At 44.9% G+C, this 57,671-nt stretch carries 56 protein-coding genes, 1 pseudogene and 1 other annotated feature (2 of these 58 only partly in view); of the genes and pseudogenes, 47 read left to right on the top strand and 10 right to left on the bottom strand.

Annotated features, from left to right (window positions below; genetic code table 11):
* The 5 genes from accD to AC07VD_RS12365 all read left to right on the top strand — a co-directional run.
* A protein-coding gene (gene accD / locus AC07VD_RS12385; RefSeq protein WP_217003008.1) for an acetyl-CoA carboxylase, carboxyltransferase subunit beta crosses the window boundary here: on the top strand, positions 1-117 show its 3' end. 756 nt of this gene lie to the left of the window's left edge; the window shows 117 of its 873 coding nt (coding positions 757-873); its start codon lies off the left edge, out of view; its stop codon occupies positions 115-117.
* Positions 102-1,079: an acetyl-CoA carboxylase carboxyl transferase subunit alpha gene (gene accA / locus AC07VD_RS12380; protein ID WP_003229417.1), complete on the top strand. Its 978-nt coding sequence runs from the start codon at positions 102-104 to the stop codon at positions 1,077-1,079. Before accD ends, accA begins: the two co-directional genes overlap by 16 nt.
* Before the next feature lie 183 nt (positions 1,080-1,262).
* Positions 1,263-2,222, top strand: coding sequence for a 6-phosphofructokinase (gene pfkA / locus AC07VD_RS12375; RefSeq protein ID WP_003237788.1), 960 nt, complete (start codon positions 1,263-1,265; stop codon positions 2,220-2,222).
* 42 nt (positions 2,223-2,264) lie between these two features.
* Entirely contained in the window at positions 2,265-4,022 is a 1,758-nt protein-coding gene (gene pyk, locus AC07VD_RS12370; protein ID WP_024573339.1) for a pyruvate kinase, read from the top strand.
* Positions 4,023-4,114: 92 nt separating this feature from the next.
* Complete coding sequence (locus tag AC07VD_RS12365; protein WP_015251477.1) at positions 4,115-4,498, top strand: FxsA family protein; 384 nt, start codon at positions 4,115-4,117, stop codon at positions 4,496-4,498.
* A gap of 32 nt (positions 4,499-4,530) precedes the next feature.
* Here the strand turns inward: AC07VD_RS12365 and ytvI are convergent, their stop codons facing one another.
* On the bottom strand, positions 4,531-5,646 hold the full coding sequence (gene ytvI, locus AC07VD_RS12360; protein ID WP_004399115.1) for a sporulation integral membrane protein YtvI: 1,116 nt from the start codon (positions 5,644-5,646) through the stop codon (positions 4,531-4,533).
* 96 nt (positions 5,647-5,742) lie between these two features.
* Here ytvI and AC07VD_RS12355 point away from each other — a divergent pair, with 96 nt between their 5' ends.
* The 10 genes and pseudogenes from AC07VD_RS12355 (at position 5,743) to coaE (ending at position 17,890) form a co-directional block, all read left to right on the top strand.
* On the top strand, positions 5,743-6,207 hold the full coding sequence (locus tag AC07VD_RS12355) for a DUF441 domain-containing protein (RefSeq protein ID WP_004398695.1): 465 nt from the start codon (positions 5,743-5,745) through the stop codon (positions 6,205-6,207).
* Positions 6,208-6,540: 333 nt separating this feature from the next.
* Positions 6,541-7,659 (top strand): citrate synthase, encoded by a 1,119-nt coding sequence (gene citZ, locus AC07VD_RS12350; protein ID WP_004398810.1) that lies wholly within the window; start codon positions 6,541-6,543, stop codon positions 7,657-7,659.
* A gap of 164 nt (positions 7,660-7,823) precedes the next feature.
* Complete coding sequence (icd, locus tag AC07VD_RS12345; protein WP_014477637.1) at positions 7,824-9,095, top strand: NADP-dependent isocitrate dehydrogenase; 1,272 nt, start codon at positions 7,824-7,826, stop codon at positions 9,093-9,095.
* 43 nt (positions 9,096-9,138) lie between these two features.
* Positions 9,139-10,077: a malate dehydrogenase gene (gene mdh / locus AC07VD_RS12340; RefSeq protein ID WP_003237775.1), complete on the top strand. Its 939-nt coding sequence runs from the start codon at positions 9,139-9,141 to the stop codon at positions 10,075-10,077.
* Between the two features lie 211 nt (positions 10,078-10,288).
* Positions 10,289-11,011, top strand: coding sequence for a two-component system response regulator PhoP (gene phoP / locus AC07VD_RS12335; protein WP_014477634.1), 723 nt, complete (start codon positions 10,289-10,291; stop codon positions 11,009-11,011).
* Positions 11,004-12,743, top strand: coding sequence for a sensory box histidine kinase PhoR (gene phoR, locus AC07VD_RS12330; RefSeq protein WP_494721775.1), 1,740 nt, complete (start codon positions 11,004-11,006; stop codon positions 12,741-12,743). Before phoP ends, phoR begins: the two co-directional genes overlap by 8 nt.
* A 243-nt stretch (positions 12,744-12,986) precedes the next feature.
* Positions 12,987-15,629 (top strand): DNA polymerase I, encoded by a 2,643-nt coding sequence (polA, locus tag AC07VD_RS12325; RefSeq protein ID WP_130572683.1) that lies wholly within the window; start codon positions 12,987-12,989, stop codon positions 15,627-15,629.
* Positions 15,630-15,651: 22 nt separating this feature from the next.
* Positions 15,652-16,482 (top strand): DNA-formamidopyrimidine glycosylase, encoded by an 831-nt coding sequence (gene mutM / locus AC07VD_RS12320; RefSeq protein WP_080286224.1) that lies wholly within the window; start codon positions 15,652-15,654, stop codon positions 16,480-16,482.
* A 148-nt stretch (positions 16,483-16,630) separates the two neighbouring features.
* Positions 16,631-17,281 (top strand): annotated as a pseudogene (gene ytaF, locus AC07VD_RS12315) (sporulation membrane protein YtaF); the annotation flags it as partial.
* A 15-nt stretch (positions 17,282-17,296) separates the two neighbouring features.
* Positions 17,297-17,890 (top strand): dephospho-CoA kinase, encoded by a 594-nt coding sequence (coaE, locus tag AC07VD_RS12310; RefSeq protein ID WP_064911657.1) that lies wholly within the window; start codon positions 17,297-17,299, stop codon positions 17,888-17,890.
* 41 nt (positions 17,891-17,931) lie between these two features.
* On the opposite strand, the gene ytbE is transcribed toward coaE, so the two are convergent.
* On the bottom strand, positions 17,932-18,774 hold the full coding sequence (gene ytbE / locus AC07VD_RS12305) for an aldo/keto reductase YtbE (protein ID WP_003229455.1): 843 nt from the start codon (positions 18,772-18,774) through the stop codon (positions 17,932-17,934).
* 23 nt (positions 18,775-18,797) lie between these two features.
* The gene (locus AC07VD_RS12300) at positions 18,798-19,988 is read right to left on the bottom strand and encodes an MFS transporter (RefSeq protein WP_015483547.1); all 1,191 of its coding nucleotides are present in this window, start codon (positions 19,986-19,988) and stop codon (positions 18,798-18,800) included.
* Positions 19,989-20,171: 183 nt separating this feature from the next.
* Between AC07VD_RS12300 and AC07VD_RS12295 the strand changes: the two genes are divergently transcribed.
* From AC07VD_RS12295 to thrS, 9 genes are all read left to right on the top strand, one after another.
* Entirely contained in the window at positions 20,172-20,552 is a 381-nt protein-coding gene (locus tag AC07VD_RS12295; RefSeq protein ID WP_003229458.1) for a winged helix-turn-helix transcriptional regulator, read from the top strand.
* A 205-nt stretch (positions 20,553-20,757) separates the two neighbouring features.
* The gene (locus AC07VD_RS12290) at positions 20,758-21,780 is read left to right on the top strand and encodes a glyceraldehyde-3-phosphate dehydrogenase (protein WP_003229459.1); all 1,023 of its coding nucleotides are present in this window, start codon (positions 20,758-20,760) and stop codon (positions 21,778-21,780) included.
* Positions 21,781-22,018: 238 nt separating this feature from the next.
* Positions 22,019-22,399 carry an adenosylmethionine decarboxylase gene (speD, locus tag AC07VD_RS12285; protein WP_003223584.1) on the top strand — a complete coding sequence of 127 codons (381 nt, stop codon included), beginning with the start codon at positions 22,019-22,021 and terminating at the stop codon, positions 22,397-22,399.
* A gap of 273 nt (positions 22,400-22,672) precedes the next feature.
* Positions 22,673-23,131 (top strand): transcriptional regulator NrdR, encoded by a 459-nt coding sequence (gene nrdR / locus AC07VD_RS12280; RefSeq protein WP_003223586.1) that lies wholly within the window; start codon positions 22,673-22,675, stop codon positions 23,129-23,131.
* Between the two features lie 114 nt (positions 23,132-23,245).
* Positions 23,246-24,664, top strand: a complete 1,419-nt coding sequence (gene dnaB / locus AC07VD_RS12275; RefSeq protein WP_015251489.1) for a replicative helicase loading/DNA remodeling protein DnaB — start codon at positions 23,246-23,248, stop codon at positions 24,662-24,664.
* 27 nt (positions 24,665-24,691) lie between these two features.
* Positions 24,692-25,627, top strand: a complete 936-nt coding sequence (gene dnaI / locus AC07VD_RS12270; RefSeq protein ID WP_024573514.1) for a primosomal protein DnaI — start codon at positions 24,692-24,694, stop codon at positions 25,625-25,627.
* Between the two features lie 33 nt (positions 25,628-25,660).
* The gene (locus tag AC07VD_RS12265; RefSeq protein ID WP_130572679.1) at positions 25,661-26,302 is read left to right on the top strand and encodes a TVP38/TMEM64 family protein; all 642 of its coding nucleotides are present in this window, start codon (positions 25,661-25,663) and stop codon (positions 26,300-26,302) included.
* 78 nt (positions 26,303-26,380) lie between these two features.
* The gene (ytxC, locus tag AC07VD_RS12260; protein ID WP_494721776.1) at positions 26,381-27,226 is read left to right on the top strand and encodes a putative sporulation protein YtxC; all 846 of its coding nucleotides are present in this window, start codon (positions 26,381-26,383) and stop codon (positions 27,224-27,226) included.
* Between the two features lie 395 nt (positions 27,227-27,621).
* The gene (thrS, locus tag AC07VD_RS12255; RefSeq protein WP_014480529.1) at positions 27,622-29,553 is read left to right on the top strand and encodes a threonine--tRNA ligase; all 1,932 of its coding nucleotides are present in this window, start codon (positions 27,622-27,624) and stop codon (positions 29,551-29,553) included.
* A 40-nt stretch (positions 29,554-29,593) separates the two neighbouring features.
* Here thrS and AC07VD_RS12250 read toward each other — a convergent pair whose 3' ends face one another.
* Positions 29,594-30,376 (bottom strand): HAD family hydrolase, encoded by a 783-nt coding sequence (locus AC07VD_RS12250; protein WP_015251491.1) that lies wholly within the window; start codon positions 30,374-30,376, stop codon positions 29,594-29,596.
* Positions 30,377-30,542: 166 nt separating this feature from the next.
* On the opposite strand from AC07VD_RS12250, the gene lytS reads away from it, so the two are divergent.
* From lytS to lrgB, 4 genes are all read left to right on the top strand, one after another.
* Positions 30,543-32,324 carry a two-component system sensor histidine kinase LytS gene (gene lytS, locus AC07VD_RS12245; protein WP_494721777.1) on the top strand — a complete coding sequence of 594 codons (1,782 nt, stop codon included), beginning with the start codon at positions 30,543-30,545 and terminating at the stop codon, positions 32,322-32,324.
* Positions 32,302-33,027, top strand: coding sequence for a two-component system response regulator LytT (gene lytT / locus AC07VD_RS12240; RefSeq protein WP_015251493.1), 726 nt, complete (start codon positions 32,302-32,304; stop codon positions 33,025-33,027). Before lytS ends, lytT begins: the two co-directional genes overlap by 23 nt.
* A gap of 133 nt (positions 33,028-33,160) precedes the next feature.
* Positions 33,161-33,601 (top strand): antiholin-like murein hydrolase modulator LrgA, encoded by a 441-nt coding sequence (gene lrgA, locus AC07VD_RS12235; protein WP_014477620.1) that lies wholly within the window; start codon positions 33,161-33,163, stop codon positions 33,599-33,601.
* Between the two features lie 21 nt (positions 33,602-33,622).
* On the top strand, positions 33,623-34,318 hold the full coding sequence (gene lrgB / locus AC07VD_RS12230) for an antiholin-like protein LrgB (RefSeq protein WP_003229482.1): 696 nt from the start codon (positions 33,623-33,625) through the stop codon (positions 34,316-34,318).
* A gap of 32 nt (positions 34,319-34,350) precedes the next feature.
* Here lrgB and AC07VD_RS12225 read toward each other — a convergent pair whose 3' ends face one another.
* On the bottom strand, positions 34,351-35,013 hold the full coding sequence (locus tag AC07VD_RS12225; RefSeq protein ID WP_024573510.1) for a hypothetical protein: 663 nt from the start codon (positions 35,011-35,013) through the stop codon (positions 34,351-34,353).
* Between the two features lie 256 nt (positions 35,014-35,269).
* Positions 35,270-35,400 (top strand) — a sequence feature (ribosomal protein L20 leader region).
* Positions 35,401-35,458: 58 nt separating this feature from the next.
* On the opposite strand from AC07VD_RS12225, the gene infC reads away from it, so the two are divergent.
* The 4 genes from infC to AC07VD_RS12205 are packed head-to-tail and all read left to right on the top strand — an operon-like array spanning position 35,459 to position 36,910.
* Positions 35,459-35,980, top strand: coding sequence for a translation initiation factor IF-3 (infC, locus tag AC07VD_RS12220; RefSeq protein WP_010886591.1), 522 nt, complete (start codon positions 35,459-35,461; stop codon positions 35,978-35,980).
* Positions 35,981-35,992: 12 nt separating this feature from the next.
* Positions 35,993-36,193 (top strand): 50S ribosomal protein L35, encoded by a 201-nt coding sequence (gene rpmI, locus AC07VD_RS12215; protein ID WP_003222418.1) that lies wholly within the window; start codon positions 35,993-35,995, stop codon positions 36,191-36,193.
* A 31-nt stretch (positions 36,194-36,224) separates the two neighbouring features.
* On the top strand, positions 36,225-36,584 hold the full coding sequence (gene rplT / locus AC07VD_RS12210; RefSeq protein WP_003222420.1) for a 50S ribosomal protein L20: 360 nt from the start codon (positions 36,225-36,227) through the stop codon (positions 36,582-36,584).
* A 56-nt stretch (positions 36,585-36,640) separates the two neighbouring features.
* Positions 36,641-36,910: a DUF1294 domain-containing protein gene (locus AC07VD_RS12205; protein WP_003229490.1), complete on the top strand. Its 270-nt coding sequence runs from the start codon at positions 36,641-36,643 to the stop codon at positions 36,908-36,910.
* Positions 36,911-36,925: 15 nt separating this feature from the next.
* Here the strand turns inward: AC07VD_RS12205 and ysdB are convergent, their stop codons facing one another.
* Entirely contained in the window at positions 36,926-37,318 is a 393-nt protein-coding gene (gene ysdB, locus AC07VD_RS12200; RefSeq protein ID WP_003229493.1) for a sigma W pathway protein YsdB, read from the bottom strand.
* Positions 37,319-37,501: 183 nt separating this feature from the next.
* Between ysdB and AC07VD_RS12195 the strand changes: the two genes are divergently transcribed.
* The 14 genes from AC07VD_RS12195 (at position 37,502) to AC07VD_RS12130 (ending at position 52,840) form a co-directional block, all read left to right on the top strand.
* Positions 37,502-38,587, top strand: coding sequence for a M42 family metallopeptidase (locus tag AC07VD_RS12195; RefSeq protein ID WP_003229495.1), 1,086 nt, complete (start codon positions 37,502-37,504; stop codon positions 38,585-38,587).
* Between the two features lie 196 nt (positions 38,588-38,783).
* Entirely contained in the window at positions 38,784-39,755 is a 972-nt protein-coding gene (gene abnA / locus AC07VD_RS12190; protein WP_086344184.1) for an arabinan endo-1,5-alpha-L-arabinosidase AbnA, read from the top strand.
* Between the two features lie 177 nt (positions 39,756-39,932).
* The gene (gene araA / locus AC07VD_RS12185) at positions 39,933-41,423 is read left to right on the top strand and encodes an L-arabinose isomerase (RefSeq protein WP_041851079.1); all 1,491 of its coding nucleotides are present in this window, start codon (positions 39,933-39,935) and stop codon (positions 41,421-41,423) included.
* Positions 41,424-41,436: 13 nt separating this feature from the next.
* Complete coding sequence (gene araB, locus AC07VD_RS12180) at positions 41,437-43,119, top strand: ribulokinase (RefSeq protein ID WP_254491069.1); 1,683 nt, start codon at positions 41,437-41,439, stop codon at positions 43,117-43,119.
* Positions 43,120-43,135: 16 nt separating this feature from the next.
* Positions 43,136-43,825 carry an L-ribulose-5-phosphate 4-epimerase gene (gene araD, locus AC07VD_RS12175; RefSeq protein ID WP_254491067.1) on the top strand — a complete coding sequence of 230 codons (690 nt, stop codon included), beginning with the start codon at positions 43,136-43,138 and terminating at the stop codon, positions 43,823-43,825.
* Positions 43,803-44,621, top strand: coding sequence for a sugar-phosphatase AraL (gene araL / locus AC07VD_RS12170; RefSeq protein WP_254491102.1), 819 nt, complete (start codon positions 43,803-43,805; stop codon positions 44,619-44,621). Before araD ends, araL begins: the two co-directional genes overlap by 23 nt.
* The gene (egsA, locus tag AC07VD_RS12165) at positions 44,618-45,802 is read left to right on the top strand and encodes a sn-glycerol-1-phosphate dehydrogenase (RefSeq protein ID WP_254491065.1); all 1,185 of its coding nucleotides are present in this window, start codon (positions 44,618-44,620) and stop codon (positions 45,800-45,802) included. The genes araL and egsA overlap by 4 nt, the downstream gene beginning before the upstream one ends.
* Positions 45,803-45,832: 30 nt before the next feature.
* The gene (gene araN / locus AC07VD_RS12160; protein ID WP_124058823.1) at positions 45,833-47,134 is read left to right on the top strand and encodes an arabinooligosaccharides ABC transporter substrate-binding protein AraN; all 1,302 of its coding nucleotides are present in this window, start codon (positions 45,833-45,835) and stop codon (positions 47,132-47,134) included.
* Positions 47,135-47,169: 35 nt separating this feature from the next.
* Positions 47,170-48,111 carry an arabinooligosaccharides ABC transporter permease AraP gene (araP, locus tag AC07VD_RS12155; protein ID WP_003229507.1) on the top strand — a complete coding sequence of 314 codons (942 nt, stop codon included), beginning with the start codon at positions 47,170-47,172 and terminating at the stop codon, positions 48,109-48,111.
* Entirely contained in the window at positions 48,112-48,957 is an 846-nt protein-coding gene (araQ, locus tag AC07VD_RS12150; RefSeq protein WP_014480513.1) for an arabinooligosaccharides ABC transporter permease AraQ, read from the top strand.
* 18 nt (positions 48,958-48,975) lie between these two features.
* Positions 48,976-50,478, top strand: coding sequence for an alpha-L-arabinofuranosidase AbfA (gene abfA / locus AC07VD_RS12145; protein WP_494721778.1), 1,503 nt, complete (start codon positions 48,976-48,978; stop codon positions 50,476-50,478).
* Between the two features lie 151 nt (positions 50,479-50,629).
* Positions 50,630-52,426: a carbon starvation protein CstA gene (cstA, locus tag AC07VD_RS12140; RefSeq protein ID WP_494721779.1), complete on the top strand. Its 1,797-nt coding sequence runs from the start codon at positions 50,630-50,632 to the stop codon at positions 52,424-52,426.
* Positions 52,369-52,557 carry a hypothetical protein gene (locus AC07VD_RS12135; RefSeq protein WP_128474165.1) on the top strand — a complete coding sequence of 63 codons (189 nt, stop codon included), beginning with the start codon at positions 52,369-52,371 and terminating at the stop codon, positions 52,555-52,557. Before cstA ends, AC07VD_RS12135 begins: the two co-directional genes overlap by 58 nt.
* Complete coding sequence (locus AC07VD_RS12130; protein ID WP_015384319.1) at positions 52,472-52,840, top strand: VOC family protein; 369 nt, start codon at positions 52,472-52,474, stop codon at positions 52,838-52,840. The genes AC07VD_RS12135 and AC07VD_RS12130 overlap by 86 nt, the downstream gene beginning before the upstream one ends.
* 38 nt (positions 52,841-52,878) lie before the next feature.
* Here the strand turns inward: AC07VD_RS12130 and AC07VD_RS12125 are convergent, their stop codons facing one another.
* From AC07VD_RS12125 to sspI, 4 genes are all read right to left on the bottom strand, one after another.
* The gene (locus AC07VD_RS12125; protein WP_129092653.1) at positions 52,879-54,213 is read right to left on the bottom strand and encodes a (Fe-S)-binding protein; all 1,335 of its coding nucleotides are present in this window, start codon (positions 54,211-54,213) and stop codon (positions 52,879-52,881) included.
* Positions 54,210-55,622: a glycolate oxidase subunit GlcD gene (gene glcD, locus AC07VD_RS12120; RefSeq protein ID WP_217018066.1), complete on the bottom strand. Its 1,413-nt coding sequence runs from the start codon at positions 55,620-55,622 to the stop codon at positions 54,210-54,212. Before glcD ends, AC07VD_RS12125 begins: the two co-directional genes overlap by 4 nt.
* A 102-nt stretch (positions 55,623-55,724) precedes the next feature.
* Positions 55,725-56,831, bottom strand: a complete 1,107-nt coding sequence (locus AC07VD_RS12115; RefSeq protein WP_217018067.1) for a CdaR family transcriptional regulator — start codon at positions 56,829-56,831, stop codon at positions 55,725-55,727.
* A 68-nt stretch (positions 56,832-56,899) separates the two neighbouring features.
* A complete protein-coding gene (sspI, locus tag AC07VD_RS12110) occupies positions 56,900-57,115 on the bottom strand; it encodes a small acid-soluble spore protein SspI (RefSeq protein ID WP_003229525.1) in 216 nt (71 codons plus the stop codon).
* 118 nt (positions 57,116-57,233) lie between these two features.
* Between sspI and AC07VD_RS12105 the strand changes: the two genes are divergently transcribed.
* Positions 57,234-57,671: the 5' portion of a TrmH family RNA methyltransferase gene (locus tag AC07VD_RS12105; protein WP_217018068.1), read on the top strand. 309 nt of this gene lie beyond the right edge of the window; only the first 438 of its 747 coding nucleotides appear in the window; its start codon is at positions 57,234-57,236; the stop codon falls past the right edge of the window.

The following is a 57,671-nucleotide window of genomic DNA, read 5'->3' as shown; positions in this document are numbered from 1 at the left end:
TTATTAAAACATGGACAGCTTGATGCGGTTATTCATCGCGACGATATGAAAAAAACGTTAGAAAATCTGCTGGATATGCATCAAACAGGAGGTGACATTGAGTGGCTCCAAGATTAGAATTTGAAAAACCGGTGATCGAACTGCAAACCAAAATCGCCGAACTAAAAAAATTCACCCAAGATTCCGATATGGATCTAAGTGCGGAAATCGAACGGCTCGAAGACCGTCTCGCTAAGCTTCAGGATGATATTTATAAAAATTTGAAGCCGTGGGACCGGGTTCAAATCGCGCGTCTGGCGGACCGTCCGACAACTCTTGATTATATCGAACACCTGTTTACCGACTTTTTTGAGTGTCACGGAGACAGAGCGTACGGGGACGATGAAGCCATTGTCGGCGGGATTGCGAAGTTCCACGGCCTCCCTGTAACTGTAATCGGGCATCAGCGCGGTAAAGACACGAAGGAAAACCTAGTCCGCAATTTTGGGATGCCGCATCCTGAAGGCTACAGAAAAGCGCTTCGTCTGATGAAACAGGCTGACAAATTTAACAGACCAATTATCTGTTTTATTGATACGAAGGGGGCATACCCTGGACGAGCAGCTGAAGAAAGAGGACAAAGTGAAGCTATTGCCAAAAACCTGTTTGAGATGGCCGGCCTTCGAGTGCCTGTTATCTGTATCGTCATCGGTGAAGGCGGAAGCGGCGGAGCCCTTGGTCTGGGTGTAGGCAATCACTTGCATATGCTGGAAAACTCTACTTATTCTGTTATTTCTCCGGAAGGTGCCGCGGCACTTTTATGGAAGGACTCCAGTCTTGCTAAAAAAGCAGCAGAAACAATGAAAATCACTGCGCCGGATTTAAAAGAATTAGGTATTATAGATCATATGATTAAAGAAGTAAAAGGCGGAGCGCACCATGATGTGAAGCTGCAGGCAAGCTATATGGACGAAACCCTTAAACAATCGTTAAAAACTTTGCTGAAGCTGAGCGAAGAAGAATTAGTTCAGCAGCGCTATGAAAAATATAAAGCAATTGGCAAAGTCTCGGTTGAAGATCAATATATCGGGGTAAACTAAATAAACGTGAAGCCTTTGGCTCACGTTTATTTTTTGTGACATTCCTTAAATTTTATTTAAAAACAATTTATTTAATTGTATAATAGGTAAGGTTTCATAGGGAGGATGGAGATCCCTTTTCATTGTTTTTAGGGCAATGATCATGTTATGTTTAATCATATATGTTGCTGAGGTGAATGGAGAATGAAACGTATAGGGGTATTAACGAGCGGCGGGGATTCCCCGGGAATGAACGCAGCAGTTCGCGCAGTAGTCAGAAAAGCGATCTATCATGACGTTGAAGTTTACGGTATTTACAACGGATACGCGGGATTAATCAGCGGAAAGATTGAAAAGCTTGAACTCGGATCAGTAGGCGATATTATACATCGTGGAGGAACTAAGCTTTATACGGCAAGATGTCCTGAATTCAAAACAGTTGAAGGCCGTGAAAAAGGGATAGAAAACTTGAAGAAGCTTGGTATTGAAGGCCTTGTTGTTATCGGCGGAGACGGTTCATATATGGGTGCGAAAAAATTAACGGAACACGGGTTTCCATGTGTAGGTGTACCGGGTACAATTGATAATGACATTCCGGGCACTGATTTTACAATCGGTTTCGATACAGCTTTAAATACAGTAATTGACGCAATTGATAAGATTCGCGATACAGCGACTTCTCATGAACGTACATATGTAATCGAAGTAATGGGTCGTCATGCCGGCGATATCGCATTGTGGGCCGGTCTTGCAGGGGGCGCGGAATCGATCTTAATCCCTGAGGCAGACTATGACATGCACGAAATCATTGCCCGCTTAAAACGCGGCCACGAACGCGGCAAGAAGCACAGTATTATTATTGTTGCCGAAGGTGTAGGCAGCGGTGTTGAATTCGGGAAACGCATTGAAGAAGAAACAAATCTTGAAACTAGGGTATCTGTATTGGGCCATATCCAGCGCGGAGGTTCTCCGAGTGCTGCTGACCGTGTGTTAGCAAGCCGTCTCGGCGCATATGCAGTTGAACTGCTGCTTGAAGGAAAAGGCGGACGCTGTGTAGGTATACAAAACAATAAGCTTGTAGACCATGATATTATAGAAATACTTGAGACAAAACACACAGTTGAGCAAAACATGTATCAGCTTTCAAAAGAACTGTCTATCTAATGTGCAGCTGAAGGCTGAAGATTTCAGAAGGAAGTGAACCAAATGAGAAAAACTAAAATTGTTTGTACCATCGGTCCGGCAAGTGAAAGTATTGAAATGCTTACGAAATTAATGGAGTCAGGAATGAACGTGGCTCGATTAAACTTTTCTCACGGAGATTTTGAGGAGCACGGTGCAAGAATTAAAAATATCCGCGAAGCAAGTAAAAAACTTGGCAAGAACGTTGGAATTCTGCTTGATACAAAAGGTCCTGAAATCCGCACACATACAATGGAAAACGGCGGTATTGAGCTTGAAACAGGCAAAGAGCTCATTATTTCAATGGACGAGGTTGTAGGAACAACAGATAAAATTTCAGTGACATATGAAGGTTTAGTCCATGACGTTGAACAAGGTTCAACGATTCTGTTAGATGACGGTCTTATCGGTCTTGAGGTACTTGATGTAGATGCCGCTAAACGCGAAATCAAAACAAAAGTATTAAACAACGGAACACTCAAAAATAAAAAAGGTGTTAACGTACCGGGCGTAAGTGTCAATCTTCCGGGGATTACTGAAAAGGATGCGCGAGACATCGTTTTCGGTATTGAGCAAGGAGTAGACTTCATCGCACCATCTTTCATTCGACGTTCTACGGATGTGCTCGAAATCCGTGAGCTTCTTGAAGAGCACAACGCTCAGGATATTCAAATCATCCCTAAAATCGAAAACCAAGAGGGCGTTGACAACATCGATGCGATTCTCGAAGTGTCTGACGGCTTAATGGTTGCACGCGGAGACTTAGGTGTGGAAATTCCAGCTGAAGAAGTGCCGCTTGTGCAAAAAGAACTGATCAAAAAATGCAACGCGCTGGGCAAACCTGTTATTACAGCGACACAAATGCTTGACAGCATGCAGCGCAACCCGCGTCCGACTCGTGCGGAAGCAAGTGACGTTGCAAACGCGATCTTCGACGGAACAGATGCGATCATGCTATCTGGTGAAACTGCTGCCGGAAGCTATCCGGTTGAAGCAGTTCAAACAATGCATAACATCGCGTCCCGTTCTGAAGAAGCTTTAAATTATAAAGAAATTCTCTCAAAACGCAGAGATCAAGTGGGCATGACAATTACAGACGCAATTGGACAATCTGTCGCGCATACGGCGATTAACCTGAATGCTGCTGCGATCGTAACGCCGACAGAAAGCGGCCATACAGCACGTATGATTGCAAAATACCGTCCGCAGGCTCCGATTGTTGCGGTTACTGTAAATGACTCTATTTCCAGAAAGCTTGCCCTCGTATCTGGCGTATTCGCGGAAAGCGGCCAAAATGCGAGCTCAACAGATGAGATGCTTGAGGATGCTGTCCAAAAATCATTGAACAGCGGAATTGTAAAACACGGCGATCTTATCGTTATTACAGCAGGCACTGTCGGTGAGTCCGGCACTACGAATTTAATGAAGGTTCATACTGTCGGTGATATCATCGCTAAAGGCCAAGGCATTGGACGCAAATCAGCTTACGGTCCGGTTGTCGTTGCACAAAATGCAAAAGAAGCTGAGCAAAAAATGACTGACGGTGCGGTACTTGTTACCAAAAGCACTGACCGTGATATGATTACATCCCTTGAAAAAGCGTCTGCTCTTATTACAGAAGAAGGCGGTTTGACTAGCCATGCGGCGGTAGTCGGATTAAGCCTTGGCATCCCGGTTATCGTGGGTCTGGAAAATGCGACATCTATTTTGACAGATGGCCAGGATATTACAGTTGACGCTTCCAGAGGTGCAGTCTATCAAGGCCGTGCGAGCGTTCTTTAATTACAGGTGAAAACGGAAGGGGAATCCCTTCCTTTTCTCTTTATCATGCCTTTTGTTGAACAGAACGTGTTACACGTGTGGGGGGCTTGGATATGAGATTTTTGTTTTTGCTTTTTATTGTGTTTCCGGCAATAGAAATCGGCATATTCCTATTTTTAGGCAAGCTGATTGGCATTTTGCCGACAGTTCTATTCATGATTCTGACGGGCATTATCGGCGCAGCAGCTGCAAAAAAACAAGGAACCGAAGTGTATTATAAGGTTCAGCGTGATCTTCAATATGGCAAAATGCCGGGGGAAGCGATTGCTGACGGTCTGTGCATTTTCATTGGCGGTCTATTGCTGATGCTTCCGGGCTTTTTATCAGATTTGGCCGGCGCCTGTCTTCTTATCCCGTTTACCCGCGGCTGGTGTAAGCCGATTCTGTTCAAATGGCTGAGAGGAATGTCGAAGAATAAGCGGATCATCATCAAATAAAAAACGGCAGCCATGAAAAAACGGCTGCCGTTTTATTTTTGCTGAACGGTGATATAGGACCATATTTCTTTTAATGCGCCTGTTGTGATGAAAGCTTGGATGATGACGAGTACAGCCGGTCCCGCAATCAGTCCTAAAAACCCGAATAATTTAAAGCCTGCAAACAGGGCGATGAGCGTTGCCAGCGGATCGATCCCGATAGATTTACTTAGTATCTTGGGCTCTGTCAGCTGCCGCTGAATAAGAACGACGAGGTACAGGATACCAATTCCGATCGCTTGGGGCAGCTGGCCCGTAATCGACAAATACAAAATCCAGGGCACAAATACGGAGCCGGCACCCAAGTAAGGGAGAAGATCTACAAGCCCGATTAAAAAAGCAATTGTTGCGGCGTGTTCAACCTTTAAGAGAGAAAGGCCGATAAATACAATCACCATCGTGATGAAAACGAGGACGGCTTGTGCTTTGATAAAACCAGTCATTGCTTTTTTTAATTCGCTGCTGATCGCTTTGCTGTTAGCTGTCACACGATCCGGCAGAATTAAAACAAGCATGGCTTTCAGCTTATGCCAATCCTTTGTCATAAAAAAGGTTGCCAGAAGAGAAAAAATCAGAACCGCCGCCGTATTGGGAAGAAGAGCGAAAAATCTCGGGATCATCTCTAGAATGTGGGACAGCAGGAGCCCGGCATTTTTAGCGGCCGAATCACCGAGTGTCTGGATATGAGTGACGATGGAAGCCTGCTGGTTTGTTTCCAATTCTTGAAACAAAAGAGTTAACTCGTTATAGAGCGGCTGAATATGAGTTGTAAACAATTTTTCGCAATATGAAATAAACGTGCTGATATGCGGAGGCAGCGTTTTTGCTAGATAGGCTGTTCCCGTTACGATTTCGGCTACCAGAATGGTGAGCACGCCGAAGGCTGCGAGCAGAAAAAAAGCAAGAACGCCCAGAACATTTATCGTTCGGGGGAATCCTGTCACTTTGTCCAAATAATCGACAACAGGATGAATCACTGATGAAAGAATAAGGGCGATCAGGAACGGATAAGTTAACGGAAACGAATAATAGGCCGCAGCTATCGACCCTGCGGTCATTGATATGACAAAGAGGGTTCTGAAAAAAATAGTGATATAAGATTGATTCACGAAAACGGTCCTCCTCTCGTCAGCATGTCCTATTTTTTATATGTATTCACGCTGTTGCTGAATATGAATACATTCATCTTAAAGGAGGGATGGCATGTGTTTACACAAGCGAATTTATTTTTAATTTTACTCTTGGCTATCGCACTTATCGCAAAAAACCAATCATTGCTCTTTGCTGTATCCGTCCTTTTGATCATCAAAATCGTTGGGCTTGATCAGAAATTATTTCCGACCATCCAGTCAAAAGGCATTAACTGGGGTGTGACCATTATTACCATCGCCGTTCTTGTCCCGATTGCTACGGGAGAAATCGGATTTAAGCAGCTTGGAGAAGCAATGCGGTCTTCCTACGCATGGATCGCCCTTGGAGCGGGGATCGCAGTGGCGCTGATTGCAAAAAACGGCCTGACCCTGCTTGAAAATGATCCGCATATTACAACTGCTCTCGTGATCGGGACCATTCTTGCAGTCGCGCTTTTTGGAGGAGTTGCGGTGGGACCGCTGATCGGAGCGGGGATTGCTTATTTAGCCATGCAGATCGTAAAACTGTTCACTTCATGAAAAAAGCGGCCTTAAAGCCGCTTTTTTTTGTATGCAAAAACCCGCAAATAAAGGCGTTTTTTCGGGGAAATCACAGAATGAAAAAAAAAATTATAGGTAAACATTTAACAAATGTCTGATTATTGTTTATAATGAGAATAGGCTTAAACTTAAATAAGCTTATAAGAATTTGTTATGTTCTTTCATAAGCAAAGGGTTTTAGTACCAGCAGCCAGTAAAATGTAAGCATTTTCTTTTTGGGGGAGAGAAATACTTGCATCGTGCTTTTTAAGTAAGCCTCATGTTTTTACAACACTCTTAAAGGGGAAATTTATTGAAAAGGAGATGTTATATATGACAGCGACACGCGGTCTTGAAGGGGTTGTAGCAACAACATCATCTGTTAGTTCTATTATTGATGATACCCTTACATATGTGGGGTATGATATCGATGATTTGACAGAGAATGCAAGTTTTGAAGAAATCATCTACTTGCTTTGGCATCTAAGGCTGCCAAACAAAAAAGAGCTTGAAGAGTTAAAGCAGCAGCTTGCAAAGGAAGCTGCCGTTCCGCAAGAAATTATTGAGCACTTCAAATCTTATTCCCTCGAAAATGTTCATCCCATGGCTGCTCTTCGGACAGCAATTTCATTACTAGGCCTGCTTGACAGCGAGGCTGATACCATGAACCCGGAAGCCAACTACAGAAAGGCGATCCGCCTTCAGGCAAAGGTGCCTGGCCTGGTTGCAGCGTTTTCCAGAATTCGCAAGGGTCTTGAGCCTGTTGAACCGAGAGAAGATTACGGTATTGCGGAGAATTTTCTTTACACATTAAACGGTGAAGAGCCTTCACCAATTGAAGTTGAAGCCTTCAACAAAGCATTGATTTTACATGCTGACCATGAGCTGAACGCGTCAACGTTCACAGCGAGGGTCTGCGTCGCAACACTTTCTGACATCTATTCAGGCATTACTGCAGCAATCGGCGCGCTGAAAGGGCCTCTTCACGGCGGAGCGAATGAAGGCGTTATGAAAATGCTGACAGAAATCGGTGAAGTGGAAAACGCTGAGCCGTACATCCGCGCTAAACTTGAAAAGAAAGAAAAAATCATGGGATTCGGCCACCGTGTGTATAAGCATGGTGATCCGCGCGCGAAGCATCTGAAAGAAATGAGCAAGCGCCTGACCAACCTGACAGGCGAAAGCAAATGGTATGAGATGTCGATTCGTATAGAAGACATCGTCACATCAGAGAAAAAGCTTCCGCCTAACGTTGATTTCTATTCGGCTTCTGTATATCACAGCCTCGGTATTGACCATGATTTGTTTACACCGATTTTTGCTGTAAGCAGAATGTCCGGCTGGCTCGCTCATATTCTTGAGCAGTATGACAACAACCGTCTGATCCGCCCGCGGGCAGATTACACAGGCCCTGACAAACAAAAATTCGTTCCGATTGAAGAAAGAGCCTAAAGAACCATTGGAGGCTGGCTTGCGTCAATGAGGTTAGCCTCTTGTTCAGAACATCAAAATTGGGTTACACTTTAAATTGAATGTTAGGAAAAATCATTTTATTTTCTATACAAGAAAAATAAAATGTTTTCTAAATATGAATTACATACTGGGAGGTTTTTATTGTGGCACAAGGTGAAAAAATTACAGTCTCTAACGGAGTATTAAACGTACCAAACAACCCGATTATCCCATTTATCGAAGGAGACGGAACCGGTCCTGATATTTGGAACGCGGCTTCGAAGGTTTTGGAAGCAGCAGTAGAAAAAGCATACAAAGGCGAAAAGAAAATTACATGGAAAGAAGTTTACGCCGGAGAAAAGGCTTATAATAAAACAGGTGAGTGGCTCCCTGCTGAAACATTAGATGTGATCCGCGAATATTTCATCGCGATTAAAGGCCCGTTAACGACACCTGTCGGCGGCGGTATCCGTTCTTTGAACGTAGCGCTCAGACAAGAGCTTGACCTATTCGTCTGCTTAAGACCTGTAAGATACTTTACTGGAGTGCCGTCACCGGTAAAACGCCCTGAAGATACTGATATGGTCATCTTCCGTGAAAATACAGAAGATATTTACGCAGGCATCGAGTATGCAAAAGGCTCTGAAGAAGTGCAAAAGCTTATCAGCTTCCTTCAAAATGAGTTAAACGTCAACAAAATCCGTTTCCCTGAGACATCAGGTATCGGCATTAAGCCTGTTTCAGAAGAAGGAACAAGCCGCTTGGTCAGAGCTGCCATTGATTATGCGATCGAGCATGGCCGCAAATCTGTAACGCTTGTTCACAAAGGAAACATCATGAAGTTCACCGAAGGCGCCTTCAAAAACTGGGGCTATGAACTTGCTGAAAAAGAATACGGAGATAAAGTCTTCACATGGGCTCAATATGACCGCATTGCTGAAGAAGAAGGAAAAGACGCTGCCAACAAAGCGCAAAGCGAAGCGGAAGCAGCAGGAAAAATCATTATCAAAGACAGCATTGCTGACATTTTCCTTCAGCAGATCTTAACGCGTCCAAACGAGTTTGATGTCGTTGCGACAATGAACTTGAACGGAGATTACATTTCTGATGCTCTTGCTGCGCAAGTCGGCGGAATCGGCATTGCTCCTGGAGCGAACATCAACTACGAAACAGGACATGCGATTTTCGAGGCGACGCACGGAACGGCTCCTAAATATGCAGGCCTTGATAAAGTAAACCCATCTTCAGTTATTCTTTCAGGCGTTCTGCTTCTTGAGCATTTAGGATGGAACGAAGCGGCTGATTTGGTTATCAAATCTATGGAAAAAACAATCGCTTCTAAAGTCGTAACTTACGATTTTGCTAGATTAATGGACGGCGCGACTGAAGTGAAATGTTCAGAGTTCGGAGAAGAACTGATCAAAAACATGGACTAAGCAAGGAAAAAGCCTAAAACTAGCCATAAAGGAGAAGAGAGACATGGGAAATACTCGTAAAAAAGTTTCTGTTATCGGAGCAGGTTTTACCGGAGCTACAACTGCATTTTTAATCGCTCAAAAAGAGCTGGCAGACGTTGTTCTTGTTGATATTCCGCAATTGGAGAACCCGACAAAGGGAAAAGCGCTTGATATGCTTGAAGCAAGCCCGGTTCAAGGCTTTGACGCAAAAATTACGGGAACATCCAATTACGAAGATACAGCTGGCTCTGACATTGTTGTCATTACAGCCGGTATCGCAAGAAAACCTGGTATGAGCAGAGATGATCTGGTCTCTACAAACGAAAAGATTATGAGAAGCGTTACGCGGGAAATCGTGAAATATTCTCCTGACTCTATTATTGTGGTGCTGACAAATCCTGTTGATGCAATGACATACGCGGTGTACAAAGAATCAGGCTTCCCTAAAGAGCGTGTAATCGGCCAGTCCGGTGTGCTTGATACGGCAAGATTCAGAACATTTGTGGCAGAGGAATTAAACCTGTCAGTGAAAGATGTGACTGGTTTCGTACTCGGCGGACACGGTGACGATATGGTGCCGCTTGTGCGTTATTCTTATGCTGGCGGTATCCCGCTTGAAACTCTTATTCCGAAAGAACGGATTGACGCAATTGTGGAGCGCACTAGAAAAGGCGGAGGCGAAATCGTGAATCTTCTTGGAAACGGAAGCGCGTATTATGCGCCTGCGGCTTCTCTGACAGAAATGGTCGAAGCGATCTTGAAGGATCAGCGCCGCGTCCTTCCTACAATTGCTTATCTTGAAGGGGAATACGGCTATGAAGGCATCTACCTTGGTGTTCCTACAATTGTAGGCGGCAACGGTCTTGAGCAAATCATTGAACTTGAACTGACAGACTATGAAAGAGCGCAGCTGAATAAATCAGTTGAATCTGTCAAAAATGTCATGAAAGTATTATCCTAATAAAAAGAGAGAAAGGCTTGCTTAATACAGCCTTTCTCTTTTTACTATAAATGAAAGCGTTATCATAAACGTCTTTATTTCTTTTAAAAATGATGTAAAAGGCGAATTGTCGGAATGTCCTGCTTTCGCTAAAATAAAATCATGAAACATGTTAAGATGACATAAAATAGAGAAATAGGATGTCGGGGAATTATAATACTGGAGGCACAGCATGAACAAGAAAATTTTAGTTGTGGATGATGAAGAATCTATTGTTACTCTTTTACAGTACAATTTGGAACGGTCAGGCTATGATGTCATTACCGCCTCGGATGGGGAAGAAGCACTCAAAAAAGCGGAAACAGAGAAGCCTGATTTGATTGTGCTTGATGTGATGCTTCCAAAATTGGACGGAATCGAAGTATGCAAGCAGCTGAGACAGCAAAAACTGATGTTTCCCATTTTAATGCTGACAGCGAAGGATGAGGAATTCGACAAAGTATTAGGGCTTGAGCTCGGTGCTGATGATTATATGACCAAGCCGTTCAGTCCAAGGGAAGTAAATGCGAGAGTAAAAGCGATTTTAAGGCGTTCGGAAATGGCTGCGCCCTCTAGTGAGATGAAGAATGATGAAATGGAAGGCCAGATCGTAATTGGCGATCTGAAAATCCTGCCTGATCATTATGAAGCGTACTTTAAAGAAAGTCAGCTTGAACTGACACCGAAAGAATTCGAACTGCTGCTCTATTTAGGCAGACATAAAGGCAGAGTTCTGACAAGAGACCTGCTGCTGAGCGCAGTCTGGAATTATGATTTTGCCGGAGATACGAGAATTGTTGATGTGCACATCAGCCATCTTCGCGACAAAATTGAAAACAATACCAAAAAACCGATCTACATTAAAACGATTAGGGGATTGGGGTATAAACTGGAGGAGCCAAAAATGAATGAATAAATACCGTGTGCGCCTTTTTTCTGTATTCGTTGTCTGTATGATTCTGGTGTTTTGTGTCCTCGGGCTGTTTTTACAGCAGCTTTTTGAAACATCTGATCAAAGGAAAGCAGAGGAACACATTGAAAAAGAAGCAAAATACTTGGCTTCGCTTCTTGATGCCGGCAATCTGAATGATCAAGCAAATGAGAAAATCATTAAAGATGCAGGCGGCGCGCTTGATGTGAGCGCATCCGTTATCGATACAGACGGCAAGGTGCTGTATGGGTCAAACGGGAGAGCGGCTGATTCCCAAAAGGTGCAGGCGCTTGTTTCTGGACATGAGGGTATTCTGTCAATAACAGATAACAAGCTTTATTACGGACTTTCACTTAGAAGCGAAGGTGAAAAAACAGGATATGTGCTGCTTTCCGCCTCTGAAAAAAGCGACGGCTTAAAAGGCGAATTGTGGGGGATGCTGACGGCCAGTCTTTGTACCGCATTTATCCTCATTGTTTATTTTTATTCCAGCATGACCTCACGTTATAAAAGGTCAATTGAGTCAGCGACAAATGTAGCCACAGAACTCTCTAAGGGCAACTACGATGCACGGACGTACGGCGGCTATATTAGGCGTTCTGATAAGCTAGGACATGCGATGAACAGCCTTGCCATTGATCTGATGGAAATGACGCGAACGCAGGAAATGCAGCGGGATCGGCTGCTGACAGTCATTGAAAACATTGGCTCCGGGCTGATTATGATCGACGGAAGAGGCTTTATTAATCTCGTAAACAGGTCTTACGCCAAGCAGTTTCATATCAATCCGAATCATATGCTGCGCCGTCTTTATCACGATGCATTTGAACATGAAGAAGTGATCCAGCTTGTCGAAGACATTTTTATGACGGAGACAAAGAAATGCAAGCTGTTAAGACTTCCGATCAAAATAGAACGGCGTTATTTTGAAGTGGACGGCGTTCCGATTATGGGGCCGGACGATGAATGGAAAGGAATTGTGCTTGTTTTCCATGACATGACGGAAACAAAGAAATTAGAGCAGATGAGGAAGGATTTTGTGGCCAATGTTTCTCATGAGCTGAAAACGCCGATTACGTCCATAAAAGGGTTTACGGAGACGTTATTGGATGGGGCGATGGAGGACAAAGAGGCGCTTTCTGAATTTCTCTCTATTATTCTTAAGGAAAGCGAAAGGCTTCAGTCTTTGGTTCAGGATTTGCTCGATCTCTCAAAAATCGAGCAGCAAAATTTCACGCTCAGTATCGAAACGTTTGAGCCGGCCAAAATGCTTGGTGAGATTGAAACGCTTCTGAAGCATAAGGCGGATGAGAAAGGCATCTCCTTGCAACTGAATGTCCCGAAAGACCCTCAATATGTATCTGGTGACCAGTACAGGCTGAAACAGGTATTTCTTAATCTCGTAAACAATGCATTAACCTACACGCCTGAGGGGGGCTCCGTGGCTATCAATGTAAAGCCCAGAGAAAAAGACATTCAGATTGAGGTTGCCGATTCTGGAATCGGAATTCAGAAAGAAGAAATTCCGCGCATCTTTGAACGCTTTTACCGCGTAGATAAAGACAGAAGCAGGAATTCGGGCGGAACAGGGCTGGGCCTTGCGATTGTCAAGCATTTAATAGAGGCTCATGAAGGGAAAATTGATGTCACAAGCGAGCCTGGACGGGGAACTGTCTTTACCGTGACGCTGAAACGGGCCGCTGAAAAGTCCGCCTAATGTTTACAAAGGTTTAACAATATCTTCATGCACTGTTAAACCTATGCTGGTAGGATGTAGTAGAACCCCTTCATCCAAGGAGCCAATTTTGACGGCGGGAACCTATTTGTGTTCCCGTCCTTTTTTGTGTCTTCTCTTATAGTTCACGTATTTTCCTTTCAAATTGAACTTTGTTAAAATAAGAGGAGCTAATGACTATGTAAGAGATGAATGGAAGCCTGAGGCTTCTTAGGAGGAAATTGAATGACGGAACGAAAAAAATTAGTGCTTGTAGACGGAAACAGTCTGGCTTACCGGGCGTTTTTTGCATTGCCGCTGTTAAGCAATGATAAAGGTGTTCATACAAATGCTGTATACGGCTTTGCGATGATTTTGATGAAAATGCTTGAGGATGAAAAACCGACGCACATGCTGGTTGCGTTTGATGCCGGGAAAACAACATTTCGTCACGGCACATTTAAAGAATATAAAGGCGGCAGACAGAAAACCCCGCCTGAGCTTTCCGAACAAATGCCGTTTATCCGCGAGCTGCTGGATGCCTACCAGATCAGCCGCTATGAACTGGAACAATATGAAGCGGATGATATTATCGGCACACTGGCCAAATCGGCTGAAAAAGACGGATTTGAAGTAAAGGTTTTCTCAGGGGATAAGGATTTAACCCAGCTGGCAACGGACAAAACGACAGTTGCCATTACGAGAAAGGGAATTACCGATGTTGAATTTTACACACCGGAGCATGTCAAAGAGAAATACGGGCTTACGCCTGAACAAATCATTGACATGAAGGGTCTGATGGGCGATTCCTCAGATAATATCCCGGGTGTGCCCGGCGTCGGAGAAAAGACTGCGATTAAGCTTTTAAAACAATTTGATTCCGTTGAAAAGCTGCTGGAGTCCATTGACGAGGTGAGCGGAAAGAAATTGAAGGAAAAGCTTGAGGAGTTTAAGGATCAAGCATTGATGAGCAAGGAGCTTGCGACAATTATGACGGATGCTCCGATTGAGGTATCTGTTTCCGGCCTGGAATATCAAGGCTTTAATCGTGAACAGGTCATTGCCATCTTTAAAGATCTTGGCTTCAACACGCTTCTTGAACGGCTTGGAGAAGACAGTGCAGAAGCAGAACAGGATCAATCGTTGGAAGACATTAATGTCAAAACAGTCACAGACGTGACAAGCGATATATTTGTTTCTCCATCCGCATTTGTCGTTGAACAGATTGGCGATAATTATCATGAAGAGCCGATTCTCGGATTTTCGATCGTAAATGAAATGGGGGCTTATTTCATTCCGAAAGACATTGCCGTTGAGTCTGAGGTGTTTAAAGAATGGGTGGAAAATGACGAGCAGAAGAAATGGGTCTTCGACAGCAAGCGGGCTGTTGTCGCTTTGCGCTGGCAGGGCATTGAGCTGAAAGGAGCCGAGTTTGATACGCTCCTTGCGGCTTATATCATCAACCCGGGCAATTCATATGACGACGTTGCGAGTGTGGCTAAGGATTACGGCCTGCATATCGTTTCAAGTGATGAATCAGTTTATGGAAAAGGAGCAAAACGGGCAGTGCCGTCAGAAGACGTACTGTCTGAGCACCTTGGCCGAAAAGCGTTAGCGATTCAAAGCCTTCGGGAAAAGCTCGTTCAGGAGCTGGAAAACAACGACCAGCTTGAACTGTTTGAAGAGCTGGAAATGCCTCTTGCGCTTATTCTTGGAGAAATGGAATCAACTGGCGTCAAGGTCGATGTTGACCGTTTAAAACGGATGGGTGAAGAACTGGGTGCGAAGCTGAAGGAATATGAAGAAAAAATCCATGAGATTGCGGGAGAGCCGTTTAACATCAATTCTCCGAAACAGCTAGGCGTCATCTTATTTGAAAAGATCGGCCTTCCTGTCGTAAAGAAAACGAAAACAGGCTATTCTACGTCTGCCGATGTGCTTGAAAAGCTGGCTGACAAGCATGATATTGTCGACTATATTTTACAGTACAGACAAATTGGCAAGCTTCAATCAACATATATCGAAGGGCTTTTAAAGGTGACGAGACCGGATTCGCATAAAGTGCACACGCGATTTAACCAGGCCTTAACGCAAACTGGCCGTCTCAGCTCGACTGATCCGAACCTGCAAAACATTCCGATCAGGCTTGAGGAAGGGCGGAAAATTCGCCAAGCTTTTGTGCCGTCTGAAAAAGACTGGCTCATTTTTGCAGCCGATTATTCACAAATCGAGCTGCGGGTGCTTGCCCATATTTCAAAGGATGAAAATCTGATCGAAGCTTTTACAAATGATATGGATATTCACACGAAAACGGCAATGGATGTGTTCCATGTCGCTAAGGATGAAGTGACATCTGCGATGAGACGCCAGGCGAAAGCGGTCAACTTTGGCATTGTTTACGGGATCAGCGATTACGGTCTGTCACAGAACCTCGGCATTACTCGGAAGGAAGCGGGAGCATTTATCGACCGCTATCTGGAAAGTTTCCAAGGCGTAAAAGCGTACATGGAAGATTCAGTACAGGAAGCGAAGCAAAAAGGATACGTAACAACGCTTATGCATCGCCGCCGCTACATCCCTGAGCTGACAAGCCGGAACTTTAATATCCGAAGTTTTGCGGAGCGGACGGCCATGAATACGCCGATTCAAGGAAGCGCCGCTGATATTATCAAAAAAGCCATGATTGACATGGCTGCCAAGCTGAAAGAAAAACAGTTGAAAGCAAGGCTTCTGCTTCAAGTACACGATGAATTGATTTTTGAGGCGCCAAAGGAAGAAATTGAAATTCTTGAAAAGCTTGTTCCTGAAGTGATGGAGCATGCGCTTGCATTAGATGTGCCGTTAAAGGTGGACTTTGCATCAGGCCCATCTTGGTACGATGCGAAATAAACAGAGATAGGAAGTGATGGATGTGCCGGAATTACCAGAGGTTGAGACGGTCCGGCGCACTCTGACCGGGCTTGTAAAGGGAAAAACAATCAAATCGGTAGAGATCAGATGGCCGAATATCATCAAACGGCCTGCCGAACCGGAGGAATTTGCGCGAAAACTAGCAGGAGAAACGATACAGTCCATCGGAAGACGGGGAAAGTTTTTACTGTTTCATTTAGATCATTATGTTATGGTTTCTCACCTTCGAATGGAAGGAAAATACGGTCTTCATCAAGCCGAGGAGCCTGACGATAAACACGTGCATGTCATATTCACGATGACGGATGGAACCCAGCTTCGGTACAGGGATGTGCGGAAATTTGGAACCATGCACTTATTTAAACCGGGAGAAGAAGCGGGCGAGCTCCCGCTTTCTCAGTTAGGTCCGGAGCCGGATGCAGAAGAATTTACGAGTGCGTATTTAAAAGAACGGCTTGCGAAAACAAACCGCGCTGTCAAAACTGCCCTACTGGATCAAAAAACGGTAGTTGGACTAGGGAACATTTATGTGGATGAGGCTCTTTTCAGAGCGGGTGTCCATCCCGAGACAAAAGCAAATCAATTATCAGATAAAACAATCAAAACCCTTCACTCTGAAATCAAAAACACTCTGCAGGAGGCGATTGATGCGGGCGGAAGCACAGTCCGTTCATATATCAACTCCCAAGGGGAAATCGGAATGTTCCAGCTGCAGCATTTTGTCTACGGAAAAAAAGACGAGCCATGCAAAAATTGCGGAATGATGATTTCGAAAATTGTCGTTGGAGGAAGAGGCACGCATTTTTGCGCAAAGTGCCAGAAAAAAAAGTAGCATAATGCTTCATCGTCCAAGCTGTCGGTGCATATATCAGTAACTCTGTAATGGAGGATGCCATTTTCGAAACACGGATTTTTCACTTTCCCATATATATGATTGTGATGAATCCCGGGCATTTCACATCTGATACAAGAGCACCAACAGAAAGGAAGAAACGGATATGCAAATGGTTTCTATACTGCTGCTGGCGTTGGCTGTCAGCTTGGACAGTTTTTCAGTCGGATTTACGTACGGATTGAGAAAAATGAAAATACCGTTTAAAGCGATTTTGGTTATCGCCTGCTGTTCCGGTGCTGTCATGTTTATATCCATGCTGATCGGAAGCTTTCTCACGAAGTTTTTTCCTGTATATGTGACGGAGAAGCTTGGCGGTTTGATATTGGTTGGAATCGGTGCGTGGGTTCTGTATCAATTTTTCAAACCGGCAAAAGATAAAGAATACCTATTGCATGAAAAAACGCTGCTTAATTTAGAGGTTCGGTCATTAGGGATTGTGATTCATATTTTGAGAAAACCCATGAGTGCGGATATCGACAAATCGGGTGTGATCAACGGAATTGAGGCGGTCTTATTGGGATTTGCCTTATCGATTGATGCCTTTGGAGCAGGTATAGGCGCAGCCATTCTCGGTTTTTCGCCGATTGTGATGAGCATCGCCGTGGCAATCATGAGCTCGCTGTTTGTATCAATTGGAATCAATGCCGGCCATTTTCTGTCTAAGTGGAAATGGATCGATAAAATGGCGTTTTTGCCGGGGCTTCTATTAATCACGATTGGGCTCTGGAAATTGTAAAAAGGAGTGGATCTCTTGACCTTAGTCATTGGTTTAACGGGAGGAATAGCTAGCGGCAAAAGCACGGTAGCCAATATGCTGATTGAAAAAGGAATAACAGTTATAGATGCAGATATCATTGCAAAACAAGCGGTAGAAAAAGGGATGCCGGCCTACCGGCAAATCATTGACGAATTCGGTGAAGACATACTGCTCTCAAATGGCGATATAGATCGAAAAAAGCTTGGAGCGCTGGTATTTACAAATGAACAAAAGCGTCTCGCTTTAAATGCAATTGTTCATCCCGCAGTCAGGCAGGAAATGCTCAAGCGCCGTGATGAAGCCGTTGCAAATCGGGAGGCATTTGTTGTATTGGATATCCCGCTATTGTTCGAAAGCAAATTGGAATCATTGGTTGATAAAATTATTGTGGTCAGTGTGACAAAAGAGCTTCAACTGGAACGTCTGATGAAGCGCAATCAGCTGACGGAAGAAGAAGCAGTCAGCCGTATCCGCTCTCAAATGCCCTTAGAGGAAAAAACAGCAAGAGCAGATCAAGTCATTGATAACAGCGGCACGCTTGAAGAGACCAAAAGGCAGCTTGATGAAATCATGAACAGCTGGGCATAATACAAAAAACACCGTTCATATTGAACGGTGTTTTTTTGCCATTAAAAATCAAAGTTGTCCGGATCAGGACCGACGCGCAAGTTTTCATTCAGTGCATCGATTCGGTTCATGTCATCCTGCGTCAATTCAAAGTCAAATACGCTTGCATTTTCTTTAATGCGGTGTTCCTTCGTTGATTTAGGAATCGTAATGATGCCATGCTGCAGATCCCAGCGCAAAATAATTTGTGCGACAGATTTATTATATGTTTGAGCGATGTCAGCCAATACAGGGTGATCCAGCAGCTGTCCCTGCATTAAAGGTGACCAAGCCTCCATCTGGATGCCCTGATTTTGGCAGTATCTTATCAACTCTTTTTGTGTGAGGCGCGGGTGAAATTCCACTTGGTTAATCATAGGCTTAATTTCAGCTGCCGTCATCAGATCTTCAAGATGGTGAATTTGGAAGTTGCTTACGCCAATCGCTTTGATACGGCCTTCTTTATACAGCGTTTCAAGCGCTCTCCAAGCTTCTTTATACTTTCCTTCTACAGGCCAGTGGATGAGGTATAGATCCAAATAATCCAGACCGAGTTTGGACAGACTTGTTTCAAACGCGGCGAGTGTTTCTTCGTAGCCTAAATCCGCATTCCATACTTTCGATGTGATAAACAGATCCTCTCTTGAAATGCCTGCTTCTTCAATGCCTTCCCGAATCCCTTCTCCGACTCCAGCTTCATTTCCATAGATTGCTGCAGTATCAATACTGCGGTACCCGTGAACAATGGCAGTTTTAACTGCGTTTACCAGTTCAGATCCTTCTTCCACTTGGAACACGCCGAGGCCGAACCAAGGCATTTCTACCCCATTATGAAGTGTTGCTTTTGCTTGTAAATGTGTTGTCATGTTCATTTCCTCCTTTAAAATTGTCAGGCTTCCTGCCGATCTCGTTTTTCCATCAAGCGGCTCCAGCCTGTTAAAATGACTGCACCGACCACCATTAATCCGCCTATCCAAGCGGTATGAATCAATCCGATTGAATCGGTGATCACACCGCCAAGGTATGACCCAAGCGCGATCCCTGCATTAAAGGCAGCGATATTCATCGCGGATGCGACGTCAACTGCACTCGGGACAAAACGCTCAGCCAGCATGACGACATACACCTGAAGGCCGGGCACGTTCATAAAGGCCAGCAATCCCATACAGAGAATGGTAATGAGCCCAGCTGCTTGATACGGGGCTGTAAATGTCAGTACGAATAGAACAATTGCCTGTACGATAAACATATAGAATAAAGCGGCAATTGGATTTCGGTTTGACAGCTTTCCGCCAATCATATTGCCGATAGCAATAGCTATTCCGTATCCGAGCAGAATCACTGCAACAGTCCCGGCTTTGAAGCCTGTTACTTCCTGAAGCAGGGGAGACAGATACGTGAACACAACGAATGTTCCTCCGTATCCAAGCGCTGTAATGACAAATAAAAGCAATAACCGGCTGTTTGTCACAAGCTTCAATTGATCCCGCATCGTTGTTTTCGTCCCTTTTCGTAATTTGGACGGTACAAGAATGCCATTTGTAATGAAAGCAATGATTCCGACGGCGATAATGACCATAAAGGCGAAACGCCAGCCGAACTGCTGGCCGATAAATGTCCCAAAAGGAACTCCGGTTACAGTTGCCACAGTGAGGCCAGTAAACATAATTGAAATCGCGCTAGCCCTTTTATCTTCCGGGACAATATCCGCTGCGATTGTCGAACCGATCGACATAAACACACCGTGCGAAAATGCCGATATCACACGTGCTGCTAGTAAAATCCCGATGCTTGAAGCGGTTGCTGCCATCGTATTACCGGCAATAAAAATAAACATGATCCAAAGCAATAGTGTCTTACGTGACATGCTTGAGGTCAATGAAGTTAATATAGGTGCCCCAAATGTAACGCCGAGCGCATAAAGGGAAACAGTCAATCCTGCTGTCGTGACGGGAATATCCAGGTCATCAGCAATGAGCGGCAAAAGGCCGACACTGATAAATTCAGTTGTCCCTATTGCGAATGCACTTACGGCCAAAGCCAGTAGTGCAGGAATACTGCTTTTATTGGCTGAAGTCATGATGTTCCTCCTTTGTAAGATGTGTTGTATGATTGAAATTCTGCCGAGTAAGCTATATAAATAAAAAAGAGCAGATTCAAATCAGCCGGCAAATGTGATTATGAAACATATCGTTAAGAAATAAAAGTACGTACTTTGAAGTGCTATAGTCACTTTTTGGTGCCTGTGAGGAGAATGGATTGTATGGAGAAGAAAAAATATAACATTTCTGTTGAAGCGACTCTTGAAGTGATCGGTGGAAAATGGAAATGCGTCATTTTATGCCATCTGACGCACGGAAAAAAACGCACAAGTGAATTAAAACGCCTAATGCCCAACATCACGCAAAAAATGCTGACTCAGCAGCTGCGCGAGCTGGAAGCGGACGGTGTCATTAACCGAATCGTATATAATCAAGTTCCTCCCAAAGTGGAATACGAGCTCAGCGAATACGGCCGCAGCTTAGAAGGGATTTTAGATATGCTGTGTGCTTGGGGAGCGAATCATATTAACAGAGTGTACGGGGATACATTTTCTGTGCTAGAAGAAAGTGTGCTCAATGATAAGTTAAAACAGGAATCATAAAGCATGAGGGCAGTCAGTGCGGAGCGCTGGCTGCTTTTTGGTTCTTATGCCTGATATTCTGTGCAAGAAAACATAAGATGCATCATAAATTAGCGTTATAATCGTTGATTTTTATCAATATGTACTGGCGAATTTGTTTTAATGTGTTATACTAATTTTAGATAGTAACAAATTAGGATGGCATAATTGATAAGGGGTGTCCAACATGAAGGTAAAAGTAGCGATCAACGGGTTTGGAAGAATCGGAAGAATGGTTTTTAGAAAAGCGATGTTAGACGATCAAATTCAAGTAGTGGCCATTAACGCCAGCTATTCCGCAGAAACGCTGGCTCATTTAATAAAGTATGACACAATTCACGGCAGATACGACAAAGAGGTTGTGGCTGGTGAAGACAGCCTGATCGTAAATGGAAAGAAAGTGCTTTTGTTAAACAGCCGTGATCCAAAACAGCTGCCTTGGCGGGAATATGATATTGACATAGTCGTCGAAGCAACAGGGAAGTTTAATGCTAAAGATAAAGCGATGGGCCATATAGAAGCAGGTGCAAAAAAAGTGATTTTGACCGCTCCGGGAAAAAATGAAGACGTTACCATTGTGATGGGCGTAAATGAGGACCAATTCGACGCTGAGCGCCATGTCATTATTTCAAATGCGTCATGCACGACAAATTGCCTTGCGCCTGTTGTAAAAGTACTGGATGAAGAGTTTGGCATTGAGAGCGGTCTGATGACTACAGTTCATGCGTATACGAATGACCAAAAAAATATTGATAACCCGCACAAAGATTTGCGCCGGGCGCGGGCTTGCGGTGAATCCATCATTCCGACAACAACAGGAGCGGCAAAGGCGCTTTCGCTTGTGCTGCCGCATCTGAAAGGAAAACTTCACGGCCTCGCCTTGCGTGTCCCTGTTCCGAACGTCTCATTGGTTGATCTCGTTGTTGATCTGAAAACGGATGTTACGGCTGAAGAAGTAAACGAGGCATTTAAACGCGCTGCCAAAACGTCGATGTACGGTGTACTTGATTACTCAGATGAACCGCTCGTTTCGACTGATTATAATACGAATCCGCATTCAGCGGTCATTGACGGGCTTACAACAATGGTAATGGAAGACAGGAAAGTAAAGGTGCTGGCGTGGTATGACAACGAATGGGGCTACTCCTGCAGAGTTGTTGATCTGATCCGCCATGTAGCGGCACGAATGAAACATCCGTCTGCTGTATAAAATAAGGTCATGGACACATTTTAAAGAAAAAACCCTTAACAGCATATTTCTGAAAAAACGCACCTTGCAAATTAGACTTAAACACAGTATACTATTTTTCGTGAACTTCTTGCTTGAGACTGTTTCGGAATTACTTAAAGGGTTAGGACCTCTCCGGACTAACTTTCCCCCGTGGTAAATGGCCGACCCAGTTGTTGGAATTTCACTTTTTAATTCTTGTTAAGGGGGGTCCATGACTATGGAAACAATGGGGCGTCACGTTATCTCCGAGCTATGGGGATGCGATTTTGATAAGCTGAATGACATGGATTTTATTGAAAAAACGTTTGTAAATGCTGCTCTAAAATCAGGTGCTGAGGTGCGCGAGGTTGCATTTCACAAATTTGCACCGCAAGGCGTAAGCGGAGTTGTGATTATTTCTGAATCACACTTAACGATTCACAGTTTTCCTGAGCACGGATATGCGAGCATTGATGTTTATACTTGTGGAGACTTAGATCCTAATGTCGCTGCTGATTACATTGCAGAGGCATTACATGCTGATACAAGAGAAAACATTGAAATACCAAGAGGAATGGGGCCTGTGCAAATTAAACAGGCGCAAGCGAAAGTACTATAAAGTAAATTGCGAACACAAAGGGAGCTGAAGCTAGAAAGCCATTATGCGCTTTTTAGCTTATGCTCCTTTTATTTTTATAAAGAAACGAGAGTGTCAGCTTTTTCTTTTTTCATTTTTTTTGTAAAATAAGAAAGAGATTTTCACAAACCACCTAATGCTATAGAAACAAATTTAACAACGGCTCTCCCGACAGATGCTGTCACATCTATTTTTAAAAGGCGGAGGCTGCCGAAAATACATTGCAGGGAACGATATAGTTGGGAGCTGATTTTATTGAAATGTCCTTCATGCCAGCATAACGGAACACGAGTCCTTGATTCACGGCCTGTGGATGACGGAAAGTCGATTCGCCGAAGACGCGAGTGCGAATCCTGCCACTACCGGTTTACGACCTTTGAGAAAGTGGAGGAAACCCCGCTCATCGTCGTGAAAAAAGAAGGTGTGCGTGAGGAATTCAGCAGAGAAAAAATGCTGCGCGGCCTCATAAAAGCATGTGAAAAAAGGCCTGTTTCACTCAAAACGCTTGAAGACATGTGCTTTGATATTGAAAAAGAGCTTCGCAATCAAGGCTGCTCCGAAGTGAAGAGTGAGCTCGTCGGAGAAATGGTCATGGACCGGCTGGCTAAGATTGACGAAGTCGCATATGTACGGTTCGCGTCCGTCTATCGGCAGTTTAAAGATATAAACGTCTTTATCGACGAATTAAAAGACTTAATAAAGAAAGAGCGTTAAAAGAGCTAAGAGGATTCTTCTAGCTCTTTTCTCATGTGCAAAATTGGCATTTGATAGATATAAGAAACGGTGTAAAATGAAAGGTAGAAACAAATTCGGAAGGTTTGAGAATGTATGGCTGACTATTGGAAAGATGTACTGCCTGTAGATCCGTATGTGGTTAAAAGCAGATCGATGCTGCAGGATATTGACAGACAAATTATTACACAACTGTACCAGCCCTTAATCGGCCCTGTTGCATTCTCTCTTTATATGACATTGTGGGGAGAGCTTGAACAAAACCGTCTGTGGGGCGGAGAGTCCACACATAGACAGCTGATGGGGATGACACAGTCCAACTTAAAAACGATCCATCAGGAACAGGGGAAGCTCGAGGGCATCGGATTGCTGAAAGTATATATGAAAGAATCCGAGCGGCAGGAGCGCCTCTTTATATATGAACTCCTTCCGCCGCTCAGACCAAATGAATTTTTTGAAGACGGAATGCTGAATGTTTTTCTGTATAATAGAGTCGGAAAAACGAAATATCAGCAATTAAAACAATTTTTTACGCACCCGGCCATTTCAGAAGATGCGAAGGACATTACGCGGCCGTTTAATCACGCGTTTGAATCGCTGCAGCCGAGTGAATGGAAGCTCACATCCGATATGGAGGAAACGGTAAGGCTTGCCGAGGGGTCCGAGTATACTTCTGTCGGACAGTCTCCGTCCTACACCATAACGGAGGATGTGTTTGATTTTGATTTGTTTTTAGCGGGACTTTCTGAGACGATGATTCCGAGAAAAGCGATGACCCAGCAGGTGCGGGACACAATCAAAAAGCTTTCTTACCTGTACGGAATTGACCCTTTGCAAATGCAAAACGTTGTGATGAGCGCAATTGATGAGCGTGACGTCATTACGACGGAGGCTTTAAGAAAAGCGGCGAGCGACTGGTATCAAATTGAAAGAAACGGACAGCTGCCCGATTTGGTGGAAAAAACACAGCCGGTGCATCTGCGTGAAGGCGAAAAACCGGCAGAAGAGGATTCTCTGGATGGGAAGCTGATCGCATTGCTGGAGGCGATTTCCCCGAAGAAGCTTCTGCAGGACATTGCTGACGGAACAGAGCCGTCAAAAGCTGATCTGAAGATCATAGAAGAAATTATGTTCGAACAGAAGCTCGAGCCAGGCGTCACAAATGTGTTAATTTATTATGTCATGCTGAAAACCGACATGAAGCTGTCCAAAAACTATATCCAAAAAATCGCTTCGCATTGGGCACGCAAAAAGGTGAAAACGGTCAGGGAAGCGATGAAGCTCGCAATAGAAGAAAACCGCCAGTACCTTGAATGGGCTGAGGGAAAAACAAAGTCTTCGAAACGAAACCAAAAAGTGATTCGTGAAGAAAAGCTTCCTGATTGGATGACAGAAAAGGAAACAGCGTCCGATTCAGAATCCGGACAGCAGAAGCTGCATCCGCAGGATTTGGAAGAACAGAAGAAAAAAATGATGGAAGAAATGCAAAAACTGAAAAAATACTCTGCCTATTAAAGACAGAGATGCGGGGTGAAGGAATAGATGGAACCAATCGGCCGTTCCCTGCAGGGCGTAACCGGCAGGCCGGATTTCCAAAAACGTCTTGAACAAATGAAGGAAAAAGTCATGAAAGATCAAGATGTTCAAGCATTTTTGAAGGAAAACGAAGAAGTGATTGACCAAAAAATGATCGAAAAGAGCTTAAATAAGCTTTATGAATATATCGAACAAAGCAAGAATTGCTCCTATTGTTCGGAAGATGAAAACTGCAACAATTTGTTGGAGGGCTACCATCCGAAGCTTGTTGTCAATGGGCGGTCTATTGATATCGAGTATTATGAATGTCCAGTCAAACGGAAGCTCGACCAGCAGAAGAAACAAAAGTCTCTTATGAGAAGCATGTATATCCAGCAGGATCTTCTCGGAGCGACGTTCCAGCAAGTTGATATCAGTGACCCAAGCAGGCTCGCGATGTTTCAGCATGTTACAGACTTTCTGAAAAGCTATAATGAGACGGGAAAAGGGAAAGGATTATATTTATACGGGAAATTCGGGGTAGGAAAAACGTTTATGCTCGCTGCGATTGCCAATGAGCTGGCGGAAAAAGAGTATTCTTCCATGATTGTCTATGTGCCTGAATTTGTGAGAGAGCTTAAGAATTCGCTGCAAGACCAGACATTGGAAGAGAAGCTCAATATGGTAAAGACCACACCCGTATTGATGCTTGATGACATCGGAGCAGAATCAATGACAAGCTGGGTAAGGGATGAAGTCATCGGAACGGTGCTTCAGCACAGAATGTCCCAGCAGCTGCCTACTTTCTTTTCTTCTAATTTCTCACCTGACGAGCTGAAGCATCATTTTACGTATTCGCAAAGGGGGGAAAAGGAAGAAGTAAAAGCGGCAAGATTAATGGAGCGGATATTATATTTGGCTGCTCCGATCCGCCTTGACGGAGAAAACCGCCGCCATCCGTAACTGCTGCGGTTCAAAGGGGAAGGAACTGAGGGTATGAAACGAAAAACCGCTTTTAAATGGCTGGCAGTGCTGGCAGGTGCAGGTTTAATCTTTTGGGGAAATAAAAAATATTTGAATGTATCGCCGAAAGAGATCAGGGTATGGGTATTGTCGTTCGGAGTCTTTGCACCTCTGATGTTTATCGGGATATCCATCGTCAGGCCACTTGTTTTATTTCCGGTATCTGTTATTTCAATAGCTGGCGGACTTGCGTTTGGCCCGCTTCTCGGTACGCTTTATACGTTATTCGGTTCGATGTGCGCTTCAGCTGTTTCGTTTTTTGCGGCCGGTTTGTTTTCGGCGAAAAAGAACGGGCATTACGAAAGGCTTGAAGCCATACAGAAGCAAATGGAGGATAACGGATTTTTCTATATCTTTCTTTTGAGAATCCTGCCGATCAATTTTGATTTCGTCAGCTATGCGGCAGGCCTTTCCAATGTCAAAGCGCTGCCGTATTTTGCCGCAACGGCTGTGGGAATCATCCCTGGGACGATTGCGCTTAATGTGCTGGGTGCGAGCTTTTTGGCTGGTAATCTGCCCGCTTTCTTTATGGTGCTCGCTTTGTATATCGTGTTTATCTCACTGCCATTTATCTTCAGAAAGAAAATGCAAAACTTGTTCCAGGAATCAAATTAAGATTTGCCAATGACCTTTACGTCTATTTTAAAAACATCCCCCATATACTTGTAACAGATGCCGTAAGGGGGGACAAACATGCTTGAAATAATCTTTGAAGATGACCATGATGCAGCCGCTTTTTTACATCTCATTCAGCATTCGGACGATCGGAACAATATCATTGTCCGTGAAGGCATACGAAAAATCGGGATTGAAAAAGCGAATCCGGCTTTTCCTATTCAGCGTTTTATGGAGCCGATTCTGGTCAAATTTTTTTTGGAATGCAAAGAAGACGAGCATATGCTGTCATTGATTGAGGAAACGTATTGTTTCACGGATCAGGATGAACAGCAGCAAATCCTTCAGCTCGCACACAGTATTATTGAAGGTGAAGCAGACGATCTTCCGTTTGAGCCGCTGAAGCTTTCACGGAAACAATCAATTTTGGATGAACTCCAAACGATCTGTTTAGAGGAAGGAGTATTTTACATTCGCTCCTTCCAGACCTTCCGACTTGGATCATACTATAAGCAGCTGAGAGATATTACAGAAGCAGCGATTGATGAATATAAAATGGAACAGGAATATCAAAACTTTATTCAAACACTCAGAGACTATGTAAACGCCAAACAGCCGCGAATCAAAAAAGTGCATATTGTCCATGATGGTTCCTTTACATTATGGGAGCTGCGCTATGTGCCGGAACGGGAAAAAATGAAATACATAGACAGGAGATTTGTCCGGGATCATCCTATGTATATTGATTCTCATTTGCTCGCGCCGCTGATTTCCATTGCGCCTGATGAAGTCGTGCTTTATACCGACCAGCCTGAGCACATGATGGCAAGGACCATTCAAAACGTATTTCAAGAGAGAGTGGAAATGCTCCCGCTGCACGCTTTTGCAGATGCAGAAATACCGGTGAAGCACTCGGAAGGATGAGGGCCGGCAGCCTGTCTATATAAGGCTGTCGGTTTAAAAAAGGAAACGCGATCGTGTTGATTTTTTGGATTGAACAATTTATAATACATAGGAGATTAAGAAAGACACACGTATTGATAAGGACACGAAGGAATGATACCGGCTCAAAGAGAGGGAAGCCCTGGCTGCAAGCTTCCCAGCTAAGGACCATTCGCTTTACCGCCTTTGAACTTCAGCTGTGAACCTCTTGAAAAGGAACAGTAATGGCTGACGGGAACTCCCGTTACAGAGCTTAGAGCCGCAGGTGCCGTGTATTGGCTTTGCGGAAAAAAGGGTGGAACCACGATTCCGTTTATTCAACCTCGTCCCTTTCATAGGGGGCGGGGTTTTTATATGCAAAAAAAGGAGTGACAAAGATGTCAGATATGGTAAAAATCACATTTCCTGATGGAGCAGTCAAGGAGTTTGCGAAAGGAACAACAACAGAAGATATCGCGGCATCCATCAGTCCGGGATTAAAGAAAAAGTCATTAGCCGGAAAACTGAACGGAAAAGAAATCGATTTGAGAACGCCGATCAATGAAGACGGTACAGTGGAAATCATTACAGAAGGCTCAGAAGAAGGTCTTCAAATTATGCGCCACAGTACGGCTCACTTGCTGGCTCAAGCGATTAAACGCATCTACAAGGATGTTAAATTCGGCGTCGGTCCGGTTATCGAAAACGGGTTTTACTACGATGTAGAAATGGACGAAGCGATTACACCGGAGGATCTGCCGAAAATCGAGAAAGAAATGAAAAAAATCGTTAATGCGAACCTTCCGATCGTTCGAAAAGAAGTCAGCCGTGAAGAAGCGAAAGCCCGTTTTGCGGAAATCGGCGACGACCTGAAGCTTGAACTATTGGATGCGATTCCTGAAGGAGAAACCGTTTCGATCTATGAGCAAGGCGAATTCTTTGACCTGTGCCGCGGCGTCCATGTTCCTTCAACCGGAAAAATCAAAGAGTTTAAGCTGTTAAGCCTTGCTGGCGCATACTGGCGCGGTGACAGCAAAAACCAAATGCTTCAGCGCGTATATGGTACAGCTTTCTTCAAAAAAGCTGATCTTGAAGAGCATCTTCGTATGCTAGAAGAAGCGAAAGAACGCGATCACAGAAAGCTCGGCAAAGAATTAAAGCTGTTCGCGAACTCTCAAAAAGTCGGACAAGGCCTGCCGCTTTGGCTGCCAAAAGGCGCGACAATCCGCCGCGTCATCGAGCGCTACATTGTTGATAAAGAAATCAGCCTCGGCTATGAGCACGTATACACACCTGTGCTAGGTAGCAAAGAGCTGTATGAAACATCAGGACACTGGGATCATTATCAGGAAGGCATGTTCCCTCCGATGGAAATGGACAATGAAACACTTGTATTGCGTCCGATGAACTGTCCGCACCATATGATGATTTACAAACAAGACATTCACAGTTACCGCGAGCTTCCGATTCGTATAGCAGAGCTTGGAACGATGCACCGCTATGAAATGTCAGGTGCGCTGTCAGGACTTCAACGGGTACGCGGAATGACGTTAAATGATGCACACATCTTTGTGCGCCCGGATCAAATTAAGGATGAGTTTATCCGTACAGTCCGTTTAATCCAGGATGTTTATGAAGACTTCGGTTTAAGTGATTACACATTCCGTCTGTCTTACCGCGATCCGGAAGATACAGAGAAATATTTTGATGACGATGAAATGTGGAACAAAGCGCAATCCATGCTGAAAGAGGCAATGGACGAAATCGGCCACGACTATTACGAAGCAGAAGGTGAAGCGGCATTCTACGGCCCTAAACTTGATGTTCAGGTGAAAACTGCGATCGGAAAAGAAGAAACACTGTCTACGGTACAGCTTGATTTCTTATTGCCGGAACGTTTCGACCTGACATACATCGGTGAGGACGGCAAGCAGCACCGTCCGGTTGTCATTCACAGAGGTGTCGTTTCAACAATGGAACGCTTTGTTGCCTTCTTAATCGAAGAACACAAAGGCGCGCTGCCGACATGGCTTGCACCGGTTCAGTTCCAAGTCATCCCGGTTTCTCCGGCTGTGCATTTAGACTACGCGAAAAAAGTGCAGGAACGCCTGCAGCGTGAAGGCCTGCGTGTTGAAGTCGACAGCCGCGATGAAAAAATCGGCTACAAAATCCGTGAAGCGCAAATGCAAAAAATCCCGTACATGCTGGTGGTCGGTGACCAAGAAGCAGAAAACGGAGCGGTAAACGTGCGTAAATACGGAGAACAGAACTCTGAAACCATTTCACTTGATGAGTTTGTGAAAAAGGCAGTAGCTGAAGCGAAAAAATAAAATAAAAAAGCATGATCTCATTGAAGAGATCATGCTTTTTTTATTTCTCTAATATAGGAAACAAATCATGAAGGCTGCTGATGATGTAATCAGGCGTTACGTCAGTTTCGTTTTTCTTATCCGTCCGGTTGATCCAAACGGTTTTGATTCCGGCTCTTGAAGCGCCTAAAATATCAGTATTCAAATTATCGCCGACCATGATGGCATCGTCTTTTTCAATATTCATCAGCTTAAGGCAGTGTTCAAAAATTGAAACATCCGGCTTGCCCTTGCCGAATGCGCCCGAGATGACGATTTCATTGAAGTAAGGAGCGAGTTCAGGTACGCCGGCAAGCTTCTCCTTTTGCAGACTAGGATCGCCATTTGTCAAAAGCAATAATTCATACTTGCCTTTTAATTGATCGAGTACAGCAAAAGTTTCATCATATACAAACGGGCGCTTTCTGCGCTCTGCCGCAAAAAACTCTCCCAAGTATTCGCCATATGCAGGATCATCGATCCCAAGCGCTTTCAGTCCGTTTGTCCATGCATTTCTTCTGTACTCCGGCACAATCTTGTTCAGCTTTTGAAAGCCTTCACTGATTGGCTCTGAGAAATTGGACCACAGTCCTTCAAACGGGTTAATGCCGATCATCACTGTATATGGATACGTCTCATATGACATGTACAATTCTCTCGCCGCTTCGCGAACAGCTGCTTCGAATTCCTCAGGGGCAAGGCCATATTTTTTCTCCGCCTGTAAGCAAGTTTCTGCAAATGTTGTTCTTACGCTTTTCTCGTCCCAAAGTAGTGTATCATCTAAATCAAAAAATACGGCTTTCATGATCTTCTCCTCTGCTTCAGATTCAAATCTTTCTGCCAAAAGGCTCATGTTTTATTTTACAATAGATAAAAGCCTTGTGAAATATGTTTTCAGACGATTTTAAAAAAACAGTCAGCCGTAAAACGAAAACATGCTAGAATGAAAACGGAAAGAACAGGTGACATGAATGATTCATTTAATGATTATGATGCTGGAGAGAGTGGGGATTATTGTTATATTAGGGTTCATTCTCGCCCATACGAAACTTTTCAGACAAGCTCTTCAGAATCAGGACGGCTATAAAGGAAAAGCGATTTTAATTTCTATTTTTTCTCTTTTCAGCATCATCAGCAATTATACAGGCATCGAAATTCAAAGAAATATGATTGTAAACAATGACTGGGTGTTTACGATAGATCCATCGGGCTCTATCGCGAATATCCGTATTTTGGGCGTGGAAATCGGGGGCCTTCTCGGAGGTCCTTTTGTAGGGGCTGGGATCGGCATACTTGCGGGCCTGCATCGTTTTTCACTCGGTGGCAGCACGGCCTTAAGCTGTGCCGTCTCATCTATTTTAGCGGGTGTTCTTGCAGGCTTGATCGGCAGGTATTTTACGAAGCGATATCGAATGCCGACACCGCGCATCGCCGCTCTTGTGGGAATCGGCATGGAGTCACTGCAAATGATCATTATTTTGCTGATGGCAAAGCCGTTCAGTGACGCTTGGGAGCTTGTCAGCATGATCGGAATTCCGATGATACTCATCAATGGAACAGGCAGTTTTATTTTTCTGTCTATTATTCAAGCGATCATTCGCAAGGAAGAACAGGCAAGGGCTCTCGAAACGCATCGAGTGCTTACGATTGCTGATCAGACACTTCCATTTTTTCGCCAAGGATTAAATGAAAACTCCTGTAAAAGTGTAGCGGCTATTATCCATAAGCTGACAGGAACAGATGCGGTGTCTCTCACTGACAAAGAAAAGATCCTTGCGCATGTCGGTGCGGGAATGGATCACCACATCCCATCGAAAAGCTTGATCACCGGCCTGTCCAAAAAGGTGATTAAAACAGGGCATATTATGAAGGCGATTTCGCAGGAAGAGATTGAATGCACGCATGCTGAATGCCCTTTGCACGCTGCAATTGTCCTACCGCTGACATCGAACGGCAATACAATCGGCACCTTAAAAATGTACTTTAAAAGCCCGGCAGGCCTGAGTCAGGTAGAGGAGGAACTTGCCGAGGGGCTGGCCATGCTGTTTTCGACACAGCTTGAGCTTGGGGAAGCAGAGCTGCAAAGCAAACTTCTCAAGGATGCTGAAATTAAAGCGCTTCAAGCACAGGTGAATCCGCATTTTTTATTTAATGCGATCAACACGATTTCTGCGTTATGCCGTACAGATGTTGAAAAAACCCGTAAGCTCCTATTGCAGCTCAGTGTTTATTTTCGTTCAAACCTTCAAGGAGCGAGACAGCTGCTGATTCCGCTCTCAAAGGAGCTGAACCATCTTAACGCCTATTTGTCATTAGAACAGGCGCGTTTTCCCGGGAAATATAAAATTGAGCTTAATATCGACAGCAGACTGGAGCAGATTGAAATCCCTCCGTTTGTTTTGCAGGTGCTTGTCGAGAACGCGCTTCGGCACGCGTTTCCGAAAAAACAAGACATATGCAAGGTTACAGTCTGTGTCTTATCTGATGATGCATCCGTCTATATGAAGGTGGCGGATAACGGACGCGGAATTCCGCCGGACGTCTTGCCGGAACTGGGGAAGAAACCGTTTCCGTCTAAGGAGGGAACCGGTACAGCGCTTTATAACCTAAATCAGCGGCTGATCGGTTTATTCGGACAGCAGGCTGCACTGCATATCAGCAGTGAGGTTCATAAAGGGACAGAGGTTTCCTTTCAAGTGCCAATGCAACAGATGAAAGAGGGAGAAGAACATGCTCAGGGTGTTAATAGTTGATGATGAGATGCTGGCAAGGGATGAACTGGCTTACTTGCTTAAGCGGACCAATGAGGAAATGGAAATCAATGAAGCGGAAAATATCGAATCCGCTTTTGACCAAATGATGGATCAAAAACCTGATTTGCTGTTTTTAGACGTTGATTTATCCGGAGAAAACGGTTTTGATATCGCAAAGCGATTGAAGAAAATGAAGCATCCTCCTGCTGTTGTGTTTGCGACAGCGTATGACCAGTATGCGCTCAAAGCGTTTGAGGTGGACGCTCTTGATTATTTAACCAAGCCTTTCGATGAAGAAAGAATTCAGCAAACGCTGAAAAAATATAAAAAAGTCAATCGGGATATTGTAGAAACAGAGCAAAACAGCCATGCCGGCCAGCACAAGCTCGCGCTATCTGTGGGGGAATCGATTGTGATTGTGGATACGAAGGACATTATCTATGCCGGAACAGAAGATGGTCATGTCAATGTAAAAACCTTCGATCATTCTTATACGGTCAGCGATACACTCGTTGTGATTGAGAAAAAGCTGCCGGATTCTGATTTTATCCGCGTCCATCGGAGCTTTGTCGTGAATACCGAATATATTAAAGAAATTCAGCCATGGTTTAATTCAACGTATAATCTGATCATGAAAGACGGATCGAAAATACCGGTCAGCCGGACATATGCGAAGGAATTGAAAAAGCTGCTCCATATTTGATGGGCGGCTTTTTGCATTTCAGCCATTTGATTCTGCAACTCAGACCCGCTATACGGCATGTTATCTTGTAAGCGCTTTATAACAGGGAATTCTTATTTATAATGAGGGTACCAAAGAGAAAGAGGTGAAGAAAATGAGTGCTAAAAAAGTGTACGGGTTTTTAACACAAGCATTTATTTTTGCCGTCATTATGCTGGTTTCAAATATGATTGCCGCTATTGTCCCAATACCTATCCCGGCATCGGTTGTAGGGTTGGTCTTATTATTTCTCCTATTATGTTTGAAAGTCATTAAACTGGAACAAGTGGAAACGCTCGGAACGTCTTTAACCTCTCTGATCGGATTTTTATTTGTTCCATCAGGTATATCTGTTATGAATTCGCTTGGTGTGATGCAGCAATACGGCCTGCAAATTGTTCTTGTCATTCTGCTCGCAACGATTATTTTGCTGGGGGCTACGGGATTGTTTTCTCAGCTGATTCTGTCGCTGAGCGGAAAACGCAAAACCGCAGCGGACATGAAAACAAAAACAGTGCAAAGCCCGCAGAACAATAACGAACTCGTTCACCATTAAGGGAAACAGGAGGTTCTTCACATGGAAAGCACAATGAGTCCTTATTTTGGGATTGTCGTATCACTTGCTGCATTCGGCATCGGCACCTTTTTATTTAAGAAAACGAAAGGCTTCTTCCTTTTCACTCCTTTGTTTGTTGCCATGGTGCTGGGGATCGCATTTTTAAAAATCGGCGGTTTTTCCTACGCGGATTATAATAACGGGGGAGAGATCATTAAGTTTTTCCTTGAACCGGCAACGATCGCATTTGCAATTCCTTTGTACAAACAAAGAGATAAGCTTAAAAAGTACTGGTGGCAAATCATGGCCTCCATTATTGCCGGCTCTATCTGCTCTGTCACGATTGTTTATTTGCTCGCTAAAGGCATTCATCTCGATTCGGCCGTAATGAAAAGCATGCTTCCGCAGGCGGCTACAACGGCAATTGCGCTTCCTTTATCAAAAGGCATCGGGGGCATCAGCGACATCACAGCCTTTGCGGTCATCTTTAACGCTGTCATCGTATATGCGCTCGGAGCATTGTTCTTGAAGGTGTTTAAAGTGAAAAATCCGATTTCTAAAGGATTGGCTCTTGGAACATCCGGACATGCACTTGGTGTAGCGGTCGGGATTGAGATGGGAGAAGTTGAAGCTGCGATGGCAAGTATTGCTGTTGTCGTAGTAGGAGTGGTAACGGTTCTGGTCATCCCTGTGTTCGTGCAGCTGATCGGTGGATAAGCCAAGGCTGAATGCCTTGGCTTTTTTTTATTTTATGGTGCGTCTTCGGGATCGATATACCCTTGTTTAATGCCCCATTCTACTTGATCGTCATGCCACTTTTTTCGTTCTTCATAACCATAACCATCGTCATCAGGAAGCTCTGAAGCTGGCTGTTGAATGGTTTTATCTGTCTGACTCGAGGAAGATGGTGGATCTTGACTATTAGATGAGGGTGCCTCAGTCTGCTGCCGTTGTGCCTGCGATTGCCGCTTTTTCTCAGCGTTCGCTTTCTGCTCTTTTTGGATTGCTGCCTGCCGCTGTCTTTCAAGTTCAGCTTGTCTTTCCGCTTCGGCTAATCGCTGTCTCTCTGCAGCCTGCTGCTCTGCTAATCGCTGTCTCTCCGCTTTTTCCTCCTGCTGTTTCTTTCGTTTCGCCTCCCGCTCTTTTTCAAGCTTTTTCTCAGCGGCGATTTGTCTTTGCTTTTCAGCTTCTTCTTTTGCCTTCCGCTTTCCTAACTCAGTAGCGAGTGGACTCTCGAACTTCATGTCCAATGAAACGGGTTTTAGTTTTTTTAGCTCTTTCTCCAGCTCCTTTTGAGGAAATGCTGCAGTTGTCTTAACAGTTTCGACTTTTGATTCGGAAGATGTGCTGATATTCGAGCAACCGGTTAATATCAATGTGAAAAATAAAGCAAGCTGTATCAGTTTGTTCATGTGTCAGGCTCCCTTCTGCTTCTTATATCGGTCAAAGATTAACTTTGTTTTACATTTCTTCCTGTCGGTGGTTTTGTTGTAAATTGCGAAATAAGGGGGGAATTGTTGGTTCTTTGCATTTTGGTGGGGCTGAAAGATTTTCTTTTTCTCTCTTGCGCTCATAGAAAACCCATGTTACAATGTAAAAGTTGTTCCGGATAAGTCGTCCTTGACTAAAGATCCGGTATTGTGTAGAATAGTTATTGAATTGAATATAAATCACAAGCAGAAGCACCCGCTTCTCACCTGATTGACACATGCATGTAGTTGGCAGGTTGACCGTACATTTTTATTGATACAGATGTTCGTAGTGTGGGTGTTTTATAATGCCCACACTTTTTGTTTGCCTGCAAAATGCATTCAAAATGAGTTGTGAATCAATTCGAAGAAACTATGGAGGTGGCTCATTATTAGCAAAGATCAATTGGTTAATGAGGGTATCCGTGCACGTGAGGTCCGTTTAATCGGACAAAATGGCGACCAGCTTGGAATCAAGTCCCGTCAGGAAGCACTTGAAATCGCCGGCCGCGCAAATCTTGACCTTGTGTTAGTTGCAGCGAATGCAAAACCGCCTGTCTGCCGAATCATGGACTACGGTAAGTTCCGATTTGAGCAGCAGAAAAAGGAAAAAGAAGCACGCAAGAATCAAAAAATCATTAACTTAAAAGAAGTTCGGTTAAGTCCGACAATCGATGAGCATGACTTTAACACGAAATTGCGCAATGCGATTAAATTCCTTGAAAAAGGCGATAAAGTGAAAGCTTCTATCCGCTTTAAAGGACGCGCAATCACTCATAAAGAAATCGGTCAGCGTGTATTAGACCGTTTCTCCGAAGCATGTGCTGAGGTTGCGACAGTCGAAACAAAACCAAAAATGGACGGCCGCAGCATGTTCTTAATGCTCGCACCGAAAAACGAAAAGCAATAAGGAGGAAATCCCATGCCAAAAATGAAAACTCACCGCGGATCTGCTAAACGTTTTAAAAAGACAGGTTCTGGGAAGTTAAAACGTTCTCACGCGTACACAAGTCACTTATTCGCCAACAAATCTCAAAAGCAAAAGCGTAAGCTTCGCAAGAGTGCTGTTGTAAGCGCAGGAGACTTCAAACGTATCAAACAAATGCTTGCTAACATCAAGTAATCGGATAAGGAACAATTAGGAGGGAAATTCAATGCCAAGAGTAAAAGGCGGAACTGTTACACGTAAGCGTCGTAAAAAGGTTCTTAAATTAGCAAAAGGTTATTTCGGTTCAAAACATACATTATACAAAGTAGCTAACCAGCAGGTCATGAAATCTGGAAACTATGCTTTCCGTGACCGTCGTCAGAAAAAACGTGATTTCCGTAAACTTTGGATCACTCGTATCAACGCAGCTGCTCGCATGAACGGCCTTTCTTACAGCCGTTTAATGCACGGTCTTAAGCTTTCTGGTATCGAAGTAAACCGTAAAATGCTTGCTGATCTTGCTGTAAACGATCTTACTGCATTCAATCAGCTTGCTGATGCTGCTAAAGCTCAATTAAACAAGTAATCATATAGAGCCGCTCTCCAGCAGAGCGGCTTTTTCTATATAAAGGATGAGGCAACATGATTATTGCTGCTTATTTGGTGTTGATTAATCTGTGCGGTTTTTGGGTGATGGGCATTGACAAACGCAAAGCGCAGCAGCACAAGTGGAGAATTTCTGAAGACCGGCTGTGGCTGATAGCCATCGTGTTTGGAGCGCTCGGTGTCTGGCTTGGCATGCAAACCTTCAGACATAAAACGAAACACGCTTCTTTTAAGTATGGAGTACCGCTTCTTCTGGTAATTGAAGCGATTCTCATCGCTATTTACTACAGCCCGTTTGATTTATAAAAAGCAGAAAAGCGTTTAACGCTCTTCTGCTTTTTTTGCGAGTTTAATGGGCTGGTCCCAGTCAATCTTACAATTTGGATATCGTTCCAGCACTTTTTCTTCAATGTTCTCAAAATCTTTTGCAGAGAAATGTTTCAGCTTCTCAGGAGATTCTGTCCAGACAAAGATCGTGTGAATAAACAGCGGATGATCCTTGGAAGGAATATGCTTTTCTCCCTCAAAAAGCACGCCTTTATACGTCAGCTGAAAATTCTTCCGGGTATTGTTTTGTTCATCAATAATATAAAAATGTTCTTTTGATTGGGCCAGCTTAAGCCTTCTCTTAGGATTCGCGACATATTTGACCACGGCATAAATACAATAAGCAAAAAGTGCAAGCAAAATAATCCTTAGAACCATGACAAACATTGTGTGAAGGCACCTCCCTTATGGTGATGATCTGATGTAATACGAAAAGCATAGAAAAAGGTTTCACTTTTTCTAAAAGAAAGCTGTAAAAACATATACCCGATTTTCAAGTGAAATAGTCGTATGGTTCGCGCCATGTTTTGTATAATAAGAATGCAGGACTGATGAAGGAGGGTTTGGAACATGGCAAAATTAGATGAAACATTGACCATGCTGAAAGATTTAACAGATGCAAAAGGCATACCCGGCAATGAAAGAGAAGTAAGGCAAGTGATGAAATCATACATAGAACCATTTGCTGATGAGGTGACAACAGATCGCCTGGGCAGTTTAATTGCCAAAAAAACTGGTGCAGAAAATGGCCCGAAAATTATGATCGCCGGACATTTGGATGAAGTCGGCTTTATGGTGACACAAATCACAGATAAAGGCTTTATCCGTTTTCAAACCGTTGGCGGATGGTGGGCTCAGGTTATGCTTGCCCAGCGCGTCACCATTGTCACAAAAAAAGGAGAAATCACAGGGGTTATCGGATCTAAGCCGCCTCATATTTTGTCTCCTGAAGCAAGAAAAAAATCAGTGGAAATAAAAGACATGTTTATTGATATTGGAGCTTCAAGCCGGGAAGAAGCCTTGGAGTGGGGGGTACTCCCGGGAGATATGATCGTTCCGCATTTTGAGTTTACGGTCATGAACAATGAAAAATTCCTACTCGCAAAGGCCTGGGACAACCGCATCGGCTGTGCGATTGCAATTGATGTGTTAAGAAACTTACAAAACACAGACCATCCAAATATAGTGTATGGCGTCGGAACCGTGCAGGAGGAAGTCGGCCTGAGGGGAGCGAAAACGGCTGCGCACACCATTCAGCCTGATATTGCGTTTGGTGTTGATGTAGGAATAGCAGGAGACACGCCTGGCATTTCCGAGAAGGAAGCGCAGAGCAAAATGGGCAAAGGCCCGCAGATTATCGTTTACGATGCATCCATGGTCTCTCACAAAGGTTTGCGCGATGCAGTTGTAGCCACTGCGGAGGAAGCCGGCATTCCGTACCAATTTGATGCCATTGCCGGCGGCGGAACTGATTCGGGTGCCATCCATTTGACGGCAAATGGCGTTCCTGCGCTGTCCATTACCATTGCAACCCGCTACATTCATACGCACGCGGCCATGCTGCATCGTGATGATTATGAAAACGCGGTAAAGTTAATTACAGAAGTCATTAAGAAGTTAGACCGAAAAACGGTTGACGAAATTACGTACCAATAAAGATACGGAAGAATCCGCCTGTTGAGGTGGATTCTATTTTTTTGTCTGTACAAATTACAGCATAGTGACTACAATAAAGGGGATACCGAAAATTTCCTGAACATGACGATATACGATACGCAGTCGATTTGACAGGAAGGGAGGATAAATAATCTAATTTGTAAGCGCTTTCTGAAATAAAGGAGGTTGAACAAAATTGAAAAAGAAAAAAACATGGAAACGCTTCTTACACTTTTCGAGTGCAGCTCTGGCTGCAGGTTTGATATTCACTTCTGCTGCTCCCGCAGAGGCAGCATTTTGGGGTGCATCCAATGAGCTGCTTCATGACCCGACTATGATTAAAGAGGGGAGCTCATGGTATGCGCTCGGAACAGGGCTTACTGAAGAACGGGGACTGCGGGTTTTGAAGTCTACAGACGCTAAAAATTGGACCGTACAAAAATCCATTTTCACTACACCGCTATCGTGGTGGTCCAATTATGTGCCGAATTATGGTCAAAACCAGTGGGCGCCGGACATCCAATACTATAACGGCAAGTACTGGCTGTATTATTCCGTTTCTTCTTTTGGAAGCAATACATCTGCCATTGGCCTGGCATCTTCAACAAGCATCAGTTCGGGGAGCTGGAAGGACGAGGGCTTGGTGATTCGTTCGACAAGCTCAAATAATTATAACGCCATTGATCCGGAGCTGACATTCGACAAGGATGGCAACCCGTGGCTTGCATTCGGCTCGTTTTGGAGCGGCATTAAGCTGACTAAGCTCGATAAGAGTACGATGAAGCCTACAGGCTCGCTCTATTCGATTGCAGCTAGACCGAATAATGGAGGTGCCTTAGAAGCTCCTACTCTTACGTATCAAAATGGATATTACTATTTAATGGTTTCATTTGATAAATGCTGTGACGGGGTAAACAGTACGTACAAAATTGCTTACGGAAGATCCAAAAACATTACAGGCCCTTATCTTGATAAAAGCGGAAAAAGCATGCTTGAAGGCGGAGGCACTATTTTGGATTCGGGCAATGACCAATGGAAAGGACCTGGAGGCCAGGATATTGTGAACGGAAACATTCTTGTTCGCCATGCCTATGATGCCAATGACAATGGCATTCCGAAGCTTCTCATCAATGATTTGAATTGGAGCTCGGGCTGGCCGTCCTATTGAATCAAAAAGCCGGGCTCTGCCCCCGGCTTTTTTTAAAAGAAAAGATTGACAGTATAATAGTCAATTACTATAATAAAATTGTTCGTACAAATATTTATTTATAGGTTTATTTTCTAACATTAGTACGTATCTTTTGTATTTGAAAGCGTTTTATTTTATGAGAAAGGGGCAGTTTACATGCTTCAGACAAAGGATTATGAATTCTGGTTTGTGACAGGAAGCCAGCACCTATACGGGGAAGAGACGCTGGAACTCGTAGATCAGCATGCTAAAAGCATTTGTGAGGGGCTCAGCGGGATTTCTTCCAGATATAAAATCACTCATAAGCCCGTCGTCACTTCACCGGAAACCATTAGAGAGCTGTTAAGAGAAGCGGAGTACAGTGAGACATGTGCTGGCATCATTACATGGATGCACACATTTTCCCCTGCAAAAATGTGGATAGAAGGCCTTTCCTCTTATCAAAAACCGCTTATGCATTTGCATACCCAATATAATCGCGATATCCCGTGGGGTACGATTGACATGGATTTTATGAACAGCAACCAATCCGCGCATGGCGATCGAGAGTACGGTTACATCAACTCGAGAATGGGGCTTAGCCGAAAAGTCATTGCCGGCTATTGGGATGATGAAGAAGTGAAAAAAGAAATGTCCCAGTGGATGGATACGGCGGCTGCATTAAATGAAAGCAGACATATTAAGGTTGCCAGATTTGGAGATAACATGCGTCATGTCGCGGTAACGGACGGAGACAAGGTGGGAGCGCATATTCAATTTGGCTGGCAGGTTGACGGATATGGCATCGGGGATCTTGTTGAAGTGATGGATCGCATTACGGACGACGAGGTTGACACGCTTTATGCCGAGTATGACAGACTATATGTGATCAGTGAGGAAACAAAACGTGACGAAGCAAAGGTAGCGTCCATTAAAGAACAGGCGAAAATTGAACTTGGCTTAACCGCTTTTCTTGAGCAAGGCGGATACACAGCGTTTACGACATCGTTTGAAGTGCTGCACGGAATGAAACAGCTGCCGGGACTTGCCGTTCAGCGCCTGATGGAGAAAGGCTACGGGTTTGCCGGTGAAGGAGATTGGAAGACAGCGGCCCTTGTACGGATGATGAAAATCATGGCTAAAGGAAAAAGAACTTCCTTCATGGAAGATTACACGTACCATTTTGAACCGGGAAATGAAATGATTCTGGGCTCTCACATGCTTGAAGTGTGTCCGACTGTCGCTTTGGATCAGCCGAAAATCGAGGTGCATCCACTTTCGATTGGCGGCAAAGAGGACCCTGCGCGTTTTGTATTTAACGGCATCAGCGGTTCTGCCATTCAAGCTAGCATTGTTGATATTGGCGGGCGTTTCCGCCTTGTGCTGAATGAAGTCAACGGCCAGGAAATTGAAAAAGACATGCCGAATTTACCGGTTGCCCGTGTTCTCTGGAAGCCGGAGCCGTCATTGAAAACAGCAGCGGAGGCATGGATTTTAGCCGGCGGTGCACACCATACCTGCCTGTCTTATGAACTGACAGCGGAGCAAATGCTTGATTGGGCGGAAATGGCGGGAATCGAAAGTGTTCTCATTTCCCGTGATACGACAATTCATAAACTGAAACACGAGTTAAAATGGAACGAGGCGCTTTACCGGCTTCAAAAGTAGAGGGGGATGTCACATGGCTTACACAATAGGGGTTGATTTTGGAACTTTATCAGGAAGAGCAGTGCTCGTTCATGTCCAAACAGGGGAGGAACTTGCGGCTGCTGTAAAAGAATACAGGCATGCTGTCATTGATACCGTCCTTCCAAAAACGGGTCAAAAGCTGCCGCGTGACTGGGCGCTGCAGCACCCTGCTGATTACCTCGAAGTCTTGGAAACAACCATTCCGTCTTTACTCGAACAGACGGGCGTTGAACCGAAAGACATTATCGGGATTGGAATTGATTTCACGGCATGTACGATCCTTCCTATTGACAGCAGCGGGCAGCCGTTATGCATGCTGCCTGAATATGAAGAGGAGCCGCACAGCTATGTGAAGCTCTGGAAGCATCATGCGGCTCAAAAACATGCTGATCGGCTCAATCAAATCGCGGAAGAAGAAGGAGAGGCTTTTTTACAGCGGTACGGAGGAAAAATTTCATCAGAATGGATGATTCCAAAGGTCATGCAAATTGCCGAGGAAGCGCCTCACATTTATGAAGCGGCTGACCGGATCATCGAGGCTGCGGACTGGATCGTGTACCAGCTGTGCGGCTCGCTCAAGCGAAGCAACTGTACTGCAGGGTATAAAGCGATGTGGAGTGAAAAAGCGGGGTATCCGTCAGATAATTTCTTTGAGAAATTAAATCCTTCAATGAAAACGATTACAAAGGACAAATTGTCAGGTTCTATTCATTCAGTAGGAGAAAAAGCCGGCAGTCTGACTGAAAAAATGGCAAAACTGACAGGGCTTCTCCCGGGAACGGCTGTTGCGGTTGCCAATGTGGACGCTCATGTTTCCGTACCGGCGGTCGGCATTACAGAGCCAGGGAAAATGCTGATGATTATGGGAACCTCGACGTGCCATGTTCTACTTGGTGAAGAGGTGCATATCGTTCCAGGAATGTGCGGCGTTGTGGACAACGGAATTCTCCCGGGCTATGCGGGATATGAAGCCGGGCAGTCCTGTGTCGGCGATCATTTTGACTGGTTTGTGAAAACATGTGTCCCGCCAGCTTATCAAAAGGAAGCAAAGGAAAAAAACATTGGCGTTCATGAGCTGCTGAGTGAGAAAGCAAACCATCAAGCGCCAGGTGAAAGCGGCTTGCTTGCTTTAGATTGGTGGAATGGAAACCGTTCAACTCTTGTTGATGCAGATTTAACAGGGATGCTGCTTGGCATGACACTGCTGACGAAGCCTGAAGAGATTTATAGAGCGTTAGTTGAAGCGACAGCTTACGGAACCCGGATGATTATCGAAACATTCAAAGAAAGCGGTGTTCCGATTGAGGAACTGTTCGCAGCCGGCGGAATAGCTGAGAAAAACCCGTTTGTCATGCAGATTTATGCGGATGTGACAAACATGGACATTAAAATCTCTGGTTCACCGCAAGCCCCAGCCTTAGGATCTGCCATTTTCGGCGCGCTTGCAGCAGGCAAAGAAAAAGGCGGCTACGATGATATCAAAAAGGCAGCGGCGAACATGGGAAAACTGAAAGATATAACTTATACGCCAAATGCCGAAAACGCCGCGGTTTATGAAAAATTGTACGCTGAATATAAAGAGCTGGTTCATTATTTCGGAAAAGAAAACCATGTCATGAAGCGTCTGAAAACGATCAAAAATCTTCAATTTTCATCTGCCGCCAAAAAGAATTGATAAAGGGTGATGGAGCATGCTTGAAACATTAAAAAAAGAAGTGCTGGCTGCCAACCTGAAGCTTCAAGAGCATCAGCTGGTAACCTTTACGTGGGGAAATGTCAGCGGCATTGACCGTGAAAAAGAAAGAATTGTCATCAAACCTAGCGGAGTCGAATACAGCGACCTGACAGCCGATGACTTGGTTGTTTTGAACCTTGATGGAGAGGTCGTCGAAGGCTCGCTTAAACCTTCTTCAGATACACCTACCCATGTTTATCTATATAAAACCTTTCCGAATATCGGGGGAATTGTCCATACCCATTCTCAATGGGCGACAAGCTGGGCGCAATCGGGCAGAGACATCCCTCCGTTAGGCACGACCCATGCTGATTATTTTGACAGTGCGATTCCATGTACGCGAGAAATGTACGATGAAGAAATCATTCATGACTACGAACTGAATACAGGAAAAGTCATAGCGGAAACCTTTCAGCATCATAACTACGAACAGGTGCCGGGTGTGCTCGTGAATAATCACGGACCGTTCTGCTGGGGCACTGACGCCTTAAAAGCCATTCATAACGCAGTTGTATTAGAAACGGTTGCCGAAATGGCCTATCACTCCATTATGCTGAACAAGGATGTAACCCCAATCAATACAGTCCTGCATGAAAAGCATTTTTATCGAAAACACGGAGCAAATGCGTATTATGGCCAGTCATGATACGCCTGTGTCACCGGCTGGCATTCTGATTGACTTGGACGGTACTGTATTCAGAGGAAATGAGTTGATCGAAGGAGCAAGAGAAGCGATCAAAACGCTTAGGAGAATGGGAAAGAAAATCGTCTTTTTAAGCAACCGGGGGAATATCTCCCGTGCCATGTGCAGAAAAAAACTTCTTGGCGCGGGGATTGAAGTAGACGTAAACGACATTGTTCTGTCATCAAGCGTGACAGCGGCTTTTCTGAAAAAACATTATCGTTTTTCAAAGGTGTGGGTACTTGGGGAGCAAGGCTTGGTTGACGAGCTGAGGATGGCTGGTGTGCAGCACGCGAACGAACCGAAGGAAGCGGATTGGCTCGTGATCTCCCTTCATGAAACGCTCACGTACGAAGATTTAAATCAAGCCTTTCAAGCGGCTGCCGGCGGCGCTCGTATTATTGCTACAAACAAAGACCGCTCTTTTCCGAACGAAGACGGAAATGCCATTGATGTGGCCGGAATGATTGGGGCGATAGAGGCTTCCGCACAAGCGAAGACTGAACTTGTTGTCGGAAAGCCGTCATGGCTGATGGCGGAGGCTGCCTGTACAGCAATGGGGCTGTCCGCACATGAATGCATGATTATAGGAGACAGCATTGAATCTGACATTGCGATGGGGAAGCTTTATGGCATGAAAAGCGCCTTAGTGCTAACTGGTTCTGCGAAACAGGGCGAACAGCGTTTGTACACGCCGGATTATGTGCTGGATTCTATTAAGGATGTAACCAAATTGGCTGAGGAGGGGATTCTGATATGAATCGTATCGCAGCTGACGTTCAGCGTGCTTTTGAACACGCCGGAGAAAAGGCGTTGCCTATAAAAGTTGAAGAAATTGTTCTCGGTAAACAAGCAGCTGATTCGCTTTTGGATTATGTAAAACGAAAAAACAATAAACATATTGTCCTTGTCTGCGACGCGAATACACACCGCATTGCAGGAATTGATCTGGAAAATCAGCTGAATCAAGAAGGATTTCAGGCCGAGTGCCTGATCATTCCAGAAAATGAAGCCGGAGATGTGACAGCTGATGAACGATCGCTCATTCATGTGCTGATCCATACGAAACAACCAACGGATGTCATGATCGCAGTCGGTTCGGGCACGATTCATGATATCGTCCGCTTTGCAGCGTTTCAAAGAGATTTGCCGTTTATTTCTTATCCGACTGCTCCATCTGTAGACGGTTTTACATCAGCAGGGGCGCCGATTATTTTATACGGTACGAAAACAACCATTCAAACGAAGGCCCCGTCTGCACTGTTCGCTGATCTGGATCTATTAAAAGCGGCACCGCAGTCAATGGTGGCGGCTGGATTTGGTGACATGCTCGGTAAAATAACGTCTTTAGCAGATTGGGAAATATCCCGGCATCTTGCCGGCGAGCCTTATTCGCCAGCAGGAGCTAAGATTGTTCAGGAGGCGCTTGCTGCCTGCATTGAACACACAGAAGACATTGCGATGAAAACGGAAACAGGCATACGGGTTTTGATGGAGTCTTTACTTGTATCGGGGCTTGTCATGCTGGCATTAGATCATTCCCGCCCGGCATCAGGCGGAGAGCATCATATTTCACATTGGATTGAGATGGAATTAATGGAGAAAAAACGGCCACAGATTCTTCATGGGGCAAAGGTGGGCTGTGCAGCTGTTTTACTAACTGACACATACAGAAAGCTCGCTAAGGATGACGGGCTCAACGAATTTTCACCGAGCCGGCGGCAAGCCATCCAATCGGCTTATCAAACTCTCCCGGAAGGAGAAGTGCTGGCTGATTGGCTGAGATCAGCCGGAGGCCCTGCGTATTTTGACGAAATCGGTGTCGGGCAGGATTCCGTTAAGAATGCCTTCAGACACGCGCACACCTTAAGAGACCGCTGCACCGGATTAAGAATCATTAATGAAAACAAAACGCTGATCAACCATGGTCTATATGAATAGCCCGCACCTCGAATGGAAGGGGTAACGCAGATGAAAAAAATGACTGTCTGTTTTCTTGTGCTCATGATGCTGCTGACATTAGTCATTGCCGGGTGTTCAGCAGAAAGATCATCCGGGAAGTCGGGTGAAACCGAGCTGACCTTTTGGACATTTAACGGGCTTCATGAGCAGTTCTATGTGGAAATGGTGAAGGAATGGAATGAAAAATATCCTGACCGTAAAATTAAGCTGAATACGGTCGTTTATCCGTATGGACAAATGCACGATAACTTGTCTATCTCCTTAATTGCAGGAGAAGGCGTCCCTGATATTGCCGATGTCGAATTGGCCCGTTTTTCAAACTTTTTGAAGGGCTCTGACATACCGCTTGCCGACTTGACTCCGCTGATTGAAAAGGACCGTGATAAATTCGTTGAGGCGCGGCTGACCCTGTACAGCAAAAACGGCAAGCTTTACGGACTCGATACGCATGTAGGAACAACAGTCATGTTTTATAACATGGATGTTATGAAGAAAGCCGGCGTCAATCCTGACGATATTAAAACATGGGATGATTACCATAAAGCCGGACAGAAAGTGCGCAAAGTGACCGGGAAGCCGATGGGAACGGTGGAAACAAATGATTCCGGAACGTTCTTATCTATGATTTCACAGCAAAACTCAGGCTATTTTGATAAAAACGGCAAGCTGATCCTCAATAATGACACCAACGTAAAAACACTTCAATATTTAAAAGACATAATCAATGATAAAACGATGATTCCTGCGCCGGGCGGCGGGCATCACAGTGAAGAATACTACGGCTTTATGAACCAAGGAGGAGCTGCTTCAGTCCTCATGCCGATTTGGTATATGGGAAGATTTATCGATTATATGCCTGATCTGAAAGGGAAGATTGCCATCAGGCCGCTCCCGGCATGGAAAGAGGGAGGCGACCGCTCGGCAGGTTTGGGCGGTACGGCAACCGTTGTGCCGAAGCAAGCCAAGCATGTTGAGTTAGCAACAGAGTTTTTAGCCTTTGCGAAAGGCTCTAAAGAAGGAAACAAAAAGCTCTGGAGCGTACTTGGGTTTGACCCGCTTCGCTGGGATGTCTGGAGCTCCAAGGAATTGAAAGAGAAAAACAAATACACGGATTACTTCCAAAACGGAACAGGCATTTTTTCCGTGCTGCTCGATATCAAGGATGAAATCAATCCGATTTATTTACATGAGGATTTTGCCAAGGCTTCAGACCTTGTCAACAGAAGCGTGTTGTTCGACGCACTTAAATCTCAGCAAAAAACGCCTAAACAAGCCTTGGACAGAGCGGCAGGTGAACTGAAACAGAAATAGAATCCCATTCAAAAAGTGAAAGCGGGGAGGTTCTCATGAAACCTGTGAAAACAGGAACGGTTCATCCCGTTCCTTCAGCTGCGAAACAATCAGGCTGGCGAGATCTATTTTATTCAAAAAAAGCGGCGCCCTATCTGTTTACAGCGCCATTCGTTTTATCCTTTCTCGTATTTTTTCTATACCCCATCATTAGTGTCTTCATCATGAGCTTCCAAAGAATTTTGCCGGGAGAGGTGTCCTTTGTCGGATTGTCTAATTATACAGCGCTAAACAACCCGACGTTCTATACCGCCCTTTGGAATACGCTGGAATACACCTTTTGGACGCTAATCGTGCTGATTCCTGTCCCATTGCTTCTGGCCATATTCCTGAATTCAAAGCTGGTCAAATTTAGAAATATATTTAAATCAGCACTATTCATCCCGGCATTGACCTCCACCATTGTCGCGGGGATCATTTTTCGGCTGATCTTCGGAGAAATGGAAACGTCTCTGGCCAATTCCATCCTACTCAAACTCGGCTTTTCACCTCAGAACTGGATGAACAATGAACATACCGGCATGTTTTTGATGGTGCTGCTTGCTTCATGGAGATGGATGGGAATCAACATCCTTTACTTTTTAGCCGGTTTGCAAAATGTGCCGAAAGAGCTGTACGAAGCCGCTGATATAGACGGTGCGAATACAATGAAAAAATTTCTGCACATCACGCTGCCGTTTCTCAAGCCTGTAACCGTATATGTGCTGACCATCAGCATTATCGGCGGCTTCAGGATGTTTGAGGAAAGCTACGTCCTTTGGCAGAATAATTCCCCGGGTAATATTGGTCTGACGCTTGTCGGATATTTGTATCAGCAGGGACTTGCCTACAACGAAATGGGGTACGGAGCAGCCATCGGCATCGTGCTTTTGATTGTGATACTTGTTGTCAGCCTGATTTCATTAAAGCTGTCAGGCTCGTTTAAGGGGGAGGGATAAATGTTGCGGCACAGTCCTCAGTTTAGCGTTTACAGAATCGCACTAACCCTGTTTTTTATTATGCTGAGCCTATTGTATCTTTTTCCGATTTTCTGTTTGCTTTTAGGATCATTAAAGCCCTCATCTGAGCTTTTGCGTGTGGGGCTCAATCTCGACATTGATCCTAAAGTAATGAGTCTTGATAATTATACATTTCTGTTTAACGGCGGAAGCATTTATTTCAAATGGTTTTTTAACAGTCTTGTACTTGGGCTTTTCACAACCATGCTCACCCTGTTTTTTTCTTCGATGATCGGGTACGGGCTTGCGGTTTATGATTTTAAGGGAAGAAATATCATCTTTGTTCTTGTGCTGATTATTATGATGGTTCCGCTGGAAGTGATGATGCTTCCTCTGTTTAAGCTTACTGTCGGACTGCACTTGATCGATTCATATACGGGTGTCATATTGCCGTTTATCGTTTCACCTGTTGCCGTTTTCTTTTTCAGGCAATATGCTCTTGGCCTTCCAAGAGATCTGCTGGACTCTGCAAGGATGGACGGCTGTACGGAATTCGGCATCTTTTTCAGGATTATGGCACCGCTGATGAAACCGGCTTTCGGTGCGATGATTATCCTTCAGTCCTTAAACAGCTGGAACAACTTCTTGTGGCCGCTGATTGTGCTTCGGTCGAAAGAAATGTTTACGCTTCCAATAGGGCTGTCCAGCTTGCTGAGCCCTTATGGAAATAATTACGACATGCTTATATCCGGCTCAGTATTTGCGATTTTGCCGGTGATTATCATTTTCTTGTTTTTCCAAAAGTACTTTATCTCCGGCCTGACGGTAGGGGGAGTCAAAGGTTAATGAAGGAGGAAACGTGTGATGAAAAAAGCGCGAATGATTGTAGACAAAGAATATAAAATCGGTGAAGTAGATAAACGGATTTATGGCTCGTTTATCGAACATATGGGTCGTGCGGTATATGAAGGCATATACGAGCCTGATCACCCTGAAGCGGATGAAGATGGATTTAGAAAAGATGTCCAGTCGCTGATCAAAGAATTACAGGTTCCCATCATCCGCTATCCGGGCGGAAACTTTTTATCCGGATACAACTGGGAGGACGGTGTCGGACCAGTCGAAAACCGCCCGAGACGGCTTGACTTGGCATGGCAAACGACAGAAACCAATGAAGTGGGAACAAATGAATTTTTATCTTGGGCCAAAAAGGTGAACACTGAGGTCAATATGGCCGTCAACCTCGGCACAAGAGGCATAGATGCCGCCCGTAATCTCGTTGAATACTGCAACCACCCGAAAGGCTCTTACTGGAGTGATTTAAGAAGATCGCATGGCTATGAACAGCCGTACGGCATTAAAACATGGTGCTTAGGAAACGAAATGGATGGACCGTGGCAGATCGGCCACAAAACAGCTGATGAATACGGACGGCTAGCCGCAGAGACGGCAAAGGTCATGAAATGGGTTGATCCATCAATTGAACTCGTTGCCTGCGGCAGCTCAAACAGCGGCATGCCGACCTTTATCGATTGGGAAGCGAAGGTGCTGGAGCATACGTATGAGCATGTCGACTATATCTCTCTTCACACCTACTACGGAAACCGGGATAACAATCTGCCAAACTACTTGGCCCGTTCCATGGATTTGGATCATTTTATCAAATCAGTCGCTGCGACCTGTGACTATGTAAAAGCAAAAACACGCAGCAAGAAAACTATCAATCTCTCTCTGGATGAATGGAACGTCTGGTACCACTCAAATGAGGCTGATAAAAAAGTCGAGCCGTGGATCACTGCGCGTCCGATTTTAGAGGATATTTACAATTTTGAAGATGCCTTATTAGTCGGCTCTCTGCTCATTACGATGCTGCAGCACGCAGACCGTGTGAAAATTGCGTGTCTTGCACAGCTTGTCAATGTCATCGCGCCGATCATGACGGAAAAAGGCGGAGAAGCATGGAGACAGCCGATTTTCTATCCATACATGCATGCTTCTGTTTACGGAAGGGGCGAGTCACTGAAACCGCTTATTTCTTCTCCTAAGTACGATTGTTCTGATTTCACTGATGTGCCATATGTTGATGCTGCTGTTGTGTACTCTGAAGAGGAAGAAACACTCACTATTTTTGCGATAAACAAGGCTGAGGATCAGATGGAGACGGAGATTTCGCTCAGAGGCTTTGAATCCTACCAAATCGCAGAGCACATCGTACTTGAGCATCAGGATATCAAAGCGACAAACCAGCATAACAGAAAAAATGTCGTTCCGCATTCCAACGGATCATCGTCTGTCAGCGAAAATGGCTTAACTGCTCATTTCACGCCGCTTTCCTGGAATGTGATACGCCTGAAAAAACAGTCATAAGAGAAGCAAAGCCGGAGATTTCTCTCCGGCTTTGCTTTCAACTGCCACGAGCCGGCCCGTTCAAGCCGGCTTTTTGTATAGGAAAAAATGACCGCTTTTCACCATGAAATTATGATATATTTATGAAAAACAGCAAAGGGGATGGGAGAAAATGAATGCGGTTACAATTGTGATAGCGTCAATGTGTATTTTGGCTATTGCCTATCGTTTATACGGAACATTTATGATGGTGAAGGTTCTCAAAGTAAATGATGACAAGCCGACACCTGCTCACGTGCTTGAGGATGGGAAAGACTATGTGCCTACAAATAAATGGGTTTCGTTCGGCCACCATTTTGCCGCGATCGCAGCGGCCGGGCCGCTGGTCGGACCAATTCTGGCGGCGCAGTTTGGCTATTTGCCGGGATTATTGTGGCTGTTAATCGGGGCGGTAATTGGGGGGGCCGTCCATGATATTGTGGTGCTGTTTGCATCGATGCGCAAAAACGGAAAATCGCTGTCGGAAGTGGCGAAGGATGAGCTTGGCCCTGTTGCAGGATTTTGTACAGGACTGTCCATGCTGTTTATCATCACGATCACAATGGCGGGCCTGTCGATGGTTGTCTTGCATGCGCTTGAACGTAATCCATGGGGAACATTTGCGGTAGGGATTACGATTCCGATTGCGATGGGTGTGGGCTTATTTTATAAGAAAACGGGAAATTTAAAGCTCGCTTCAACGGTCGGCTTTCTCTTTTTAATGGCAGGAGTCTTTATCGGTCCGTGGGTACAGACTACCGCGCTCGGTGACTTTTTAACGCTAGATACGAAAACGCTTGCAATCGCGCTTCCTGTTTATGCATTTTTTGCGGCTGCGCTTCCCGTTTGGCTGCTTCTGGCTCCGCGTGATTATTTAAGCAGCTTTATGAAAATCGGTGTTTTTATCGCTTTGATTGTTGGTGTGTTTGTCGTCAATCCGTCCATTCCGTTCCCTGCGTTTACAGAATTCGTAAAAGGCGGCGGGCCGGTGCTGGCAGGACCTGTCTGGCCGTTCATCTCAATAACCATCGCCTGCGGGGCGATCTCTGGGTTCCATGCCTTTGTCGGCTCAGGAACGACACCGAAAATGCTGAATAAATGGAGTGATATGAAGCCGGTTGCGTTTGGCGCAATGCTTGTTGAGTGTCTTGTCGGCATCATGGCGCTGATTGCAGCGACCGCTTTACAGCCTGCTGATTACTTTGCGATTAACAGCACGCCTGAGGTTTTCCGTACGCTTGGCATGAATGTCGTACATTTGCCTGAATTGAGCAGGGAAATCGGTTTGGACTTAGAAGGAAGAACAGGGGGAGCCGTCACGCTTGCGGTGGGGATGACTTATATTTTTACCGGAATGCCGTTTTTCAGCCATTTGGCCTCATACTTTTTCCAATTTGTCATTATGTTTGAAGCGGTCTTTATTTTAACAGCGATTGACGCCGGCACACGTGTCGCCCGTTATTTGATCCAGGATTTCTTCGGGGAGGTGTATAAACCGCTGAAGAAAACAGACTGGATTCCGGGCTCTGTATTTGCCAGCGCCCTTGCCTGTTTGATGTGGGGGTACTTGCTGTATTCAGGAGATATCGGTTCCATTTGGGCGCTGTTCGGCGTTTCTAATCAGCTGATGGCTTCAGTGGGGCTGATTATCGGAGCGACCATCGTGCTGAAAATCGCTGATAAACGCCGGTACATTCTGACTTGCCTTATCCCGCTTGCCTATTTATATGTCACTGTCAATTATGCGGGCTATTGGATGGTGCGCAATGTGTATCTCAATCCTGAAGCAGCAGGATATAGTGTATTGAATGGCGTATTATCTATCATCATGCTGGTGTTAGGCTTCATCATTATTATGGCGGCTGTGAAAAAATGGGCGCAGATGTGGAAAGATCCGAGCTTAAGGATGGAAGCATCTATACCGGGCTAGAAGGACTATTGAAAATGCTGAGGGGGGTTGGCAATGAATCTATCAATGAAATATCTTATTCTATACGTATCGGACAGCAAGCGGGCTATTCATTTTTACCGAGATATATTAGGACTGCCGATTCGTGCTGAACACGGAACGTATATCGAATTTGATACAGGGTCTACGATATTGGCGCTTAATACGCGGGAAAGCGCCAGAGACATCACGGCGCTGGACATTCCGGATACATCTGCTTCAAACACATTTGAAATTGGGTTTGTTACTGAAAATGTAGAAGCGGTCATCAAAAGGATGAGAGAACAAGGCGTATCGATTATCGGGGAGCCGAAAGTGAAACCATGGGGGCAGACGGTCGCCTATATCGCTGATCCGGATGGACATTATATCGAAATTTGCAGTCCGATGGAATAACGCACAAAAGCCCAAAACAATATCTGTTTTGGGCTTTCTCATGATGTTTTGTGCCCGGCTGCTTCCAATAGCAAATCAGCCAGGTGAACGGCTCTGACTTTACCGCTTAGTCCTTCGCGTTCAATGCCGAGCTTCATTTGCAGCAGGCAGCCGGGATTTGCTGTTACAATGAGGATTGCTTCGGTTGCTTTGAAGGCAGCCATTTTACTGTCCAGTATTCTCATAGACATTTCAGCTTCGACGATGTTGTAAATTCCCGCTGATCCGCAGCAGCTGTCTGCTTTCTCCATTTCTTTGAATTCAGCCCCTTTGATGCTTTTAAGAAGCTGGCGGGGCTCAAGCGACGTATGCATTACATTTCTTAGGTGGCATGAATCTTGGTAGGTAACGACCTGAGGCGTCTCGAGCGCTAAGTCCATTTGATGGAAATCGAGTTCAACCAAAACTGAAGAAAAATCCTTCAGCTTTTGAACAAAAGCGGCGGCCCGCTCCGACCATTCCGGGTCATCCTTCAGCAAATGATCATATTCGGTAAGAAAGGCTCCGCATCCTCCTGCGTTTGTAATGACTGCATCCACGTCTAATGCTTCGAAAGCAGCGATATTTTGTTTCGCGAGCTCTTTCCCTGTGTTTTTTTCACCGCTGTGTCCATGAAGCGCCCCGCAGCAAGCCTGTTCAGGCGGGATGACAATGTCGCAGCCTGCCAGCTGTAAAAGCTTCAATGTGGCATTGTTAGTCGGTAAAAACATCGTATCCATTAAGCAGCCCGAAAAAAAGGCGACCCGTTTTTTCATGGGGCCAATGGACGGCAGGAAACGCGGCCTATTGTTCATTTCTTTGCTTTTTGGAATATCAGGAAGAACAGCTTCCATCGTCCGCAAATGCTCAGGCAGGAGCCGAAGCATACCTGTTTTACGCAAACCGGTTTGCAGTCCTGAACGCTGATACAAACCGATAAGGCTTACAGCTGATCGCATGCGGTTTTGGTGCGGAAACAGCTCGTGAAAAGCCGTCTTTCGCATGACACGTTCACCAAGCGAGTGTTTTTTGTTTTGGTGGATAATATCTCTGGCTTCCTCAAGCAGCTGTCCGTATTTCACGCCTGACGGGCATACAGGTTCACAGGCGCGGCAGCCGAGGCAAAGTGACAGCGACCGTTCGACATCTTCATCCGGTTCAATCATACCGTCGGCTACGGCTTTCATTAAGGCGATACGCCCGCGCGGAGAGTGTGTTTCCTGAAATCCCGATTCGATATAGGTCGGACAGGAAGGAAGACAGAAGCCGCAGCGCATACAATTTAATAACTCGCCTTCATCCATACGCTCTTTAAATTCATTTTGGATCTGTTTCATTTCTTTTTCTGTTGTCATCTTTCCGCCACCACACGTTTTCTGGCATCTTTCGCAAACACTTTGCCCGGATTTAATATGTTCCGGGGGTCAAATGCCGCTTTCAACGCTTTCATCGCATCAATGCCTTCTTTTTTCAGCTTCATTTCCAAGTAAGGCGCTTTCATTTCCCCGACTCCGTGCTCTCCGGTTATCGTCCCGCCAAGTTCAATCGCTTTCTCAAAAATCTCGGCAAAAGCCTGTTCGACACGTTCCATTTCATCCTTATTTCTTATGTCTGTCGTGCATGTCGGGTGAAGGTTCCCGTCTCCCGCATGACCAAAGGTGCAGATGGAGATATCATATTTAGCAGCAATATCATTAATCGCTTTAACCATATTGGCGATTTCTGAGCGAGGAACGGTCGCATCCTCTAAAATCGTCGTCGGTTTGAGGCGGGCTAGGGCAGAAAGTGCAGAGCGCCGTGCTTCAGTCAGGGCGAATGCCTCCTCCTCCGTTTGTGCGGTCTGAACGGATACGGCGTCGCCTTTTTTGCAGATCGCCTCAATCTTTTCAATATCCCGTTCAACAGTTTCAAATGGCCCGTCTTGTTCAATTAACAGAACTGCTTTTGCGCTTGTCGGAAGTCCGATTTTGGCATAATCCTCAATCACCAATAGTGTAGGCTGATCGAGAAATTCAAGCGTAGCGGGTATGATTTTTGCGGCAATGATGTCTGATACCGTTTGAGCAGCGGCATCGATGTTTTCATAAAGGGCAAGCAGCGTCTTCTTTGTTTCCGGCTTTGGAACGAGCTTGACGATTGCCTCTGTCACAATGCCGAGTGTTCCTTCTGAGCCGACAAAAAGACGTGTGAGATCGTATCCGGCCACATCCTTTGCGAGTTTTCCGCCGGTGCGGATGATGTCACCATTTGCGAGAACAACCTCCAGTCCAATAACATAGTCGCGGGTGACGCCGTATTTTAATCCGCGTAGCCCGCCGGAATTTTCATTGATGTTGCCCCCGATAGTTGATATTTTCATAGAACTCGGGTCAGGCGGATAAAACAAACCTTTGCTTTCAACTGCCCGGATCATATCCAGCGTAATGACTCCCGGCTGAACTGTGGCAGTTAAATTTTCTTCATCAATCTCAAGAATCTGGTTCATGTGCTTAAAGAGAAGCACAAGTCCGCCTTCAGTCGGGCACGTGCCGCCGCACAGGTTTGTCCCTGATCCTCTTGGAACGATCGGCACTCGATGTTCGCTGCAAATTGTTAAAATGCGTGATACTTCATCAGTATTCCTCGGAGCAATCACGGCATCAGGCATAGACTGATACTGAGGCGTCGCATCATATGAATAGACGAGACGGCCGGCATTCGAGTCATCAAAGTTTTCTGGTCCGGAGATCCGAATCAGCTGCTCCTTTACATCCTTGGTGATCATTTCACCCATCCCCCTGTCAAAAAACGCTTTCAATCTATTGTAAAAGAAAAAAAGCAAAGCCTTCCATGGAGAAACATACAAAAAATGAAACTGAAACTCTCTCTATTTTGTATCTTGATCTAAAAAATAGAGTGCAACGTACATCGTGACGATGTCCTCGGTACGGTCAAAACGTAAACCCGTCAGCTGTTCAGCCTTAGCCAGACGATAACGCAATGTATTGATATGAATATGCATATCTTCTGCGGTTTGTTTCAAAGACAAATCGTGATGAAAGAAAGTCCGTAACGTATTCATAAGTTCCTGATGCTCAAGCGCCTCTCCTAATACTCTTTGCGGAAATTCGTTTCGGGTTCCCGGGCTGATCTCCGTCAGACACATATCAAGCTTCAGATCCTCTTCAAATATGGGCGTTTTTCGCTTAAGGCTGACAGCCAGCGCTTTTTCCGCTTGCTCGTATGAATCTGTCAGGCTGGAGCTTGCGACGGCTCTTCCGGCGCCAGCTGCTGCAAATTGGCTGTTTGCGGTATTGGCAAACGAACAAATGTGAAGGATCTTCCGTAAAAGCCGATCCCTTTGTTCATGCTGCGGCACTTCATGATTAATCAAGATCCGTTCATTTCCCCACCTGATGAACAAATCCGCAGGGTACGAGGATTTCCAGCTGCGTGCCATTTGTTCAATATCATGAGGTGACAACTCATACCCCTGAATAAGAATCATTTGGCGCCGGGAGGCAAGGTCAACACCAAGAAGCTGAGCTTTCTCAAGAAAACTGGGAGACCACTCCTTTAATTGCAGCCAATCGATCATAAAGGACTCCAGCATTCTCTCACGCCACTGGGATTGCTCTAAATGCCGTGATTCCTTAATGAACAGCTCTGTCATTTTTCGAAGCAGTTCTCCGAATGGCTGAATCTCAGCGGGCTCACCTGTCAGCCCGAAGACGGCGATCACATCATGGTCAAAAAATACAGGGAGGTTTATGCCTGCTTTCACTCCTGTTAACCTTGTTTCATCTTCTTTTGTAATAATCACGCTGCGTCTTTCTTTTGCGCAGATAAGCGCTCCCTCATGAAATTGTCCGACACGCTCATCGTTTGTGCCTGCCATAATAAGACCGTCCGTGTTTACAATAATGACTTCACGTTCGTACATTTTTTTAACTTCAGCAATAATTTTTTTCGCTAATAACCGCTGTAAAAACATGGCGTTCCCCCTCATCATGTTTTTATTATATAAGAAAAAAACCGGGCGCTGTCACCCGGTTTCATGTCTTATTCGGCGGGTTTTAATCCGCCTTCAAGCGTTTTCAGCATTTCGTTTTTCTCACTTTCGGATGCGTGCTGCCAAATGACTTCGAATAAAACGCCGAGCCCTGGAAGCATTTTTTCTTCACCGCTTTGAATAGCATCTACGATTGTATGCTCAAGCTGCTCCTGATTATTGCCGGTGACATTGGCAATGACGGCATGACGTAAATTAAGATCCATGTAAAACGCTCCTTTTTCTAAAATGTAATACGTATATTCTAACCCTGCACCTGGTTTATTATGTGCTGTTCTTGCGATATAATAACATCATGTTAAAAAAAGGAGCGCCACATAGACAGTGAAACAAATAGAATCGGCAAAAAACCAAAAAGTGAAGGATTGGAAAAAGCTTCACACAAAAAAAGAACGAACAAAAACAAATACATTTCTGATAGAGGGAGAACACCTCGTTGAAGAGGCGTTGAAAAGCCCGGGCATTGTGAAAGAAATCCTTGTAAAGGATGAAACGAGGATTCCTTCAGATCTTGAGACTGGTATCCAGTGCTATATGCTGAGTGAAGATGCGTTTTCAGCTGTGACTGAAACCGAAACGCCGCAGCAGATTGCCGCTGTGTGCCATATGCCTGAAGAAAAGCTGGCAACGGCACGCAAGGTGCTGCTGATTGACGCTGTTCAAGATCCGGGAAACCTTGGCACAATGATTCGAACGGCTGATGCGGCCGGTTTGGATGCGGTTGTACTCGGTGACGGCACGGCGGACGCCTTTAACGGAAAA

This window comes from Bacillus sp. GW821-FHT01G09 (genome assembly GCF_059422205.1).
This window is presented reverse-complemented; position numbering and strand designations above follow the sequence as displayed.

Bases quoted from the DNA above. Each gene is read 5' to 3' on its own strand.
- mdh (WP_003237775.1), top strand. From the start codon at position 9,139: ATGGGAAATACTCGTAAAAAAGTTTCTGTTATCGGAGCAGGTTTTACC.
- araQ (WP_014480513.1), top strand. From the start codon at position 48,112: ATGTTGCGGCACAGTCCTCAGTTTAGCGTTTACAGAATCGCACTAACC.
- ysdB (WP_003229493.1), bottom strand. From the start codon at position 37,318: ATGTTTGTCATGGTTCTAAGGATTATTTTGCTTGCACTTTTTGCTTAT.
- phoR (WP_494721775.1), top strand. From the start codon at position 11,004: ATGAATAAATACCGTGTGCGCCTTTTTTCTGTATTCGTTGTCTGTATG.
- pfkA (WP_003237788.1), top strand. From the start codon at position 1,263: ATGAAACGTATAGGGGTATTAACGAGCGGCGGGGATTCCCCGGGAATG.
- AC07VD_RS12125 (WP_129092653.1), bottom strand. From the start codon at position 54,213: ATGACAACAGAAAAAGAAATGAAACAGATCCAAAATGAATTTAAAGAG.
- AC07VD_RS12195 (WP_003229495.1), top strand. From the start codon at position 37,502: ATGGCAAAATTAGATGAAACATTGACCATGCTGAAAGATTTAACAGAT.
- AC07VD_RS12135 (WP_128474165.1), top strand. From the start codon at position 52,369: ATGGGCGCAGATGTGGAAAGATCCGAGCTTAAGGATGGAAGCATCTAT.
- AC07VD_RS12365 (WP_015251477.1), top strand. From the start codon at position 4,115: ATGAGATTTTTGTTTTTGCTTTTTATTGTGTTTCCGGCAATAGAAATC.
- araD (WP_254491067.1), top strand. From the start codon at position 43,136: ATGCTTGAAACATTAAAAAAAGAAGTGCTGGCTGCCAACCTGAAGCTT.
- thrS (WP_014480529.1), top strand. From the start codon at position 27,622: ATGTCAGATATGGTAAAAATCACATTTCCTGATGGAGCAGTCAAGGAG.
- AC07VD_RS12250 (WP_015251491.1), bottom strand. From the start codon at position 30,376: ATGAAAGCCGTATTTTTTGATTTAGATGATACACTACTTTGGGACGAG.
- ytxC (WP_494721776.1), top strand. From the start codon at position 26,381: ATGCTTGAAATAATCTTTGAAGATGACCATGATGCAGCCGCTTTTTTA.
- AC07VD_RS12295 (WP_003229458.1), top strand. From the start codon at position 20,172: ATGGAGAAGAAAAAATATAACATTTCTGTTGAAGCGACTCTTGAAGTG.
- araA (WP_041851079.1), top strand. From the start codon at position 39,933: ATGCTTCAGACAAAGGATTATGAATTCTGGTTTGTGACAGGAAGCCAG.
- glcD (WP_217018066.1), bottom strand. From the start codon at position 55,622: ATGATCACCAAGGATGTAAAGGAGCAGCTGATTCGGATCTCCGGACCA.
- AC07VD_RS12225 (WP_024573510.1), bottom strand. From the start codon at position 35,013: ATGAACAAACTGATACAGCTTGCTTTATTTTTCACATTGATATTAACC.
- phoP (WP_014477634.1), top strand. From the start codon at position 10,289: ATGAACAAGAAAATTTTAGTTGTGGATGATGAAGAATCTATTGTTACT.
- araL (WP_254491102.1), top strand. From the start codon at position 43,803: ATGCGTATTATGGCCAGTCATGATACGCCTGTGTCACCGGCTGGCATT.
- abfA (WP_494721778.1), top strand. From the start codon at position 48,976: ATGAAAAAAGCGCGAATGATTGTAGACAAAGAATATAAAATCGGTGAA.
- rpmI (WP_003222418.1), top strand. From the start codon at position 35,993: ATGCCAAAAATGAAAACTCACCGCGGATCTGCTAAACGTTTTAAAAAG.
- AC07VD_RS12265 (WP_130572679.1), top strand. From the start codon at position 25,661: ATGAAACGAAAAACCGCTTTTAAATGGCTGGCAGTGCTGGCAGGTGCA.
- AC07VD_RS12290 (WP_003229459.1), top strand. From the start codon at position 20,758: ATGAAGGTAAAAGTAGCGATCAACGGGTTTGGAAGAATCGGAAGAATG.
- sspI (WP_003229525.1), bottom strand. From the start codon at position 57,115: ATGGATCTTAATTTACGTCATGCCGTCATTGCCAATGTCACCGGCAAT.
- citZ (WP_004398810.1), top strand. From the start codon at position 6,541: ATGACAGCGACACGCGGTCTTGAAGGGGTTGTAGCAACAACATCATCT.
- AC07VD_RS12130 (WP_015384319.1), top strand. From the start codon at position 52,472: ATGAAATATCTTATTCTATACGTATCGGACAGCAAGCGGGCTATTCAT.
- pyk (WP_024573339.1), top strand. From the start codon at position 2,265: ATGAGAAAAACTAAAATTGTTTGTACCATCGGTCCGGCAAGTGAAAGT.
- cstA (WP_494721779.1), top strand. From the start codon at position 50,630: ATGAATGCGGTTACAATTGTGATAGCGTCAATGTGTATTTTGGCTATT.
- ytbE (WP_003229455.1), bottom strand. From the start codon at position 18,774: ATGACAACACATTTACAAGCAAAAGCAACACTTCATAATGGGGTAGAA.
- dnaB (WP_015251489.1), top strand. From the start codon at position 23,246: ATGGCTGACTATTGGAAAGATGTACTGCCTGTAGATCCGTATGTGGTT.
- lrgB (WP_003229482.1), top strand. From the start codon at position 33,623: ATGGAAAGCACAATGAGTCCTTATTTTGGGATTGTCGTATCACTTGCT.
- AC07VD_RS12205 (WP_003229490.1), top strand. From the start codon at position 36,641: ATGATTATTGCTGCTTATTTGGTGTTGATTAATCTGTGCGGTTTTTGG.
- dnaI (WP_024573514.1), top strand. From the start codon at position 24,692: ATGGAACCAATCGGCCGTTCCCTGCAGGGCGTAACCGGCAGGCCGGAT.
- speD (WP_003223584.1), top strand. From the start codon at position 22,019: ATGGAAACAATGGGGCGTCACGTTATCTCCGAGCTATGGGGATGCGAT.
- araB (WP_254491069.1), top strand. From the start codon at position 41,437: ATGGCTTACACAATAGGGGTTGATTTTGGAACTTTATCAGGAAGAGCA.
- araN (WP_124058823.1), top strand. From the start codon at position 45,833: ATGAAAAAAATGACTGTCTGTTTTCTTGTGCTCATGATGCTGCTGACA.
- lytS (WP_494721777.1), top strand. From the start codon at position 30,543: ATGATTCATTTAATGATTATGATGCTGGAGAGAGTGGGGATTATTGTT.
- rplT (WP_003222420.1), top strand. From the start codon at position 36,225: ATGCCAAGAGTAAAAGGCGGAACTGTTACACGTAAGCGTCGTAAAAAG.
- egsA (WP_254491065.1), top strand. From the start codon at position 44,618: ATGAATCGTATCGCAGCTGACGTTCAGCGTGCTTTTGAACACGCCGGA.
- AC07VD_RS12300 (WP_015483547.1), bottom strand. From the start codon at position 19,988: ATGACTTCAGCCAATAAAAGCAGTATTCCTGCACTACTGGCTTTGGCC.
- araP (WP_003229507.1), top strand. From the start codon at position 47,170: ATGAAACCTGTGAAAACAGGAACGGTTCATCCCGTTCCTTCAGCTGCG.
- lrgA (WP_014477620.1), top strand. From the start codon at position 33,161: ATGAGTGCTAAAAAAGTGTACGGGTTTTTAACACAAGCATTTATTTTT.
- AC07VD_RS12115 (WP_217018067.1), bottom strand. From the start codon at position 56,831: ATGTTTTTACAGCGGTTATTAGCGAAAAAAATTATTGCTGAAGTTAAA.
- lytT (WP_015251493.1), top strand. From the start codon at position 32,302: ATGCTCAGGGTGTTAATAGTTGATGATGAGATGCTGGCAAGGGATGAA.
- polA (WP_130572683.1), top strand. From the start codon at position 12,987: ATGACGGAACGAAAAAAATTAGTGCTTGTAGACGGAAACAGTCTGGCT.